This is a genomic window from Vibrio sp. 10N.286.49.C3 (genome assembly GCF_041469545.1).
Lineage (GTDB): Bacteria > Pseudomonadota > Gammaproteobacteria > Enterobacterales > Vibrionaceae > Vibrio > Vibrio tasmaniensis_A.
In genome coordinates, this window is the sequence record NZ_JBFRKT010000024.1 from 61,407 (window position 1) to 108,595 (window position 47,189).

At 44.4% G+C, this 47,189-nt stretch carries 37 protein-coding genes and 1 pseudogene; 14 read left to right on the forward strand and 24 right to left on the reverse strand.

What is annotated here, in order from left to right:
• Together AB4180_RS11580 and AB4180_RS11585 are read left to right on the forward strand one after the other, a co-directional pair.
• A pseudogene (locus tag AB4180_RS11580) lies at nucleotides 1-444 on the forward strand (hypothetical protein); the annotation flags it as partial.
• The gene (locus AB4180_RS11585) at nucleotides 365-1,141 is read left to right on the forward strand and encodes a hypothetical protein (protein WP_102249803.1); all 777 of its coding nucleotides are present in this window, start codon (nucleotides 365-367) and stop codon (nucleotides 1,139-1,141) included. The pseudogene AB4180_RS11580 and the gene AB4180_RS11585, both read left to right, overlap by 80 nt.
• A 170-nt stretch (nucleotides 1,142-1,311) precedes the next feature.
• Here AB4180_RS11585 and AB4180_RS11590 read toward each other — a convergent pair whose 3' ends face one another.
• The 3 genes from AB4180_RS11590 to AB4180_RS11600 form a co-directional block, all read right to left on the reverse strand.
• Nucleotides 1,312-1,806, reverse strand: coding sequence for an outer membrane beta-barrel protein (locus AB4180_RS11590; RefSeq protein WP_009847008.1), 495 nt, complete (start codon nucleotides 1,804-1,806; stop codon nucleotides 1,312-1,314).
• A 143-nt stretch (nucleotides 1,807-1,949) separates the two neighbouring features.
• Nucleotides 1,950-6,032 carry an ATP-dependent RNA helicase HrpA gene (gene hrpA, locus AB4180_RS11595; RefSeq protein ID WP_102249802.1) on the reverse strand — a complete coding sequence of 1,361 codons (4,083 nt, stop codon included), beginning with the start codon at nucleotides 6,030-6,032 and terminating at the stop codon, nucleotides 1,950-1,952.
• A 227-nt stretch (nucleotides 6,033-6,259) separates the two neighbouring features.
• Nucleotides 6,260-7,573 carry a MipA/OmpV family protein gene (locus AB4180_RS11600; protein ID WP_102249801.1) on the reverse strand — a complete coding sequence of 438 codons (1,314 nt, stop codon included), beginning with the start codon at nucleotides 7,571-7,573 and terminating at the stop codon, nucleotides 6,260-6,262.
• A gap of 81 nt (nucleotides 7,574-7,654) precedes the next feature.
• Between AB4180_RS11600 and AB4180_RS11605 the strand changes: the two genes are divergently transcribed.
• From AB4180_RS11605 to AB4180_RS11615, 3 genes are all read left to right on the forward strand, one after another.
• Nucleotides 7,655-8,140, forward strand: coding sequence for a hypothetical protein (locus AB4180_RS11605; RefSeq protein ID WP_017101161.1), 486 nt, complete (start codon nucleotides 7,655-7,657; stop codon nucleotides 8,138-8,140).
• Between the two features lie 24 nt (nucleotides 8,141-8,164).
• The gene (locus tag AB4180_RS11610) at nucleotides 8,165-10,192 is read left to right on the forward strand and encodes an alkaline phosphatase D family protein (RefSeq protein ID WP_102249800.1); all 2,028 of its coding nucleotides are present in this window, start codon (nucleotides 8,165-8,167) and stop codon (nucleotides 10,190-10,192) included.
• Nucleotides 10,193-10,585: 393 nt separating this feature from the next.
• The gene (locus AB4180_RS11615) at nucleotides 10,586-11,035 is read left to right on the forward strand and encodes a TerB family tellurite resistance protein (protein ID WP_009847013.1); all 450 of its coding nucleotides are present in this window, start codon (nucleotides 10,586-10,588) and stop codon (nucleotides 11,033-11,035) included.
• Nucleotides 11,036-11,068: 33 nt separating this feature from the next.
• Here AB4180_RS11615 and AB4180_RS11620 read toward each other — a convergent pair whose 3' ends face one another.
• The 6 genes from AB4180_RS11620 to AB4180_RS11645 all read right to left on the reverse strand — a co-directional run bounded on the left by AB4180_RS11620 (nucleotide 11,069) and on the right by AB4180_RS11645 (nucleotide 16,267).
• Complete coding sequence (locus AB4180_RS11620) at nucleotides 11,069-11,506, reverse strand: hypothetical protein (RefSeq protein WP_029222865.1); 438 nt, start codon at nucleotides 11,504-11,506, stop codon at nucleotides 11,069-11,071.
• A gap of 5 nt (nucleotides 11,507-11,511) precedes the next feature.
• Complete coding sequence (locus tag AB4180_RS11625) at nucleotides 11,512-12,255, reverse strand: helix-turn-helix domain-containing protein (protein ID WP_241909269.1); 744 nt, start codon at nucleotides 12,253-12,255, stop codon at nucleotides 11,512-11,514.
• 418 nt (nucleotides 12,256-12,673) lie between these two features.
• Nucleotides 12,674-13,369 carry a hypothetical protein gene (locus AB4180_RS11630; protein ID WP_017102684.1) on the reverse strand — a complete coding sequence of 232 codons (696 nt, stop codon included), beginning with the start codon at nucleotides 13,367-13,369 and terminating at the stop codon, nucleotides 12,674-12,676.
• A gap of 15 nt (nucleotides 13,370-13,384) precedes the next feature.
• Nucleotides 13,385-13,741, reverse strand: a complete 357-nt coding sequence (locus AB4180_RS11635; protein WP_012604199.1) for an antibiotic biosynthesis monooxygenase — start codon at nucleotides 13,739-13,741, stop codon at nucleotides 13,385-13,387.
• A 369-nt stretch (nucleotides 13,742-14,110) separates the two neighbouring features.
• The gene (locus tag AB4180_RS11640) at nucleotides 14,111-14,641 is read right to left on the reverse strand and encodes a 3'-5' exonuclease (RefSeq protein ID WP_009847018.1); all 531 of its coding nucleotides are present in this window, start codon (nucleotides 14,639-14,641) and stop codon (nucleotides 14,111-14,113) included.
• An 87-nt stretch (nucleotides 14,642-14,728) separates the two neighbouring features.
• A complete protein-coding gene (locus AB4180_RS11645) occupies nucleotides 14,729-16,267 on the reverse strand; it encodes a sensor domain-containing diguanylate cyclase (RefSeq protein WP_012604200.1) in 1,539 nt (512 codons plus the stop codon).
• A 348-nt stretch (nucleotides 16,268-16,615) separates the two neighbouring features.
• On the opposite strand from AB4180_RS11645, the gene AB4180_RS11650 reads away from it, so the two are divergent.
• From AB4180_RS11650 to AB4180_RS11660, 3 genes are all read left to right on the forward strand, one after another.
• Nucleotides 16,616-17,248: a DUF2760 domain-containing protein gene (locus AB4180_RS11650; RefSeq protein WP_009847020.1), complete on the forward strand. Its 633-nt coding sequence runs from the start codon at nucleotides 16,616-16,618 to the stop codon at nucleotides 17,246-17,248.
• Nucleotides 17,248-19,242, forward strand: coding sequence for an Hsp70 family protein (locus tag AB4180_RS11655; RefSeq protein ID WP_102249798.1), 1,995 nt, complete (start codon nucleotides 17,248-17,250; stop codon nucleotides 19,240-19,242). Before AB4180_RS11650 ends, AB4180_RS11655 begins: the two co-directional genes overlap by 1 nt.
• Nucleotides 19,243-19,380: 138 nt before the next feature.
• A complete protein-coding gene (locus AB4180_RS11660; RefSeq protein WP_102249797.1) occupies nucleotides 19,381-22,221 on the forward strand; it encodes an Hsp70 family protein in 2,841 nt (946 codons plus the stop codon).
• 172 nt (nucleotides 22,222-22,393) lie between these two features.
• Here the strand turns inward: AB4180_RS11660 and AB4180_RS11665 are convergent, their stop codons facing one another.
• The 8 genes from AB4180_RS11665 to AB4180_RS11700 all read right to left on the reverse strand — a co-directional run bounded on the left by AB4180_RS11665 (nucleotide 22,394) and on the right by AB4180_RS11700 (nucleotide 30,395).
• On the reverse strand, nucleotides 22,394-22,609 hold the full coding sequence (locus tag AB4180_RS11665) for a hypothetical protein (protein ID WP_009847023.1): 216 nt from the start codon (nucleotides 22,607-22,609) through the stop codon (nucleotides 22,394-22,396).
• Between the two features lie 269 nt (nucleotides 22,610-22,878).
• Nucleotides 22,879-23,352: a DUF2947 domain-containing protein gene (locus AB4180_RS11670; RefSeq protein ID WP_029223788.1), complete on the reverse strand. Its 474-nt coding sequence runs from the start codon at nucleotides 23,350-23,352 to the stop codon at nucleotides 22,879-22,881.
• A gap of 120 nt (nucleotides 23,353-23,472) precedes the next feature.
• Nucleotides 23,473-24,060, reverse strand: coding sequence for a ribosomal protein S5-alanine N-acetyltransferase (gene rimJ, locus AB4180_RS11675; protein ID WP_009847025.1), 588 nt, complete (start codon nucleotides 24,058-24,060; stop codon nucleotides 23,473-23,475).
• 72 nt (nucleotides 24,061-24,132) lie between these two features.
• Nucleotides 24,133-25,677 carry a transcriptional regulator TyrR gene (gene tyrR, locus AB4180_RS11680; protein WP_102249796.1) on the reverse strand — a complete coding sequence of 515 codons (1,545 nt, stop codon included), beginning with the start codon at nucleotides 25,675-25,677 and terminating at the stop codon, nucleotides 24,133-24,135.
• A gap of 187 nt (nucleotides 25,678-25,864) precedes the next feature.
• Complete coding sequence (locus AB4180_RS11685; protein ID WP_102249795.1) at nucleotides 25,865-26,917, reverse strand: YcjF family protein; 1,053 nt, start codon at nucleotides 26,915-26,917, stop codon at nucleotides 25,865-25,867.
• Between the two features lie 14 nt (nucleotides 26,918-26,931).
• A complete protein-coding gene (locus AB4180_RS11690) occupies nucleotides 26,932-28,305 on the reverse strand; it encodes a YcjX family protein (protein WP_102249794.1) in 1,374 nt (457 codons plus the stop codon).
• 223 nt (nucleotides 28,306-28,528) lie between these two features.
• Nucleotides 28,529-28,714: a hypothetical protein gene (locus AB4180_RS11695; RefSeq protein WP_004734731.1), complete on the reverse strand. Its 186-nt coding sequence runs from the start codon at nucleotides 28,712-28,714 to the stop codon at nucleotides 28,529-28,531.
• A gap of 160 nt (nucleotides 28,715-28,874) precedes the next feature.
• A complete protein-coding gene (locus AB4180_RS11700; RefSeq protein WP_102249793.1) occupies nucleotides 28,875-30,395 on the reverse strand; it encodes a fumarate hydratase in 1,521 nt (506 codons plus the stop codon).
• A gap of 254 nt (nucleotides 30,396-30,649) precedes the next feature.
• On the opposite strand from AB4180_RS11700, the gene pabB reads away from it, so the two are divergent.
• Nucleotides 30,650-32,047, forward strand: a complete 1,398-nt coding sequence (gene pabB / locus AB4180_RS11705; protein ID WP_102249792.1) for an aminodeoxychorismate synthase component I — start codon at nucleotides 30,650-30,652, stop codon at nucleotides 32,045-32,047.
• Between the two features lie 134 nt (nucleotides 32,048-32,181).
• Here the strand turns inward: pabB and AB4180_RS11710 are convergent, their stop codons facing one another.
• The 3 genes from AB4180_RS11710 to AB4180_RS11720 form a co-directional block, all read right to left on the reverse strand.
• Nucleotides 32,182-32,799 carry a porin family protein gene (locus AB4180_RS11710; protein WP_009847031.1) on the reverse strand — a complete coding sequence of 206 codons (618 nt, stop codon included), beginning with the start codon at nucleotides 32,797-32,799 and terminating at the stop codon, nucleotides 32,182-32,184.
• Nucleotides 32,800-32,976: 177 nt separating this feature from the next.
• Nucleotides 32,977-34,674, reverse strand: coding sequence for an ATP-binding protein (locus tag AB4180_RS11715; RefSeq protein WP_102249791.1), 1,698 nt, complete (start codon nucleotides 34,672-34,674; stop codon nucleotides 32,977-32,979).
• A 1-nt stretch (nucleotide 34,675) separates the two neighbouring features.
• Nucleotides 34,676-35,218 (reverse strand): heme NO-binding domain-containing protein, encoded by a 543-nt coding sequence (locus AB4180_RS11720; protein WP_102249790.1) that lies wholly within the window; start codon nucleotides 35,216-35,218, stop codon nucleotides 34,676-34,678.
• A 324-nt stretch (nucleotides 35,219-35,542) separates the two neighbouring features.
• Here AB4180_RS11720 and AB4180_RS11725 point away from each other — a divergent pair, with 324 nt between their 5' ends.
• The 3 genes from AB4180_RS11725 to AB4180_RS11735 all read left to right on the forward strand — a co-directional run bounded on the left by AB4180_RS11725 (nucleotide 35,543) and on the right by AB4180_RS11735 (nucleotide 39,187).
• Entirely contained in the window at nucleotides 35,543-36,142 is a 600-nt protein-coding gene (locus AB4180_RS11725; protein WP_009847034.1) for a CoA pyrophosphatase, read from the forward strand.
• 309 nt (nucleotides 36,143-36,451) lie between these two features.
• The gene (locus AB4180_RS11730; protein ID WP_009847035.1) at nucleotides 36,452-37,705 is read left to right on the forward strand and encodes an aromatic amino acid transport family protein; all 1,254 of its coding nucleotides are present in this window, start codon (nucleotides 36,452-36,454) and stop codon (nucleotides 37,703-37,705) included.
• Between the two features lie 120 nt (nucleotides 37,706-37,825).
• Entirely contained in the window at nucleotides 37,826-39,187 is a 1,362-nt protein-coding gene (locus tag AB4180_RS11735; protein WP_009847036.1) for an L-serine ammonia-lyase, read from the forward strand.
• Nucleotides 39,188-39,320: 133 nt separating this feature from the next.
• Here AB4180_RS11735 and AB4180_RS11740 read toward each other — a convergent pair whose 3' ends face one another.
• From AB4180_RS11740 to queD, 3 genes are all read right to left on the reverse strand, one after another.
• Complete coding sequence (locus tag AB4180_RS11740; RefSeq protein ID WP_009847037.1) at nucleotides 39,321-40,463, reverse strand: amino acid permease; 1,143 nt, start codon at nucleotides 40,461-40,463, stop codon at nucleotides 39,321-39,323.
• Between the two features lie 81 nt (nucleotides 40,464-40,544).
• Nucleotides 40,545-40,742 (reverse strand): hypothetical protein, encoded by a 198-nt coding sequence (locus AB4180_RS11745; RefSeq protein WP_131825228.1) that lies wholly within the window; start codon nucleotides 40,740-40,742, stop codon nucleotides 40,545-40,547.
• 429 nt (nucleotides 40,743-41,171) lie between these two features.
• A complete protein-coding gene (queD, locus tag AB4180_RS11750; protein WP_009847038.1) occupies nucleotides 41,172-41,534 on the reverse strand; it encodes a 6-carboxytetrahydropterin synthase QueD in 363 nt (120 codons plus the stop codon).
• Nucleotides 41,535-41,861: 327 nt separating this feature from the next.
• On the opposite strand from queD, the gene AB4180_RS11755 reads away from it, so the two are divergent.
• Nucleotides 41,862-43,496, forward strand: a complete 1,635-nt coding sequence (locus AB4180_RS11755; RefSeq protein WP_102249835.1) for a methyl-accepting chemotaxis protein — start codon at nucleotides 41,862-41,864, stop codon at nucleotides 43,494-43,496.
• A 162-nt stretch (nucleotides 43,497-43,658) separates the two neighbouring features.
• Here the strand turns inward: AB4180_RS11755 and AB4180_RS11760 are convergent, their stop codons facing one another.
• Nucleotides 43,659-45,149 carry a SulP family inorganic anion transporter gene (locus AB4180_RS11760; protein ID WP_102249789.1) on the reverse strand — a complete coding sequence of 497 codons (1,491 nt, stop codon included), beginning with the start codon at nucleotides 45,147-45,149 and terminating at the stop codon, nucleotides 43,659-43,661.
• A 558-nt stretch (nucleotides 45,150-45,707) separates the two neighbouring features.
• Here AB4180_RS11760 and asnS point away from each other — a divergent pair.
• Nucleotides 45,708-47,108 carry an asparagine--tRNA ligase gene (asnS, locus tag AB4180_RS11765; protein ID WP_004734710.1) on the forward strand — a complete coding sequence of 467 codons (1,401 nt, stop codon included), beginning with the start codon at nucleotides 45,708-45,710 and terminating at the stop codon, nucleotides 47,106-47,108.
• Nucleotides 47,109-47,189: the final 81 nt, after the last annotated feature.

Sequence of the window (47,189 nt, forward strand, 5' to 3'; positions counted from 1 at the left end):
CCTGCACCTGCACCTGCACCCAAGTTTCAGCCTGCTCCGGCACCGATGCAACACATGCAGCATGCCCCTCGCCCACAAGGCCGAGGCTCAATGAACAGCAACACCGTATCAACTCATGATCTCAACGAAGAAGAGATACCATCATGGGCAGAACGTGCGTTTAAATTCTCCGGTTTGACCGGTGACCATAGTTTAGTATGGAAGAAATTTGTCCTCTGGTATAAAGCCAAAGCCAATGAATTAATGCCACTATCTCGGATTGAATCCAAGCTGCAGTACTGGCTAGTTAACGAGAAGCAAAATGAAAGACAACAACAGCAGAAGACCTCTCAATATTCAGGAAATGCAGGACAAGCTCAAGGAAATGGGTATAGACAAAAGCTTAGCCCATCTGAACGCTTCAGGCAGCAGCTCATTCAAAAAGGCAAAAAGCCAACCTTCTGAGCCCGCTTCACCTGTTGTTCCTGACTCTACAGGCTCAATAATACCTGAAGTTATTGAAGCACAGAGCACTGAAGTAGCGACACCCAATGCTGCTAGCACGGGTTCGTCTCAACAAGTGCCTGTTGTTGACCAAGATCCAGCAGAATTAGAGCTGACCGATTGGTGTATCCATGTTTTCGGTTCTTTCTTGAGCGTGTACGAAACTCAGTGGGAATACCAATACGGTAGTGAACCAAGCGGAAAGTTTCTTGAGTTTGCACACTCTGTAGACTCAGACGGCCTTAATCGCGTGCTAATGCATTGTCATGAGCGTATTCAACTAGGCAACAGTTGGCCGCCGCAAATGGGTGAGCTTTGGATTCTAAAGGATTCATTAACAGAAGAAGAGCTGCTTGATAGCCGCATTCGCGTGTTGTCACGCACAGCTGTTAACAACATTGAAAAGTGGCTTATCCAAAACAAGCTGTACGACTTGAAACGCACCGCTGAAAACAAGCTTGATGGCCTGTTTAAGAAGTACTATTTGGAAGCAAAACGTTTAGATGAGAAAGGCATGCTAGAAACTGAATTACCGCAGTTCCTTCTTGCTGCTAACTCCGTAAAGAACCTGAACGATTTAAAACGTGAAGAGTACGAAAGCCAACACGGCAAAGCGATTAACCCAAGAATTCAGAAAATTCTAAACAGTAAAAAGTAGCCTTCTACGGTCTACGGTCTACGGTCTACGGTCTACGGTCAAAAAATACCGTCAAGATTACCCGGTCAATAGATACAAAAATGCCAGCTATCAAGCTGGCATTTTTTATGAGTTTTACTAACCCATCAAACAATTATCCGACCGCTATTTACGATCGCCTTACTGATTAATTACAGTAGGTGGATAGTTGCGTTTAGAGAGAAAACGCCTGAGTCGTCATCTTTCATGTTGAAGTTTTGGTAGCTAGCGCCTACAGATAGTGGGCCAAAGATGAAGTATTCTGCGCCTACACCGTACATGATATCAACTTCGTCTTGCTTGAAGCCGTTCGCTTTAAGCTCATAAGAGTGAAGACCACCCTTCGCGTATACGTGAAGAGGACCAAAGTCGATGCTTGGTTTGATTGCTAGGTAAGTTGTGCTTGCGTCTAGTTTAGTCAGTGTTTGGTTGCCGTATTTAACACTGTCGAAAGAACCTAGATCCCAGTAACCCGCTTCAACACCAATAAATGGAAGGATGCCCGTACCCACGTGGATACCCATCGCTGTCTCTTCTTGATTACCTAATGAGTTTTGACCACCCATTGCGCCGCCGTACAACCAAGAATCAGCCATCGCTGTTGAAGATGCACCTAGCAGTGCTAGAGCCAATAACGTTTTTTTCATATTCGACCTTTTTCGTCCTGTTGGCAGGCCTTGCGTGGTAATGAATTGCCACCAAGTCGCCCTGTATGTAATAACTATTCAATTAGTAATGCAATAAGCAAGATTTATACCCAAACCTTGCCATTGCGTCTAGCTTTATTCGTTTAGCAAGCATCAATCGCGTTTTTAACACGCTTATCTGATACTGGGTAAGGTGTACCGAGTTGCTGTGCGAAGAAGCTTACACGAAGCTCTTCTATCATCCAACGCACCTCTTTTACATTTTCTGGAACCGCGATCCCTTTTGGAATTTTATTCAGCAGCTCTTTGTAATCATTCATTACAGAGTCCACTTTGATCATATGAAGGCGATCTTTATTCGGGTCAATCGGCAGTTTTTCCATTCGGCGCTCTATCGCTTTCATATAGCGTAGAATATCCGGCAAGCGTTTCCAGCCGCATTCTGTGGCAAACCCCTTAAAAATCAAACCTTCTATTTGAGCTTTAATGTCTGAAAGCGCAAATGCCATTGAAAGATCGACACGCCCTTTCAGCTTCTTACTGATGGCGAATGCCGTGGTTAAGATAGTTTCAACCTGTTGAGCAATCTCAACAACTGTGTCATCCAACTCTGCACGTACGTGTTCTTTAAGAGCTTCAAACTGCTCTGGCTCCCAAACTATGCCGCCCTTCTGCTCAATCAGCTTATCAATACCACAAGCGATACAGTCATCGATAAGATCGAGCACCTGTCCGTATGGGTTGAAGTACAAACCGAGCTTAGATTTGTTCGGTAAATTCGAGTGCAAGTATTTGATCGGCGATGGTACGTTCAACAGAATTAAACGACGCTGACCCGATTTCATTGCAGTGATCTGCTCTTGTTCTGTTTCGAACAATTTGATCTCTACGCTGTCTTTGGTGTCCACCAGTGCTGGGAAGGCTTTAACATCATAGCCACCACGTTTCTGCTGGTAGACTTTTGGTAACTCACCAAAGCTCCACGTATGCAGGTTTTGCTGCTCGATGTCATCGTCTGCCACTTTAGAAAGTGTTTCTTGAACCTTGTCTTTCAGGCTCTCTTTCAACTCATGCAGGTCTTTCTGCTCTTTCAGTTTGCGCTTGCGATGATCCACAGCACGGAATGTTACCTTTAAGTGCTCTGGAATCTGGTCTAACTTCCAGTCATCACGTACCACTTCCACACCGGTCATACGGCGCAGCTCTTTCTCAAGGGAATCCAATAGTGGAGCTTCAAGCGGCGTAACACGAGCCAAGAACGCATCAGCGTAGTTTGGCGCAGGCACAAAGTTACGGCGTAGCGTTTTTGGTAACGACTTAATTAGGCTAATCACCAGTTCCTGACGTAGGCCTGGGATCTGCCAATCAAAACCGTTCTGGTCTATTTGGTTCAAGATAGGCAGCGGAATGTGTACCGTTACACCATCGTTGTCGTCGCCCGGCTCAAATTGGTAGCTCAGCTTCAGCTTGATACCATTTTGATGCCAGAAGTTCGGGTAATCCAAATCAGTAACGTGGCTAGCATCGCCTCGGAACAGCATCGACTTTTCAAAGTTAAGCAGTTCCGGTGTTTTCTGGCTGGTCTTCTTCCACCATGTGTCGAAGTGACGTCCTGAAACTGCCTCTTCACCCACACGCTGGTCATAGAAATCGAACAGTTCATCATCGTCGATCAAGATGTCACGACGACGCGATTTATGTTCTAGCTCTTCCACTTCTTGTAGAAGCTTACGGTTTTGTTTGAAGAAGGCATGTTTAGTTTCCCACTCACCTTCAACAAGTGCGCTACGTACAAACAACTCACGGCTGACGGTTGCGTCAATCGCACCGTAGTTTACTAAGCGTTTTGGAATGATTGGGATTCCGTAAAGCATCACTTTTTCGTGAGCCATTACCGCCGCTTGTTTCTTCGACCAATGTGGTTCGCTGTAGCTACGCTTAATCAAGTGTTTCGCTAATGGTTCAATCCATTCAGGCTGAATTTTGGCGATAACACGGCCCCAAAGTTTTGAGGTTTCCACCAGCTCCGCAGACATGATCCACTTAGGCTGTTTCTTAAATAGGCCTGACGCAGGGAAGATATGGAAGCGTGCGTTACGAGCACCTTGATATTCATTCTTCTCTTGGTCTTTCATACCGATGTGCGAAAGTAAACCAGATAGCAGAGACATGTGAATGCCATCGTAGCTGCCCGGTTCTGTATTCAGCTTGGTATTTAATTCACGCATCGCTTGGTGAATTTGGAAGTACACATCTTGCCATTCACGGATACGTAAATAGTTTAAATAATCTTGCTTACACTGTTTGCGGAACTGGTTGCTCGACAACGCTTTTTGTTGCTGCTTAACGTAATCCCAAAGGTTCACAAACGTGATGAAATCCGACTCTTTATCGAAGAAGCGCTTGTGCTTATCGTCAGATGATTGTTGCTTGTCCGATGGGCGCTCACGCGGATCCTGAATCGACAATGCAGAGGCAATCACCATCACTTCGTGTAAACAGCGGTTGCTTGGCGCTTCAATTACCATACGCGCTAAACGTGGATCGATAGGTAGCTTAGCGAGCTTACGACCAATAGCGGTTAGCTTCTTCTTGTCGTCGCCATGATTCTTGTTTTTGTTCGCAGACGGTTCGACTGTCGCGATCGCTCCCAACTCTTCGAGTAGCCTTACACCATCTTGAATATTGCGCTTATCGGGCGCTTCAACAAATGGGAATGCTTGAATGTCGCCTAGACCTAACGCTGTCATCTGAAGGATAACCGATGCTAGGTTAGTACGAAGAATCTCAGGGTCAGTAAACTCTGGGCGTGATTCGAAATCTTCCTCAGAGTACAAGCGAATACAGATACCTTCCGCAACACGACCACAACGACCTTTACGCTGGTTTGCGCTTGCTTGAGACACTGGCTCAATCGGTAGGCGTTGTACTTTAGTACGGTAGCTGTAACGGCTGATACGCGCCGTACCCGGGTCGATTACATACTTAATACCCGGAACGGTTAACGAGGTTTCTGCCACGTTGGTCGCCAGAACAATGCGTCGACCAGTATGAGACTGGAAGATACGGTTCTGTTCACCCGCCGATAGACGTGCGTAAAGCGGAACAATTTCGGTATCACGCAAGTTACGTTTGCTTAAAGAGTCGGCAGTATCACGAATCTCACGCTCACCGTTCATGAAGATCAAGATATCGCCTTGGCCTTCATCACACAGCTCATCTACCGCTTCAAAAATGCCTTCAATTTGATCGCGGTCTGAATCACTGTCATCACCACCTAGTGGGCGGTAACGCGTATCAACTGGGTAAGTACGGCCTGACACTTCAATGATTGGCGCGTTGTTAAAGTGCTTCGAGAAACGCTCAGGATCGATAGTCGCCGACGTGATAATCACTTTCAAGTCAGGACGCTTTGGTAGAAGCTCTCTCAAGTAACCCATGATGAAGTCGATGTTCAGGCTACGTTCGTGCGCTTCATCGATAATGATGGTGTCGTACTGGCTTAAGAAACGGTCGTGTTGAATTTCCGCCAGTAGAATACCGTCGGTCATCAATTTGATTTGGGTGTTTTCAGAAATTTGGTCGTTGAATCGAACCTTGTAACCAACGAATTCACCCAACTGCGTTTCCATCTCTTCCGCAATACGGTTTGCAACCGAACGCGCCGCAAGACGACGAGGCTGAGTATGACCAATTAGGCCAAAACGACCTCGGCCAAGCTCAGAACAAATCTTGGGTAACTGAGTAGTTTTTCCCGAACCCGTTTCACCCGCCACGATAACCACTTGGTTTTCAGCAATGGCTTTCGCAATATCATCGCGCTTTTGGCTTACTGGGAGAATCTCTGGGTATTCGATGGTTGGTTTCTGCGCAGCACGCTGAGTTGCCGTCATCATTGACTTGGCAATATCTAACGCAATCTCATCGAAGACAGCGTGCTTAGATTGTTCGTTCTTGATTTTACTCGCGCCAGTAATTCGCTTACTCAAACGGAAGCGCTCACGCATCATACATTCGTGGAGCGCTTTACGAAGAGATACTGGGCTATTCTGAGATGATTTTGTCTTTGTCGCTGATTGTTCAGCTTTTTTGGTATTTGATTGTTCAGCATTTAATTGTTTAGCAGGTCGGTTCGATGCAGGCTTATTTGATTTCGCTTTGCTCTGTGGAGAACTTGGCTGTGCTGCATTCTTGTTGTTATCTGCTTTTTCCGGAGACGAAGTCAAAGCGTGTCCTATTCTTGTACTTATTAAACTCGCGCGATTATATCACAAGTCTCAAACAAAAAAGCCTGACAACAAAGGGAAAACCTTTTGCTATCAGGCTGATTAGTCACTCTCACGTTAGTAAAAGCGATGGAAGCGTGACGAACGCAAACCGAATGTTTCAAAAATCACAGTTAAAAACTAAACGCTAAAAACGCCTGTTATAAACTGCCTGCTAAAAACGGCGCTTAAAACTCGTACTGTAGATAAACCGTATTGTAGTTACTGCCGCCTTTGATTCGACCAAACTGAGAGGCGTTTTCAAAAATAGCAGAGCGGTGATGCAACGAATAGCCGAACCATAAGTTGTTCAGGTCATTCTTACTCATTAAATCACCTACGTTTACGTCGAACGAAAAGTCGAGATAATTAAGCAAGTGGCTCCCGTTATAACCCTTCTCTTTCATCTCTTTCGCTTCGATGTAAGTCAGCGAATCGATGTAAGACATACCTTCTGCCACACCAACACGCCATTGAGTTGGCCAGTCGAAAGTGTAATACGCTTTAATTGCGACAATGTATTCGGTGCTGCTTGACTGAACATCTGAATTCCAGTGATGCGCGATACCCGGTGTTAAGTAGATGTCCAATGGGAAACCGAAGATCTCATCGGTTAACGGGTGGCCATAGAAGAAGGAGGTCAACTGGTTGTTGTATTCGTCTTTCTCCCTGTTGAATTTCATGATGTCGCCAATATTCGATGGCGTCGCCCAGCCGTGTGCAACACGTAAATACGGCGCATTGCTCAGCTTAGGTTTTGGCGCTTTGGTTTTATCATTGAAAAAGCCAAAACCAAGGTAAAGTTCGCCTTGATAACGGTCTTCGACAATCGACGAATCGTAAGCGTTGTCATCCAGTCGAGTCACACTGGTTGAACCCAATAAGTATAAGTTCGAAACCACATGGTAACGCGCTTCTACACCGACATTCAGGTCCACACCTGCGCCGATGGTTTCATTGGCTGCTGAGTAATACTCGCTGTTGAAATCCGCACTTTTATAGCGCAGTGTCGCACGCGGAGTGAACTCCCAGTCTCCGGTTTCATACTTAGCTTTCGCACGTAAGTTACCGTGAAAATTGAATTCACTGTCGCTCATTAACTCCGTTTCGACAGACCAAGGCCCATCAAGTTGGTAAGTCAGTTGAGCACCAAAGTCCGCCGTATCACCTTCAATTTCATTCTGCTCAGAAGCAGGGATATCAATAAAGCGCAGGCGAGAGATAGCATTAAGAGACCATTTCTCGTCATCGGGTTGATAAAGGTAAGCACCCATCTCAGTTCCATCAATGAACACATAGTCGTTCTTGAAAAATAGCATTGGAACAAAAGAGCTAACCGTTTGGTCGCCACCTGACGTGTCGTAAGGAATACTTGCCGTACGAAACATTGCAGCGATGCCCCACTCTTGCTCTTCAGCGGCCCACGCATTCGCACTTAGGAAAACGCTACTGACGAAAACAACGCCCGACGAAGCGAGAGTCGGTAAATATTTGAGCTTCATTCTTATGTAATTACTCTTTGTAATAAATTTTGTGTTACTGAATAGACATTTATTAGCCATAACGGCTAACTAATTTTAGGTTTGAGCGGCATTGACCGTTACAATGTAGAATATTCTCGGTTAAATGAAAGCATTGTGAAAGTCTCCGAATTACAAAACATTATAGATCACTTACCCAAAGATTCCGATCCGGATATTGTTATTGGTGAAGCGTGGTTGCCTGAGCGTTTGGTGAATACCAACCTAGACGGCGACATGCTATTTCTTGAGTTCGATAATGCCCCTGAAGACAATCAAGGGGATGAAGAAGGCCGTGGTTTTGTTGAACACGAAATTGCTATGATTCGTGAAAAACTGGAGCAAGTGTTAGATGACACATCCGATACCAAGACCAAAGCCGATGCCCTATTGGCAATATTTCTAATGGGCCATGAACTTTCTAGCTCGGAAGTTATCGAACTCCTTGAAGCAGATGGTTCTGAAACACCTGAGTCTGAAATGATCGCGCCTGACATAACAGAGCCTGAAACGAACAAGCTCGAAACAAAACAACACCACGACGACTAGCCACCAACGATTTTAGGTACCGTATTGAAACCCTCTACGACATCATCTCTTCCCCTGTTACTCGCCGGACCCATTTTAAGAAAAACGACTGCAACTGAAGTCGTACTTTGGTTAGCCACCAGCTCGCCTCTGACAGGCAGAGCCGAACTTCATACTCAAGAAATAGACGATTCTGAAGCAGCACAAGACCAGCCGTTTTATACCTCATCGCTTGAAGATCATGATTCGATTCAAATCGGTACACATGCGTGGGTAACGCTCATCCGCTTACAAGGTGAGTTCCCGACGAATACACCTCTAGAGTATGACGTTCACACAGAGTCAGGCTCATTAAAAGAGCTCGCACCTCACCTTGTTTACAACGGTAAATCTCGCGTTGAGTTTAAGATATCGACCTCGGCTGATTACATTCTTCATGGCTCTTGCCGTAATCCACATCATCCAAGCAAAGACAGCCTAGTCGCAGCCGATAACAAGATTGCCGATCAAACCGTCGCTGAAAGACCCGATATGCTGATGATGAGCGGCGATCAGATCTACGCTGACCATGTGGCAGGCCCAACACTTGATGCTATTCAGCAAGTGATTCAATTGCTTGGCCTAGTGGGAGAGAGCTTACCGACTGACTCGCAAGTTAACCGAATCAACAGCAGTGACGCCTTATTTGAGAGCGAATATCACTTATATCAACGTGATCAGTACTTGCCACACCACACCACTTCAGAATCCATGCTCGATAAGTTCTTCCCGAATCGTGGCGTACCGATTTTTAGCTCTACCGATTGTGAAAACCACTTGGTCACGCTGTCTGAGTTTATCGCGATGTACCTGTTAGTTTGGTCGCCGACACTGTGGCAGTGTGTCAATCGAGAGCGCTTAATTGAGAATAACTTCACTCAAGGTGGACGCCAATTAACACCGACTGAGCAGCAACAGTGGCGTGATGAAAGCGTCATCATGGATGATTTCATTGCTGGCTTACCGCAAGTACAACGTCTGTTCGCACATATCCCTACGTACATGATCTTTGATGATCACGATGTGACCGATGATTGGAACCTTACCGTGGGTTGGGAACATGCCGTAGACCAAAACCAGTTCGCAACTCAAGTCATTGGTAACGGCCTTGCGGCTTACTGGATGTGTCAGGGCTGGGGTAATAAACCGGAGAGCTTCGACGAGACATTCATCGAGCAAGCAAAACAGCTTTTTGTCGATCAACCGCGCGTTCTTAAACAAACGCATGACGTTGAACAAACGAACAGTGAAACCGGCGATGCCGCGGCTACTCACTCTGTTAGCGACATCGAGCCAAACAAGCATCGAGCCTTCATTGAGATGTTGAGTCGCTTTGAGGAGTGGCATTACACAATAGATACTTCACCCAAAGTCATTGTGTTGGATACCCGAACCCGTCGCTGGCGTTCGGAATCTCGTATGAATAAACCTTCAGGTTTGATGGACTGGGAGGCCTTGATTGAATTTCAACATCAATTGATGCATCAAGATAAAGTCGTGATTGTTTCTGCTGCGCCAATGTTCGGCGTTAAGTTCATTGAAACACTACAAAAAATGGCGACAACAATTGGTAAGCCATTGGTGATTGACGCTGAAAACTGGATGGCACATCCGGGCAGTGCCAATACGCTGATCAGTATCTTTACCCATACCAAAACACCGACCAATTTCGTGGTGCTTTCGGGCGATGTTCACTACTCCTTTGCTTACGATATCAAGCTTAGATACCGCCGAAATAGCCCGAACATTTATCAAATCACCTGTAGTGGCATTAAAAATCAATTCCCAGCGCCGCTGCTTAAATTCTGTGATGTGTGGGACAGACTATTGTATAGCCCGCGCTCGATTCTGAACTATTTCACCAAGCGAAAGCGCTTAAAGATCGAGAAGCGGAGCCCAGACAATCAAACCTTCTATCGCCTTTCAAACCGAAGTGCGATTGGTGAGTTAAGGTTAGATAGCGACGGGAAGCCGCAAGCGATTACGACGTTAAGTGGTGACGGTAAAACCACCCGCTTTCCTGAACCTTACTAGGGCGTGTTGACCTTTCGAGCTAATTTTTGCAGCGAGTTGCTGGGTATTTATACAAGGCAGAGGCTTCGATGTGTAGCTAGCCTACATGAGAAGCCGATAACGTAGTAGAAATGACCAGCAAACGCTGCCCGAAGGGTTCGGGCTGGGCGCCCCCGCAAAAAGCGTTTTACTCTTTGTTGAGGGAGATTTGCTTAGAATGACTAGGCTACTTCCCCCTCGCCGCGATTAAAACGCTTTTATCTCGAACAAAGTTTAACCGCGAAAGGTCAACACGCCCTAAACAAGTGTTCCTTATTGCTGACCTCTTCGTAATGTCAGTTTTAAGTAAAGACGCTTGCGATCACACTCCGTAGGCCCAATAGTAATAATATTCACCATAACTGGAATGCTCTTATGTTTAACTCACTTACCTCGTTATTTAAACAATTAGTTGACGGCTCTGATTTAGGCAAAACGCCCACTGCCTCACCTAACTTAGCCATCGCCAGCTTGTTATGCGAAGTCGCTGGTGCAGACCACGCGATCAACGAATCAGAGCAACAAGCCAAACTGCACTTACTTCAGCGTTTACTGAACATAACCGAAGAAGAATCAAAAGCTTTATTAACACAAGCTGAGCCTCAAGTTGAACAATCTGTTTCTCTGTACGATTTCACTTCTCAACTGCGAGAGCTTTCGCAGCCGGTTCGCATAGAATTAATCAAAGCTATGTGGGAAGTCGCGCATGCGGATGGAGAGATTGACCCACTTGAAGATTCAGTGATCCGTAAAACCGCAGAACTGCTCTACGTTGACCACAGTGACTTTATCAAAACTAAGCTGAACGTCATCGGTAAAAGCTAACCAAAGGCTCGATACTCACGTTTAGTGACTGGATCAACGTAAACGGTCGCCATGCATGATGCCTTTGAGCTCTAACGGCGTGCCCTTCTTAGTGACATAAAGGCCGCGCTGATTTGATACCAACACACTGCGCTTGCCTTGTGTTTGTTGAATGTATAAGTGCTTGATATTGAATGTCTGCTTATCTTGGGCCTGATCTTGATCCAATTGATAAAAGTAGTAATGATTCCCCCAGCGCAAGAACACGCCAAACATCTGCTTAGTTTGAGCGATATTCCCATCGATATCGTAACCAATGTACTGCATTTTGACTCGACCATTTTCCAATCGAAGTGATATTTTTTCCCAGCCTACCATCGGGTATTCTGCGGAAAATTTATAAGTACTTTTGGTTGCGAGCCCAGAAATTAAGCCTACATTTAGAATCACAAAAAACGTGAGTAAGATAGGCATCCAAAACTTACGATTCATATCACTCACCCTCGCTCATCGTCATTATCGTCATCGCAAGACAAAGATTTAAACTGGTGACTCATCTCTTTCCAGCGCCCGTTTATCAATGCGACGGCTTGGATATTCTGGCACCCAACTCCGATGCGATGCAGATAAAGCGAATCAACACCGAGTTCTGAGACGGTATTGAGTTCGGTTAATAATTCTTGATCAAAATTCAAACTGTCGTGATAAACATCCATGCCACGATAGCTCGTTTTATCCATAAAAAAAACGAACTGATAAAACAGCACGAGAAGAAGCGCGCTGACTACAATTCCGGCAATACGAGATTGGTGACGAACGATAAAGTGCTTCGCCTTGAACTGACGTGATTGTGGATCCTGTTGCTTTGATTGCCCAGCTTGTTGGCTCATGCCTGAAGGCTTAAACGGTGGCGGTGATGTTAACTCATCAACGATGGTGGTTTTCTCTGAAACGATGCCTGCTTTCTCTGAAACGATGGCGGCTTTATCTGAAAACGCAGCTTCAACATGCGCTTCAGCGGTAGGTGTTGGCATCGATAAATAACTACCGACCTGTTTCAAACCATTGAAGCTGTACCCTTCCTTTTGAACCGTTAAGATTTTGCAATCACACTCAAACGAATTTAATGCCGTGCGAATGTTCTTAACCGCGACATTAAGTGAACTGCCCGTCACAACCCTGCCCGGCCAGCAATGCTCAAGTAAAAAGTCTCGACCAACGGCTTTTGGGCTGTTCTTCACTAGATGTTCAAGGATCAGACCTTCTGAGGGGGATAAGGTGACCCGCTTACCAGATTCCGAATTAATGAGAGTATTGTTATTCAATTCGATACCCGAAGCGTCTAAGGTGATCTTATCAGGGCTATTGGCGTTCATTTCGGCGAGGCGTTCATAAATAAAAGGTCATCAAAAAGGTGTTTATTTGGTCGAGCTAATACCAAACCATACATGGAAAAGAAGAGTAATAAGTTTAGTCAATAATTAAGCCAAATATAAGCTCAGCAAGTAACAAGATAAAATAACAACAAGGTGAGCCAGTCACGAAAACTCACTCACCTATGAACATAGCCAAGTTTAACTCTAAACTTGTCATGGTCCTATATTAAGACCTCGTCGTTACGCAATCTGAAAACGAGGTCACAATTCTGTTCTAGCGAAATTATAGTTCCAGTTTGAATCCAAGTTCACTAATCATAACTTCAGCGAAGCCTAACTTTACTGCATTCAACTGACTGGCAACTCCGCGAGCTTGTTCTTCGTTTTTAGCCAATATTGCCATTGAGTAAATGGGTCTGATCATCGCTTTTTGGTTTGGCTTCTCTTGAGCTATTTCTTGATGTTTTAAGTAAGCAGAAGTAATCACGCCTTGAGCGCTCCAATCGACAACCATTTGTAAATCTTGGCTGATAATCTCATCGACAATGAATTGATTCTCAGGCTCTGTCCAAGCGAGTTCGACTGCGTAGTTTTTGAAAGCGACGTCAGTGTTTAACCACTTATTACCGATGTCTCTGATTTCAGTCACCTCGACAAGCTCTTTAAATTGGAATGGTAGGTTACCAATCAACTCTCGAACGTGCTGTTCACTGTCCGCTTCAATCACAAACTTAATCATCGGAAATTTCTTGTCTCCGATAAAGCTTTCCGATACGAACATATCGTGTACCAAGCCCGCGTCAATTAAGTTAGCAAATGCTTTTTTCTGATGAGGCATCGCCTCAAATACCGCTTGAGCATCGTCGGTTTTCCAAGCGACTGACACACCGTATGCCGCAGCATGGGCATGGGTTGAAAAAAGAGTCGCTGAAAGTAGAAAGCTAAAAATAGCTAAAAAGGTTCCTAGAGTTGTTTTCATTATGTGGTTTCCTGATTAGTCGCGAATAATTTCATACAAGTTAGGGTCAGCAGAAACCCCTTCGATTTTTAAAGGTGGTAGCTCTTTTCTCATCACTTGTATTGCATCATGGAATTGCTTCTTACTCTCCCATTCAGCGACATTGATAAAGCGGTATGTCGCGTCCGAGCTTAAAGAGCGGTGCAGTTTGGTCGATAGGTATCCGGGTTGCTTCATCAATACGTCTCGCGCATTTTCCCAATACGTTAATGTAGCGGCCTCATGGGCCGGCTCGACTGAAAAGGTATTTATCAATACAACGGGTTGTGCCGAAACCAACGCACTTACGCTTAGCGCCCCCAGTGCCAATCCATACTTAATAATGTTCTTCATCCTATTCTCCTTGTTTTGGGTGAGCTAACGCTACCACCTAACCCTACCCAATCAAGGTCGAGACCTGCGATTTAATATTAATTAAAAAGCTAAATTTCAAACCAATATTATTCACTCGTAAAATAAGCGATGTAGCCATTCACTATTGATAAACCACTTGTTGAAATTAGGTTTCTTGGGATAGTCATTGCCCTTAACGTGAATAGTCATTGCCCTCAATTTGGATCGTCATTACCCTCAAATAACAGGCACAAAAAAACCACCTAATAAGTAGGTGGCTCTTCATTTTAATAACTCACAAGATTCAGGCTAACTTTAAGTGTTTAACCTTTCAGTATTTAACCAAGCGCCTCTCTGAAATACAAACGATTACAACATAGTCAGCGCAAGCTTTGCCAAGTTATAAGCGTCAACATAACCAGAGTGCTGACGACCTTCCCACTCAATGTTTTTCGCTTCTTGAGCAGCACGGTGACCAATACGTTTTTCTTTCAATCGATTCTGAACTCGATAAAGCGTGGCGATATTCAAGAACTCGCTGAACGGAGGTTCGATGCCTTTCTCAATACACTCTTTGTGTAAGATAAGGTCGTCACGTCCCCACGCTGCATAGATTTTTTTTGGTCCACCGAAGTTCTTAATCATCGACTTGATGACAGATTCTAATGGACGACCTTGCTTTTCGATTTTACGAGGTGTTATGCCCGTTAGCTCGGCGCAGAACAGAGAGACTTCGTCTTTCTCTGGCTTAACGTAGTATTGTGCTCGCTTGACGATAGTGCCAGATGCTAGATCAATTTCAGCAAGACCAACTTCAATGATCTCGCCTGTTGTTCCCACACCGTCTTCGCTCCAACAGCACATTTCCAAATCGAAACATACCACTCGATTGTGATTCATACGTCGCCTAATTCTCTCGTCAAAAATTTTGTCAAATTGTACATGAGCCCAATACAGAACTCGACCCTAGTTGCATCAAGTGCTCATTTAGCCTGCAATTGTAACGCGATTTCGGCCATTTGACTTACTTAGGTAAAGCATACTATCGGTTTTTTGAAGGAGTTCTTCGATGTCTTCTTTACTGCGGATGGTAGCACCGATACTTAGAGTACAACTCAATAGTTGGCCTTTATGCTCACAGTGAGACTCGCTCACCGTATCTAAAATGCATTCTAAATAACGAGCCAGTGCGTCGTGTTCAATGACGCTCGAAATGATACCAAACTCATCTCCTCCCATACGGAAGACATGATCGCCCTCTTTCAAACTGCCTGAAATCAACTGAATTACATGAACCAGTAAGGCATCACCAGCCGGGTGGCCAAATTGATCATTAATCCCTTTAAATTTATCGACATCAAATCCAATCAAGCTAAACGGCTTGTCACCTTGTATCGCTTTATCGAGCACCTTATTAAAGGCTCGTCGATTATAAATCTCTGTGAGGCTGTCATGATTGGCAAGAAAACGGAGTTCTTCCGTTCTTTCATCAATCATTTTATACAGGCGTACTTTTTCTTGGACTTGCAGTTTAACGATATAAGAAAGCAACAGTGAAATAGTCGTGCCCACGAGGGCAATCCCGGCCAACACCAGGTAACCATTAAACGAAATGCATGAGTCTATCTTGAAGTCGACAACCCATTCACGGTTAGTGAGTGTGATTTTCTTGGTGATATGTTGTCCAGTCACACCCTCATAACCTTTCGTTTCGAACAAGACAGGTGCATCTTCGGCTTCAAAACCGACATCACTAACGCGGACATAAACATTCATATCCCCAACCGTCGAAGCCAGCAAGTTCTCAAAATAGTATGTGGTGCGAACCACACCAATTACAACGCCGAGTAAGTTGTCACTCTCTCCCTCAAAGACAGGGTGATACACCAACATGCCACTCTTTTTTGTGTCTTTATCTAGCCCATCTTGTATCAAGCGAACTTTGTCTGAAATATTCGCCTTACGTGTCTGTTTGATATTATCTAGAACGAGATCAAATCGCTCTCTAGAAGAGTAAAAGCCAAGAACTTTGTTGTTTGGTTCTGTATTGGGGAAAATATCGCTAGCAACGAAAGCTGGCTGACCATCCAAAATGTAGCCATAGGTTTTTGCTTGGTTCTTAGGAATGGTATACAGCTTAAAGAATGGGTACTTTTCTTTCATTTTCGCCGTGTGCTCAGCTATCTCGTCTGCGGGCACTTTTTGCATCCACTGCAAGGCAATTAAACTCTTTGAATCATCTATGGTTTGCTTAGCAAAGCGATCAAACTTATCCCAATTTTCAGGGTCATTTGCGTAGAAAAAATTAGCACCAGACCCAATATATGCAACATCATTATCTATAAAGGCTTCCAAGCTCAATGTCTGGTGAGTAGCAAAACTATCCAAATTCATATTCAGCGCACGCTTTTGATTAAGCATGACTAATACAAAGCACAAAACAGTAATCAAAAAACTGACCGAAAATACGACCAACGGGAGAGTTTGTCTCTTCAACCCTGTTAGTGGGTCAGTAGTTTGGGGCATGCGGGTTCCAAATAGGCTCTATTGAATGAAAAGTATATAACGGACGGAAATAATGCTCCATTCATGTTTAGTCCTAAATGTCACATTAAACGGGCATTTTGTAAATTTTACTGACCCCCATGACCAATAACCAGACAAATCTCGACTAAATTTCAAGCTAACACACTAAAAAGCCACTTGTTTGAAAACATTAAATACACCTCTTAAGCCTTGAATATGCTAGTATCCACCCATATTTATAGCTTGAAAGCGACCGTTTCAGTCTCGTGCTACCGAGTTTCTTTCCAATCTGTATATTCCTTTAAACCGACGAATATACCGTTAAATCAATTTTAAAGAGAAATCACTATGATCGTTGATTTGAACCTAATCCCACAAACGTTTGATATGCTTCACGCAGGCCTAACTGCATCAAGCGTTTTACTACTGCTTATTGCCGTTTCTCGTAAAACCCAAGTGGTTGAGAAAGTCGTAGAAAAGCCAGTAGAAAAGATCGTTGAAGTTGAAAAGCCAGTTGAGAAAATTGTCGAAGTAGAGAAAGTTGTTGAAGTTGAACGTGTAATCGAAAAAATCGTAGAAGTTGAATCTAAGCTGGCAACAGCACCAACAGATTCTGCAATGCAGCTACTGTCTATCATGCAGCAAGAAGCTCGTTTAATTGACTTCCTAAAAGAAGACCTAACGTCATTCTCTGACGAAGAAGTTGGCGCAGCAGCACGTGTAATTCACACTGGCGGTAAAAAAGTGTTAGCTGATTACGTGACGCTTTCTCACATCCGTACTGAAGATGAAGAAACGCGCATCACGGTTGTTGAAGGTTTCAACCCTCAAGAAATTCGCCTAACAGGCAACGTAACGGGCAATGCACCGTTCAATGGCACATTGGTTCACAAAGGTTGGAAAGCAACTGACATGAACCTGCCTAAGCTTGCTGAGAACTACGATGCATCTGTGATTGCACCGGCAGAGGTGGAGCTATAATGGAACACCAAACTCAGCCATCATCACACGAGTCATCTGCACAGACGCATTCACAAGAGCTATCTTCTCAAGAGCAACAGCAAGCGCCTAAGTTCAGTGTCGGTATCGATTTAGGTACTACACACTGCGTTTTGTCTTACATCGACACAAGCAATGAAGATGCTCGTGTAGAGGTGATGCCAATCCCTCAATTGACGGCTCCAGGTACCGTAGAAACTCGCAGCCAACTTGGCTCGTTCCTATACCAGCCGCACGAACATGAAATGAATGCGGGCTCTCGCGTTCTTCCTTGGTCTTCTGAACCTAAAGCGCTAGTCGGTGCGATTGCTCGTAACCTAGGTTCGAAAACCCCTATCCGTTTGGTCGCAAGTGCAAAATCTTGGCTATGCCACGGTGGTGTTAACCGTCGTGATGCGTTCCTTCCAGCAGGCAGCCCTGAAGAAGTTGAAAAGGTATCTCCGCTTAAGACAACTGAGTTGTACCTTGAGCACCTTAAAGATGCTTGGAACCACGCTAACCCAGAACACAAACTGGCAGACCAAGATGTAACGATCACCGTTCCAGCTTCGTTTGATCCTGCGGCTCGAGACCTAACGGCTGAAGCTGCGCGTAATGTTGGTTTTACTCACCTAACGCTTCTTGAAGAGCCACAAGCAGCTCTTTACAGCTGGATTGATAACAGCAACGATACTTGGCGCGATGAAGTGAACGTTGGTGACATCGTTCTTGTTGTCGATATCGGTGGTGGGACGACTGACCTTTCGTTGGTTGAAGTAACACAAGATGAAGGCAACCTAAGTCTGAACCGTATCGCAGTAGGTGAACATATCCTACTTGGCGGCGACAACATGGACTTAGCGCTCGCTTACCGCCTGAAAATGAAGCTGGCTCAAGAAGGCAAAGAACTGGCTCCTTGGCAGGTTCAAGCGATGACTCATGCATGTCGTGATGCGAAAGAAGCATTGCTAAACGATGCAGAACTCCAATCTGTGCCGATCGTTGTTCCAAGCCGTGGCTCTAAGCTACTTGGCGCAACACTGAAAACAGAACTGACTCAGCAAGAAGTACAACAAACATTGGTTGATGGCTTCTTCCCACAAGTCGCTGTAACGGATCACCCAGTACAGAAAACTCGTGGTGCACTGACTCAAATGGGTCTGCCTTACGCTCAAGATGCGGGTATTACTCGTCATATTGCTGCATTCCTTTCTAAGCAAGCCAATGCGCTTTCTGGAAATAGCGAAGCCGCTCAACAAGATTTCAACCCGTTTGCAAACATGCCCGGTATGCCCGGTACAGAAGCGCAAGGGCCAGAAGCGCCAGCAGCAGACTTCATCAAACCAACAGCGGTACTGTTCAATGGTGGTGTTCTAAAATCTAACCTACTTGCTGATCGTCTTTCAGACACGATCAATGAATGGCTAATTAATGCAGACGCAGAATTCGCTAAACAGCTTTCAGGCCTAGACTTAGACCTAGCGGTTGCAAGTGGCGCTTCATACTACGGCGCAGTTCGTCGTGGCCAAGGCGTTCGTATCCGCGGTGGTATCGCTTCTTCTTATTACGTAGGAATTGAAAGCGCGATGCCAGCTATCCCAGGTATGGCTCCTCCAATGGAAGCACTGTGTGTTGCACCGTTTGGCATGGAAGAAGGCTCAAGCGTTCAAGTTCCGAGTCAAGAGTTTGGTCTAGTGATTGGCCAGCCAGTACACTTCCAATTCTTCGGTTCAACAACACGTCGTGAAGACCAAGCAGGTACGCACCTTGATCACTGGGCTCCAGAAGATCTTGATGAGCTTCCTGAAATCCAAGTGACACTGCCTGTTTCTGAAGGTCGTCGCGAAGGTGAAGTGGTTCCGGTGACTTTGGCGTCTCGTGTTACTGAATTAGGCACGTTATACCTAGAAGCGATAGCCACTGACAATGGTCAGAAATGGCACGTTGAGTTCGACGTTCGTGAAGACTCGAATAGCGACTCAAACGAACAAGCATAATGAATCAACGGCACCTTAACGGGTGCCGTTACTTTATCAATGCGATTCCCTAGCCCTGTATTAAAAGCATTCCAAAGACAATAATAAGACCAAGACTATCCATTAACTGGTCATCACTTTGGCAGAATAAGGTTTTGTATGGCATCTCCTCGTTTTTTAGTCGGCATTGACTTAGGCACAACCAACACTGTGGTTGCCTACTGTGAAATCAACGACGACCTACAACATGCTCCCGTTTCTCTTTTCGATATTGACCAACTCATCGGCCCCGGTGAAGTGGTTCGCAAGCCGCTACTTCCATCATTTCGTTATCATCCCGCACAAGGTCAGATCTCCCCTTCCGATCTCACCATGCCTTGGGAACCGAACTTAGTTGAAGGCGATATTCAAAACGTCATCGTTGGTGAGTGGGCTCGCGAACTGGGCGCAAAAGTTGAAGGCCGCCAAGTATCCAGTGCTAAGAGCTGGTTATCTCACCAAGCGGTTGATCGTAACTCCGACATTCTTCCTTGGGCAGGCGCAACTGACGTCGATAAGGTGTCTCCTGTTGTCGCAAGTGCAAGCTACCTGAACCACATCCGTCAAGCATGGAACTACCGTAATCCAAGCAATAAGCTTGAAGACCAAGACGTTGTAGTCACCGTTCCTGCTTCATTCGATGAGACAGCACGTAAGCTGACACTCGAAGCCGCTGCTCTGGCTGGCTTAGGTAAGATTCTATTGCTCGAAGAACCTCAAGCCGTTTGTTATGACTGGTATGCACGCCACCAACAAACCGCTGCAGATGAACTTCAACAGATCCCGCTGATTCTAGTGTGTGATGTTGGTGGCGGTACTACCGATTTAAGTTTGATCGAAGCTAGCTTCAACTCAAGCAATAGCGATGACCAAGAGCTCGCACTCGACCGTATCGGGGTCGGCGAACACTTGATGCTAGGGGGCGATAACCTCGATTTGGCCCTTGCTCACCTTGCAGAGCAACGCTTCAATCAAAACAAAAAGCTGAATGCGTCTAGCCTAACCAAGCTTATTCAGCAGACTCGCGCCGCAAAAGAGAGCCTGCTTTCTGCTGATGCGCCAGACGATGTAAAGATCACCATGCTGGGCAGTGGTTCAAAACTGCTTGGTGGTACCAAGAGTATTGGTTTAACCAAACAAGAAGTTCATCAGATTGCTCTGGAAGGTTTCTTCCCACTTTCTGAATTCACTGAAGTGCCAGACAAACGCCGCAGCGCGGTGGTTGAGTTCGGCCTGCCCTACGCTGCTGACCCTGCTGTAAGTAAGCACGTTGCCGAATTCCTAGCGACCCACCAGCAAGTATCTAAAGCCGCATTGGAAAAGTCAGACTCTGTTGAGTTTGATGATACCAAACCTGCAATTCCTGTTGGTGTGCTACTCAATGGTGGTGTGTTCAACAGTGAACTGGTAACAGAGCGAATTACTCAGTTACTTGGCAATTGGAACGGTGCACCAATCACCGTCTTAGATAACCCTCACCCTGACTGGTCTGTAGCCCTTGGTGCTGTAGCTTTTGGTAAAGCACGCCGTGGTGCACAACTGAAAATCGGTGGCGGTGCCGCTCGTTCTTACTTCTTGCATCTACAAGAGAAGAACAAGATGGGCAAAGCGCTTTGTCTGCTTGCCAAAGGTACTGAAGAAGGCCAAGAGATACGCTTAAACAGCCGTCGTTTCTCGCTGACTTTAGGTGAGCCAGTACGATTTAATCTACTGACTTCAACCCACGATCAAATTGCTCATGACACCGCTATTCAAAATGGTGTGATGGTCAATGTCGACGCTGACTTGTTCTCCCCTCTTCCACCGTATATTTCAACACTGGAAGGTTCAGGTACTGCAGAGCTCCAAGCCAACCAAAAAGAACGTGTCGAAGTATTGCTCGCGTGTCAATTAACAGAAGTCGGCACACTGAAAATGGAGTGTGTGAGTACAGAAGATGACTCTAAACGTTGGTTGCTCGAGTTTGAAGTCAGAAACAAGCAAGGCGATGAGTCTGATACCGCTAAACTTCACCCAAGGCTGGATGAATGTAAGGAATTGATTTCTCGTCTGTACAGCGGCAACAAGAAGAGTGCTGAATCGAAAGAGATCAAAACACTATCGAAAGATCTTGAGAAACGACTCGGTAAGCGTGATGAATGGGACTTCACGACCCTTCGCCATCTGTTTGATACCTTTTCATTAGGTCGTAAACGCCGTCGTCGTTCAGAAGCACACGAGAAGAACTGGCTGCGTTTGGCGGGTTACTCGCTGCGTCCAGGCTTTGGCGATCCGACTGACTCATGGCGTATCGAACAAATTTGGGGCCTTTACCAACAAAACATTCAGTTCCAGAACCACCAAGGTTGGACGGACTGGTGGGTATTCTGGCGTCGTGTTGCGGGTGGCCTGAATCAAGAACAGCAAGAAACCATCTTGGCTGATATCGCGAAGTACCTTCACCCAGGTGCAATGAAGAACCCTAAGACAGCGAAAGATGCGCAAGACAATGGCTATGAGGCCATGGTGAGATTGGCAGCGTCCCTTGAGCAACTCGAGGTGGAAGATAAAGTTCTATTGGCTACATGGTTCTTGAGCAAAGCAATTAACCATAATCAGTTCGAACAGGCTCACTGGTGGGCTCTGGGTCGCTTAGCGTCTCGTACACCTTTATACGGAAGCCAACACAGCGTCATTCCAAGAGAGCAAGCAGAACAGTGGTTACCAAAGCTGCTTGACCAGAATTGGCAGAAAGAGCAGATGATTGCTTTCGCGGCAGTGATGATTTGCCGTAAGACGGGTGACCGTCAGTTCGATATCTCTGATGACTACCGTGCTCAAGTTCTTGATAAATTAAAGCAAAGCAAGGTACCTGATTCATGGCTAACGCTAGTGAGTGAAGTCACTGAACTTTCTGAGAGCGAGTCTAAACGCGTATTTGGTGATGCATTACCAAGCGGGTTAAGCCTGATTAATAACTAGGTTTAAAAACGATTAGCTTTAGTTGTTAATGAGTAAAGAAGCTAACGAGAAAAGAAAAAGCCACTTTCGATTCGTTGAAAGTGGCTTTTTTATTGGTGGCTTAAGGCTGGTATGTTTAGTCGACTTATCGCATCTTGGTTAAGAGCCTTAGCCGTATTGCAGTTCATCATTGTTAATGTTTCGTACCTGTTGGGTTGATAGGAAAATCCGTATTTTCATAAATATCAGATAACTTTTTCGGTTTCTTCTCTTTAGCTCCTTGGTTCAATTGATTATGAGTTTCGCTTAAAAGCCATTCCTCATGCATTTTTGCTGAATCCAAAAACTCTGGATCTTCCATTGCTTCCTTGCGAAGTTTATTTACACGTTCGAGAGTATCCCAAATCATAATACTTCACCTCCACTAAGGCAGTAATATAAAGATAGCTCAACCCCACAAAACTTCAACTAAGCCAATGAGATAGCGATCTCAATTTCGAAATTTAACTGCCTCTATGTCTGTAAAAATAGTCATCCTCAGCTGAGGTAAAATAATCGTTTCCTCCCGGTGATCTTCGAAGATCGTTAGGCATAAAAAAAGCGAGCTCAATGCTCGCTTTTTGTCTGTCTATCTGTTGATCGGATCGTCAACACTCGCTCGATTAAATCACACCGAACTTAAGCACGGTTGCCAATTTTAACGGTACCATTTGTAGCAAACCAAAGTGCTTCTGAACGGCGGCGACCTAGTAGAATCGGGCCATCATCGTAGAACAAAAAGTTTTTCCAATGCTTCTTGAAAACCGACCATTTGGTTTCAAGTACATTGTATTTTTCATAGCAAAAATAAACAGTTACGTCATCTTGCCAATCAATGAAGTTAAGGATTTCTTCTGGCATTTCAGGTTCATCGGCTTCCCAATTTGCCATCCAGCTGATCTCTTCATTCCAGTTCGACGCTTTGCTTGGCCAATCTTGCGAACTTAGTCTTTCTGCATCCGGGCTTTGAGGGCTCACGTTCTCTTTCCAAAACTGAGATGCCCTTGCCTGTGTCATTGGTTTTATCTTTTCCAAATCTTCAGCGGGTAGTGGCATTGACTGGTGAGTGAAAATCCATTTTCTTTGGTATTCTTCCAAAGTTGTATATGACATCAAAATTCCTCAAATATCTTCTCAGGCTTATGGGCTTACCATGCCTATATGTTCTTTCGATACAGCGATGACTTCATTTTATTTATGTTCTCCGCTGTATCTAAATTCAATGTTTGACACTCACACGGAGCGTTTATCTTGCCAGTTTGGGTTTACCAGTGCCGTCAACACGTGATCTTCCCATTTACCGTTAATCTGTAGGTAATCTTTGGCAAAACCTTCTCGAACAAAACCAAGATGCTCTAATACACCCGCACTTCGTTCGTTGTGAGGCATATAGCCCGCCATTAAGCGGTGCATGTTCTGCACATCAAACATGTAGTCTTTAGCCATGCTCAAGCCTCTGCGCATGTAACCGTGGCCCTGTGCACTTTGCGCCAATGAGTAACCGACATTACAAGCGTAGAACGGGAAACGAGACAAATTACTGAACGATATGGTACCTAACATTTCATTTGAATCGGCATTAATCAACAAGCAATAATAGCCTAGCCCCAATTTATGGAGTTCGTTTAACTTAATCAGCCGTTGAGCCCAATCCGCTCTGTCAAAGAACGCATCCTCTCGGGTCGGTTCCCAAGGCTTAAGGTACTCTCTGTTCACCTGAAAGTACTCACTGATCATGCTCGCATCATAGATCTCAGCCGTTCGTAAAATTAGGTTGCCATCACGTTTATCAATACGTTGCTGCGTACTCGAATCTTCCATAATCTTGTTCTTATTCTTTTGTCTCTTTTTCGTTACCGCCTCACTCTTACCGAATTTAGCAGTCTAATATCATCAGCTCTTTCTGATACCGTAATCACGAAGCTTATTCGCAATTGAGGTGTGAGATACATTCAAACGTTTAGCAAGCTTACGGCTTGATGGGAATGACTGATAAAGCTTCTCTAAAATCTGAGATTCATAGTCTTTCATGATCTCGTCAAGCGAGCCGTCTAAGCTTAAATTCGCCATTCCAGCAGTCATAGTGTCAAGCTGTGGCAGGTGGAATTGCTCAACCGTTAACGTATCTGAATCCAACTCTGTTAGTGCACGTAGAACCATGTTGTCTAACTGACGAATATTGCCCGGCCATTGGTAGTTGCCTAATTGATCGATTAGTTCTTGAGTCAACTTTGGTTTCAACATACCTAACTGCTGTGCGTACTTTGCAACGAATAGCTCCAGTAATGGCGCAACATCGTTTGAACGTTCACGCAAAGCAGGAATCGACAAAGTCAGTACGTTCAAGCGGTAGAACAGATCTTCACGAAACGAGCCCGAGTCGGCTAATTCAGAAAGGCGATGGCGCGTCGATGCGATAATACGAACATCCGCGTGCATCTCTTCTTCTTCACCAACACGACGGAATGAACCATCTTGTAGGAAACGCAGCAGTTTGATTTGTAGATGCGGGCTCATTTCGCCGATTTCATCTAAGAATACCGTACCGCCATTCGCTTGTTCAAAGATGCCTTTATGACCTTGCTCATGGTTGAATGAGCCCGGTGCATGTCCAAACAATTCCGTTTCTGCTACGTCATCAGGCATTGATGCACAGCTTAGAATCAAAAATGGAAAAGAAGATCGATTTGAACGGTTATGACACGATTTCGCCAGCATCTCTTTACCCGTACCTGTATCCCCTTCAATAAGCAGAGGTTGATCCAGCATGGCCAGTTTCTTAGCTTGACTGATCAAGGCTTTATGGCGATTAGAGACACCAACAAAGTGTTCAAAACCTAGGTTATTCTGTTCAGGGATGGCGTCTGGCGCGTTCATTTCTTGGTTACAAGAACGAATCGTCATTACTGCACTCGCCAGTACCGCCTCGTTGACATCACCACCTAGATAAATAGGCAGAATTTCAATAGAGAAATCTAGACCATCTAGCACCACGACTTCACGGTGACGCGTTACATCGCCTTCAATCCAACGAGCGAAGTTGAAGCTAGGAACGAACGTCGCTAGTGGCTCACCGATCACTTCTTCTTCTTGTTTGTTGAAAAGGTTCAATGCAGCGTGGTTTGCCATGTCGACTGAGCCTTTAAGGTCAATCGCAATCACAGGATCAGGTAGGTTTGCCAGCAGGGCAATCAGTTCTGTGTTATGCCTTTCGCTTGGCATAAACTGGATTTTACGTACATCCTTCACACCTGAAATTCGGCGAATTTCAGCCATAAGTTCACTAAAAGCATCAAAATTAATATCCGGGCAATTTAGGTAAATAATACCTTTAACATCAATTTCGATTCCTCTTAAATCAATGCTTTTTGAGGCCAAGATATCGAGCAACTCACGCGTTAAGCCGAGTCTGTCTTCACACAATACTTCAAGACGCACAAATAGTCCTATTATAGGTGTCAGGATAAGTTGACAGTAGTGTGAATTAAGCTCTAAGTTCAGTCAAGAAGAAGAGTAAACATATGTTTACTCTTCGCTCGCAAATCACTCAACTTCCTTGTGTATATAGACTTTATAGGAAGGTAATTCGCTTTATTTCCTACATTTCAATTTTAAGCACTTCGCTTTACTTTAAGGTAATGCGCTTTATTTCAGAAAGAACGGCTTTGCGAAGGTCGGAGAGTTTTACTTTTCGCTCATTATGCCAAGGCATAGGACGCAGCAATGTCATGGCTTTTAAGCCCAGTCTCGCAGTGAGGATACCGACACCTAGGCCCTGCCCTGCTCGAGCTGAGACTTTGCCTGCAAGATCCATCGAGACGAGGTCCATACTCGCATCAATCGCGAGTTCACTGGCTCCTGCAGCGGCCATGTTGATTAACACCAGTTTAAATAGCTTTATACGAGACCAGTAGCCAAGCTCAATGCCATACACATCAGCAAGTTTGTCTATCATGGTGAAATTACGCCACGCCACCAGCAACATATCAGCAGCAGCCAATGGACTCACTGCAACCAAAGCCGCCGATTCGGTCGAGAACTTAGTGACGATTTGAGTTGCCACTTTATCTTGCTGAGCAACAACCAACGCATCGTACATATCCAACACTTCTGCATCACTGTGTGCTGGGTTAATGCTGTTTCGCCACTTATCGTACGAAGGTGACTCAGCAATAATACCGCCCTGCTTGGCAATGTTTTCACAGAATGCTTTGCCTTTACCAACACTCTGGCTTTGTAACAGCTCTTCACTCTGCTCTTGTACACTGAAATGATCTTTCAGCGAACGCAGCTTCCACAACTCTTTGCCTATTGCGCCTAAACCTAATGAAGCAATGGCAGCGATGAAACCTGCCCAACCTAAAGCTAGCCAGTCAGCGGTTTGAATAGCTGCAATGACAGAGTCAATCGCCTGCCATCCGACTAGGCCAGAGAAAGCGACAAGTAAGCCCGTTCCAAACCACTTCTTCTTTTTGCTCGGTCGAATCACTTGTTCCAATTGCAGCTCAGCGTCTCCATCAAGGTCGGTTTCCACTTGTGGTGCAACGGGCACAAACTTCTCTTGTTCCGTGAATAACTTTTGAGCACCCAAATCTGGGGTAACTTCATTCTTATCCGGCTCATCGAACGAGGTCTTTAAAGGTTCATCAAAGACCTGTTTCGTTTTTAATTCACTCATTTTGATTACCTCAATTACTTCAACTTGTCGCCAATGAGATAATCTAAAACCTTGTCGACTCTCAGATGCTGACAAGGCTCGTCAGAGTGCTGCTCCATCGGCCTAAAGCTCGTAAAATCAAACTGGTTGGTTTCCCAATACTGTTTGTTTGGCAGTTTACGCGGCACCTCTCCCGGATACATGGTTTGAGGGACATTATCCAAAGTCACACCTTGCAACGCCGGAACATTGTCTGAGCCTGACGAGATATAACCCGCGTTGGTCGCTTGAATAGACGCAATGCTCATGCAACTCATGTCGATGTGTTCAAACGCCGCCTGTTGCCAAGCAGGGTGTACCATTTGCTGTAACAGCGATACCAAGTTCGGATGTTGATCCGGTGTCACATGGTCAGCCTTAGTGGCAGCAAACAAGATCTTGTCAATCTTCGGCGCAAACAAGCGTCTTAGCATATTGCTTCGCCCGTACTTAAAGCTCTTCAATAACTGTTCTAACGCACCACGCATGTCCATGAAAGAGTCATAGCCTGCGTTAAGTGGTTGTAAGCAATCCACCAGCACGATTTGTCTGTCGAACGTGGCAAAGTGATTCTTATAGAACGCCTTTACGACTTTCTGTTGATACTCTTCATAACGCGCTTTTAAAACCGCATAGTTGCTGGTTTTTGAGAACTTACCCTCGGGAGCAGCGCACGGGAAAAATTGCAGCACAGGCGCGCCTTCAAGCTCACCCGGCAATACGAATCGACCCGGTTGTACCCAGTGCAACCCGTTACTTTTACAAGTATGAAGGTACTGGGTGTAGCTATCGGCAATCGCGACCAGTTTCTTTTCGTCCGCTTCTGCTAGCAAATCGATATCACCACGCATGGCGTTCCACTGTTGCGAGTAAGTTTCTCTGTCGCCTTTCAACGCGGCAAACTGAGATTGGCTCCAGGTATCAAAGTCCATATCCAGTAACGGCAAATCAAGCAACCATTCACCTGGATAATCGACAATATCGAGATAAAGGGTGCTGTTTTTACTCAGCAGCTTTTTCGCGCCCTTCGCAGGCTTATATTTGATTGCTAGACGAATTTCACTGACATCACGCGTTGGCACTGGCCATTCTGGGGGCTGTGCATTCAACGACTCCATCGCTTCATCATAAGAGAAGCGTGGGATCATCATGTTTTGTTGCGGGATGCGCTTTGCGCCAATAATTCTGCCATCTCTCGCCGATGCAAGTAGAGGCAGATTTTTGTGGGTAGACGTATGAAGAAGCTGATTAACCAGCGAAGTAATGAATGCTGTCTTACCCGCACGAGAAAGCCCCGTGACCGCTACTCGAATGTGAGAATCCGTTCCTCTGCTTATAAAGTCACTCATTTCTTGAGTTAGGTGTTTCATTTGAACGACTCCGTGATAATTAGGCCAGTCGGTTATGATAATAGATAGGCTAGCCTATGTTCTTTCCCTATTAGGGTTGTTTGTATGCTTTTGCTTTTTCTTTTGCTTGTTCTTTTACTAATAGTGGTGAGTATGCAATACCCATTCTTAATGCTAGATGAATAAAAGCCCCTGACTACATTCATAATCAGGGGCTTTAGAATTTGTCTGCGATATCTGACTCTTAATCGTCTTCAATCAACTTGTAGATAACAAACAGTGCAATCTCTGCGATTAGCCAAAGTGCACAAGTAATCGTCACGTATTTATTATCAAAGATACTGATCCCTTTCAAGATCAGGTCGTAACCAACAAAAGCACCAATCACCACTGCCAAGATAATCTGTAGGATCTGAATAAAACGAGGCATTCCTCTCTCCTATGTTCTTATATCAAACTATGTGTTTATCACTATATCATTGATAATAAGACAAAAGTGCAAATAATGCTGCACTTTTGTCTTCAACTTTCTGTCAAGATTTGCAATTCAAACGCTGAAGTTAGCGACAATTACAATTTTTTGGCGTCGGTTAATTATGCTTTTCAGCTTCAGCAATTTTCACTTTCCACGTGTCAGGGCCGATCTGGTGCGCGTTCACGCCATTAGAGTCAACCGCAACCGTTACCGGCATATCTTCAACTTCAAACTCGTAGATCGCTTCCATACCGAGATCTTCAAACGCAACCACACGTGCTTTTTTAATGGCTTTCGCGACTAAATAAGCCGCACCACCAACCGCCATTAGGTAAACTGACTTATGTTGTTTGATTGATTCAACGGTCGCAGGGCCACGTTCTGCTTTACCAATCATGCCCATAATGCCAGTTTCTTCTAGCATCATGTCGGTGAACTTATCCATACGAGTAGACGTTGTCGGGCCAGCAGGACCTACCGCTTCATCACCCACAGCATCAACAGGGCCAACGTAGTAAATGAACTTACCTTTCAGGTCGACGCCTTCTGGTAAACCTTCACCACTTTCAAGCATGCCTTGAATACGCTTATGCGCTGCATCACGACCCGTTAAGATCTTTCCTGATAGAAGAACCGTTTCGCCGGTCTTCCAATCTTGAACGTCTTCTTTAGTAATTTCATCAAGGTTAACACGGCGTGTATTTGCGCCTGCTTCCCAAGTTATATCTGGCCACTCTTCTAACTTAGGTGGTGTTAGCTCTGCAGGGCCGCTGCCGTCTAGAGTGAAGTGTACGTGACGCGTTGCCGCACAGTTCGGGATCAAGCAAACAGGCTTAGAGGCTGCGTGCGTTGGTGCTGTTTTGATTTTCACGTCAACCACAGTCGTTAGACCGCCAAGACCTTGTGCGCCAATGCCCAGTTTGTTTACACGGTTGAATATATCTAAACGAAGCTCTTCTTCTGCGTTCTCTGGGCCTTTGTCGATAAGCTCTTGGATATCGATGTGTTCCATCAGAGATTCTTTAGCGAGTACCGCGGCTTTCTCAGCCGTACCACCAATGCCTATGCCTAGCATGCCCGGTGGACACCAGCCCGCACCCATTGTTGGTAGCGTCTTCTCTACCCATTCTGCAATATCATCAGAAGGGTTCAGCATAACCATCTTGGTTTTGTTCTCAGAACCGCCGCCTTTTGCTGCGATTTGAATTTCAACTTTGTTGCCAGGAACCATATTAATGTGAACAACCGCTGGTGTGTTGTCTTTGGTATTAATACGCTTACCTGCAGGATCCATTAGGACAGATGCACGCAATGGGTTATCTGGATTGTTGTAAGCTTGACGAACGCCTTCATCAACCATCTGTTGTACTGTTTGATCCGTTTCCCACCTAACATCCATACCGATGTTCACGAAACAAGTAACAATACCCGTATCCTGACAAATTGGACGATGGCCTTCCGCAGACATGCGTGAGTTGATAAGAATCTGAGCAATAGCATCTTTAGCTGCTTGGCTCTCTTCTTTCTCGTACGCTTTTTCTAGGGCTTGGACAAAGTCTAAAGGGTGATAATAAGAAATGTACTGAAGTGCGTCAGCGACACTGCTGATCACATCTTGCTTACGAATAACCGTCATTGCATGCCTCTTTATTGTTCTGGTTCCATGTGGGGTCTTGGTTTGACTGTTTTTGTCTAACCGGATTAGTTGGCTTAGCTTTTTATTATGTTGAGCTGTATTTAGTTGCTTTAGCAATCGCTTGCATAGCTGTAAACTAAACCATGTAGTTTGCACCGTTCTAATCAAGAACCCATTTTATTTTCAATTTATGATACTCTTGCTTCCTCTCACACGCCATGCAGTGATCGAACTCTTTGTCACAAATTAAACAAATGAATAACAACGAATTTCGCTCTATCCAAATCAAGCCGCTTGAATATCAATCAACTTTAGCTAAACAGCTGTTTTCTCATATTGAAAGCGTGCCGTGGGCAATGCTATTACGCTCTGCCTCAGAAAGCCACGTCGATAGTCGATACGACATTTTAGTTGCTCAACCCATCGCCACCTTCGAGACAATCGGTGCAAAAACGACCGTCAATGTTAATGAGACGTGCGAGGTTTCAGAGTCAGACCCTTTCGAACTACTCGACCAATATCAGCAGCAATTACTACCCGCAATCAGTGAGCACCCTGAACTGCCTTTCGTTGGTGGTGCTTTAGGGTATTTTAGTTACGATTTAGGGCGACGAGTAGAAGCTCTTCCCTCTCTTGCTAAGCGTGATATTTCTGCACCAGACATGGCGGTTGGATTATATGAATGGGCTGTGATTGTTGATCATAAGCTTAAAGCTGCGTTCCTTGTTGGGCAAAACATTGATACCCATTGGGATTGGTTAACTCAACAACAATCGCCAAGCCAACAAGCAGAACAAGCAGAACGAACTCATCAGAAGTTTGGATTAACCACCCCATGGCAATCCAATATGACTGAACAAAGTTATGCCAATAAATTCGATAGCGTTCAAGAGTACTTGTTGTCGGGTGACTGTTATCAGATAAACCTTGCTCAGCGCTTCAATGCCCAATACCAAGGCAGTGAATGGCTCGCTTATGAAAAGTTAGAGAAGTACAACTCAGCTCCATTCTCTGGTTTTATCCGTTTAGCAGGCTGCACCATTCTCAGTGTCTCACCTGAGCGTTTTTTAGAGCTCAATAGTGGCACCATTGAAACCAAGCCAATCAAAGGGACACGTCCTCGTTCTGAAAATTCCATGATTGATGACGCTAATGCTCAAGACCTGTTGAATGCTGAGAAAGATCAGGCAGAAAACCTGATGATCGTCGACCTGCTTCGTAATGATATTGGCCGAGTCGCAAAGCCGGGATCGGTTCATGTACCAAAGCTATTCGATATAGAGAGTTTCCCTGCTGTGCACCACTTGGTGAGCACGATAAGGGCAGAGCTTGATGTCCATCATTCAGCACATGACCTATTAAGGGCTTGCTTTCCCGGGGGGTCGATTACCGGCGCTCCAAAAGTTCGCGCGATGCAGATCATTGAGGAGCTAGAGCCTCATCGTCGCTCGGCGTATTGCGGTAGCATTGGTTATATCAGCCGTAATGGCAGAATGGACACCAGCATTACGATTCGTACGTTAGTGGCAGAAAACAATACGCTTTATGCTTGGGCTGGAGGAGGTGTAGTATTTGATAGTGATTGTGCTTCTGAGTACCAAGAGACTCTTGATAAGCTGAGTAGAATATTGCCTGTTCTGGCTGATAGATAAATTTAATCTAGATTTATTAAAACGGGTTATTAAAACGGGTTATTAAAAACAGCTAAAAAGCCAATCTGGAAAGTACTTTAATATTAAAAAAGCTAAGTGGGCAATCACCTACTTAGCTTTTCAATAACACTAGCCTAGAAGGTGTATGTTGTAGCCAAATAGAATGAGCCTAGTGTGTGAACGTTAGATAACTCTTTGTTCTTTTCATCTTTCACTTTGATATCAGCTGCTTCCCAATCAATACCTGCACGTAATGCTAGAGCTGGTGCAGCAGGAATTGCATACTCTACGCCCACCCCCATTTTTATACCAGATACGGTTGATGACTTAGTCGCAAAGTATTTATTATTACCACTGTTTTCAATTTCTGAATTTAAAAAGCTATAACCTAAAAGTGCATAAGGTCGAAGACCAATATCGAACGTATAACCAACATTCGCAGCAACGCTAATTGAACTAAAATCTGTTGTGAATGCTTTTGAACTGCCTACTTTTGTTGTAGACGTTCCATATTTAGTATATTGGCCTTCGATACCAATAATACGGTTGATCTGATAACCGGCAATGAGTTTATAAGAAGGTGATTCAGTTTCAGTTGTTGTGGTTTTGCGAGTTATGGCCTTACCAAAACCACCATCATCAAGTTCAGTTGAACCAGCTCCTACTCCGATATAGAAACCATTTGGGTCTTTTTGTGCAGCCACTGCAGATAAAGGTGCAATTAGAGCAAGCGTCACTATCATTTTTTTCATATCGAATCCATTTTTATAGTTTTTCAAACCTCCTTAATATAATTAATAAAAGCGACCAATAAAGTAAGTGAACGTATAGCATTGTCAGCTCACTTGTTACATTGACAATATACTCAAGACATTAGAGACAAATCAATAACGTTGCATATTCACTCACTACAAAGGCAATGATATTTATTAGCCCCACTTATTCAGCATTATCACTAAGTCGTTAGCGGTATAGGGTTTACTCAATATATCGTCCATACCAGATTCAATACACAACTCTCGCTCTTCTTTTGTCGTACCAGCGGTTAATGCAATAATTGGTTGGCTATATCCTGAACTTCGCAGTTTCTTCGTCGCTTCAAAACCATCCATGACTGGCATCCGGCAATCCATAAACACAATGTCATACTCATTATTCGACGCTAATTCCAAACCTTCTATACCATTACCGGCAATCGCTGGCTCTATTTCGTATTTGCGTAGCATTTGTTGGATGATGATCTGGTTCATCTTAATATCATCAACCACCAGCACTTTAAGCAATGTCAATTCAACCTCAGACTCAAAACCTTTGGCGACACTATCGCGCTCAGCCAGTGTATCGACAACTTGAAGAGGGAGTGAAATTGTAAATGTCGTACCCGAACCAACAATACTGCTTACCTTAATGTCTCCCCTCATTAACGCAGCTAGCTTGCGACAAATCGCTAAACCAAGCCCTGTCCCTTCGTAATTTCGGCTACTTGAGTTATCGGCCTGTGTAAAAGGTTCAAACAGTGTCTTAATAGCAGATTGAGCAATACCAACGCCACTATCCTCAACAGAAAAAATAAATTGGTCGTTAAGCCATTTTATCTCTACGCTCACATGGCCTTGATCGGTGAATTTAATTGCATTGCCGATTAAGTTCACGAACAATTGAGTAATACGCTCTAAGTCACCGTAGAAGTGACTGGGTACCCCATCGGTTACATTGACATCAAACTGGATCTGCTTTTCAATCGCTCGATTGGTAAAAATACTATCAATGGTATTTTTCAAATCTTGGAGTGCAAATGTTTTGGGAATTAATTCCAGCATACCCGCATTGATTTTACTGTAATCAAGAAGGTCATTAATGATGGTTCTAAGAAACTCACCGGATTGGCTCAAGTTATTCACGATCTCACGTTGAGAACTGCTCAGTTCGGTGTCGCTTATCAACTCCGCACTACCAAGAAGACCATTGAGTGGGGTTCTCAATTCATGGTTAATCATGGCGACAAAGTCACGCGTTGCCCTTTCGGACTCTTCCGCTCGTTTACGTGATTCAATATTTCGGTTAATCGCAAGTTGATGAGTTAACGCACTGCAGATAAGGTCCGTCACTAACAACAGTTGGCTTTGGATGAATTCGTAGTCTTGATCTAACAACCTGACCTGAACGATTAACGCGCCCACAATCACTTTTTCGACCTCTAATGGCACGGTAAGCAAGCAACCTTGCCAATGAGGTTCTTGAATGTCTTTCTCTATTACCTCGACTGTTTCATCACCATAGTCATGGGTTTGTAACTGAGGGATTAGATTGGGGGGTAACACCAAGCGACTGGCTTCAATTAGATAACTGTTAGTTACACTCGCCGTCAATTGGGACAACATCACGTCATCGAGATCACTCCTCAGAAACGCGCGTCCGAAATCAATCAACAGGTTGTCGATTTGTTCTTGGAATTCGATCCGTCGAATATTCGCATTTGAACGCTTTTCTAATTGGCGCAACGCAAGTTCAAGCTGTTGATTGGCCTCAAACAGTTCGAGACTCTTTTGCTCCAACAAGGCTTCAGCCGCTTTCCGTGCTGCTATTTGACGTTTCAGTTTTTTCTCTTGGGCAGATGCCAGATCCATATCACTTTTCTACTTTGAGATTAAACCTAACCACACTTTGGTCTTCATTCTGAGGTGTCATTTCTACCCCAATTGATTCACCGTGATATTCAGCACACCCCTCGATTAATCCCAAACAAACGTGAGACATACATCGTGCGCTTTTATAGTCAAAAACAAGTTGCGCTTCGGTCGTGGTGATAAAGCTAAATTGTGGAGGCTCAGCATCTGGGTAGAGCTTCTTCACTTCTACGTGAATGTAACGCTCTACGTGCTGAATAAATTGAAAAGTGGTGTTGCTATGAGCGAGGCTCGCTTTATTCGGTAATGAGGCCAGTAAGTTCTTAAAAACCGATTGTCCAAAAACACGTTGCAGGCTCGCTGCATCAATATCGGTTTTCTTACTCAAGTTTATAATCAATCGAACAAGATCTTTGTGGTCGTAACTTCCGACTGATGTGTAGATCCCTTCATCTTCTGACATCTCTAGAACTTCTTCCAAAAGCTCTAACCCAAACTTGTCTTCAACAAGCTCTAAAAATTCGGTGAATATGATTCCTTTCATTTCATACCTTTTCTTCTATTTCTTTTTAGAATGGTCCACTAAGTCATTGTTATCAAATTCTTAAACAGAAAATGTACGTTTCATCACCCAATTTATGACATGGATAACGCTTACTAGTAGAAGTACACATATTCAAATATAGCAAAATCCGTCACTCTTAGAAGATTGGGAACATTTACCTTGAAAAACGCCGCTACCCAGTCCCTTCTTATTTCCAGTTATTGCCGGTACTAACGGAGGAAAGTGAAGGCAAATTCGAAATTGGTAATCAACACACGGTTATGACTATACTTAAAATCATAATAATCAATATATTGGCTTTATATGAACAAAGATAACTTCCTTCAACAATTCCAGCTCAACTCTACCGTTGGCTATCACCCAGAATCCGTTGAGCGCGTTTCACATATCAATGACGATCAATTGCGTAAAGCAGCAGTGGTAGTCGGCTTAGTGGAACGAGAGGATGGTTTACATGTTATTTTTACGAAAAGAGCCGCTCATTTAAAACATCACCCTGGTCAAATCAGCTTTCCTGGAGGGAAACACGAACTCTCCGATCCTTCTATGCAATTCACCGCACTTAGAGAACTTCACGAAGAGGTCGGAATCCGATCGGATCAGGTTAAAATTGTTGGGCAATTACCTACTTTGAGTACCATTAGTAAATTTTTAGTTACACCGATTGTTGTAGTGGTCGATTCGGACTATAAACCCATCATCGATGAGAACGAAGTTGCTTCGATTTTTGAGGTGCCCGCCACCTATGTTTTAGACCAAGCCAAGTTACACAGCCACACTGTTAACTTAAAAAAAATCAAGCATCGTGTTTTTGCCATGCCCTTCCAAGAGCACCTAATTTGGGGCGTTACGGCTCAAATCATCCAATCACTGCAGCAACACGTAGTGCAACAAATTACATAGAAACTACGTTTTGTTTAATCCTTGTTAACAAACACAGCCTTTTCCATGGAACAGATTTATTAATCCAATTTTACGCAAACGTTTCCCTGGTATAATTCTGTACAACCCCGCCTTTCACATAAGATAAACTAATAGCACGCATGAGCATAAATCACCTGTGGCACGCTATTTTCGTGATCAAAAATCCGTTTTTCGCATATCATGTGACACGCCGTTTCATTACATGATTTAGATCTATTTTTTGTAGAAGAAAATTCTGCAGAATTAGCCCCGACTTATTTCCTGTTCCCAAAAAATGAGTAATTTAACATGAACACAACAACTTCTTCGGCAAATGCCGTTACAGATACAAGCAAGTTTAACTATAAAGATTTCACCTGGTGTCTATCACTATTCGGTACAGCAGTTGGCGCTGGTGTACTATTCCTTCCAATCAAAGCTGGTGCGGGTGGTTTTTGGCCGCTAGTTATCCTAGCTTTAATCGCGGCACCAATGACTTGGTTCGCACACAAATCTCTAGCTCGTTTCGTACTGTCTTCTAAGAACCCAGAAGCAGATATTACAGACACAGTTGAAGAACACTTCGGTAAGACTGGCGCGAACCTTATTACTTTCGCTTACTTTTTCGCTATCTACCCAATCGTTCTTATCTACGGTGTTGGTATCACAAACACGGTTGACTCTTTCCTAGTAAACCAAATGGGCATGGAATCTATTCCTCGTCCTCTTCTTTCTGGTGCACTTATCCTTGCTATGACAGCAGGTGTTGTATTCGGTAAAGAACTGATGCTTAAAGCAACTTCAGCAATGGTTTACCCACTAGTATTCATCCTACTAGCATTGTCTTTCTACCTAGTTCCTGATTGGAACACTTCAATGATGGAAACAAGCCCAGAATGGTCAGCAATGCCTTCTATTATCTGGCTTGCGATTCCAATCATCGTGTTCTCTTTCAACCACAGCCCAATCATTTCACAGTTCTCTAAAGAGCAACGTCGTGTGTACGGTGAAGACGCGGTTAAGAAAACTGACGCGATCACTGGCGGCGCAGCAATGATGCTGATGGGTTTTGTAATGTTCTTCGTATTCTCTGTAGTACTTTCTCTATCTCCAGAGCAACTAGCAACAGCGCAATCTCAAAACATCTCGGTTCTTTCTTACCTAGCTAACGTTCATGAGTCTCCACTTATCTCTTACATGGGTCCTCTAGTGGCGTTCGCAGCAATCACTTCTAGCTACTTCGGTCACTTCCTAGGTGCTCATGAAGGTCTTGTTGGCCTAATCAAGTCTCGCTCTGGTTCTTCAATCAGCACGATTGAGAAAGCTTCTCTAGCGTTCATCGTTGTTACAACTTGGATTGTTGCGGTAGTTAACCCAAGCATCCTAGGTATGATTGAAACAATGGGTGCTCCAATGATTGCAGCTATCCTGTTCCTAATGCCTGTATTCGCAATGAACAAAGTACCAGCTATGGCTAAGTACAAAACTTCAGCACCTGTGCAAATCTTTACAGCTTTATGTGGTCTAGCGGCTATTAGTTCTGTAATCTACGGCGCTCTTTAATCTCAAGCCCTTTTTATAAGATGACATTCATCTTATATGGCGAGGTTAGACAAAAAATATAATGATAATAAATGAGCCTCCCTACTCCCCTTGGGAGGCTCTCTTTTTGAGGTAATCGCTATGATTAGTGTATTTGATATCTATAAAATCGGTGTTGGTCCATCGAGCTCACATACAGTTGGACCAATGAAAGCGGGTAAAGAATTTATTGATGACCTACGTTCAATGGGAAAATTGCGCGACATCACTAAAATCACCGTGGACGTATATGGATCACTATCACTGACAGGGAAAGGTCACCACACAGATATCGCAATCATCATGGGTCTTGCTGGCAATACTCCTGAGCGTGTTGATATCGATTCTATTGCAGGCTTCATTGCTCGAGTAGAAGAAACTGAACGTCTACCTGTCGGTATGCACTGTCATACTGTTTCGTTCCCTCGCGACGGCGGAATGAACTTCCACACTAGCAACCTTTCTCTACACGAGAATGGCATGAGCATTCATGCTTGGGTTGATGACGAAGTCGCATATTCAAAAACGTATTACTCAATTGGTGGTGGTTTCATCGTTGACGAAGAGAACTTCGGCAAAGAAGAAGAAAACCCAATTAAAGCACCTTACGAATTCACAACAGCGGAAGAGCTGGTTAATCAGTGTAAAGAAAGTGGTCTTTCTATCAGTACACTGGTTATGAAAAACCAAGCGGCTTTCCACTCAGACGAAGAGTCTCGCACTTACTTCGCTAACATCTGGAAAACGATGCGTGAGTGTATGGATCGCGGTATGAATACTGAAGGTATCCTGCCTGGTCCACTGCGTGTACCTCGTCGTGCAGCAGCACTTCGCCAACAGCTGATCACGTCAGAAAAAACAACTAACGATCCAATGACGGTTGTTGACTGGGTGAACATGTTTGCTTTCGCAGTAAACGAAGAAAACGCAGCGGGCGGTCGTGTAGTAACGGCACCAACAAACGGCGCGTGTGGCATCATCCCTGCTGTATTGGCTTACTACGATAAGTTCATCCAAACAGTGACAGAGAAAGATTACATCCGTTACTTCGCAGCGTCTGGCGCGATCGGTGGTCTTTACAAGCGTAACGCTTCTATCTCTGGTGCTGAAGTTGGCTGTCAGGGTGAAGTTGGTGTGGCATGTTCTATGGCTGCTGCTGGTCTTGCTGAGCTTATGGGTGGTAGCCCAGAGCAAGTATGTATGGCTGCAGAAATCGGCATGGAGCACAACCTAGGTCTAACGTGTGACCCAGTTGCTGGCCAAGTACAAGTTCCATGTATTGAGCGTAACGGTATTGCTGCAGTTAAAGCAATCAACTCAACTCGTATGGCACTTCGTCGCTCTTCTGCTCCTACTGTTTCTCTAGATAAAGTTATCGAAACAATGCTAGAAACCGGTAAAGACATGAACGCTAAATATCGTGAGACATCTCAAGGTGGTTTGGCAGTTAAGGTTGTTTGTTAATTAGCATTAGTTTATTAATAGCTTTCGAATCAATCTGCTTTTAATGAGCAGATAATAAAAAGGAACGCATATGCGTTCCTTTTTTTATGTCTCAATATCAGTTGCTGTCCGGCACAGCAACTGAAGCGATTGGTTAAATCACTTGAGAGATAAGCAAGAAGCAACCAAACAACAATGAGAAAAGCATCATTGGTCGACCACCTTCAGCACTGTATCTGTCTTCCGCTACCTTCATAAAGCGTTGCTTATGAACCATCACCAGAGGAACAAACACGGCTAAGAACACTAAGATGATACCTGCATAGTTCAACACTTGTAGGAACTTATCTGCAGCAAGCAGTGAACCCGCCAGCGGCAAGATAAAACTAATGCAGTAAGTGACCGCTGTGTTTTGGTTAAACATGTCTCTGTTCTGGTTGAACAAAGACATCGCTACACCAAAGAAAGAGGTCAACAACGCCAAGCCAGTGAAGGTAGACAGAACGTTACCCACCCAAGGAGACTGAGCCTCAAACGCCGCCATCAAATCTGATACGTTCTTGAAGCTTCTGAATTGCTCTTCGCTCAAATTACCCACTACCGCAAACAACCAACATAAGTAACACACTAATGGGATCAGAGAACCGACGATCACCATGTTACGCAGCTGTTTGTCTGTCGCTTCGTGGTTGTAAGAAACCAAGGTTGGAATCACAACCATAAAGCCAAAGCTCGTAAACAGGATGGCACTGGTTTTGATTAGATCAACATGGTCATGGCTGGTTACCTGCATCAAGTTTTCTTGAGTCATGCTCGGCGCTAAGAACACCATGGTTGCAAACAAGCTAGCAAGCATAACGAAGAACAAAGCACGGTTGAGTTTATCAATCACACCGGTGCCACTTGCGACGACAGCGCCAGCAAGTAACGTAAACACGACTTGGCTCGTGGTCGCGGTGAGTTCAACGCCAAAGTTAGACAGTAACTTACTCAGTAAGTCACCTGCGCCCAGAATGTAAGCCATCAATAGGCAAATCAATAACGCGTAAAGTAGGCCGTTGGTAATCAACTGACCTTGTTTGCCCAAGGTTTTTCGGGCAATTGAGTTTAGTCCTAGACCACCACCCGCTTTGATGGTCGCTTCTAGAAGTAATAATGCTGCGTAAGTGGTACCAAAACAGATCAGAACCATCAGCAGCGTGCCGTAAAGCAATCCAAATTGAGCTAATACCATTGGGATCGCAAGCATACCAGCACCGAGAGCGGTACCAGCGATAATTAGGGAGCTACCCATCATTTTAATATTCATTGTTTTTAACTTATTTGTTTAGTTTTTATAGATATGAGTCTTCGTACATCGAGCGGATGACAAAGGAGTTCAGATAGAAATAGAGTTATAAAACGAATAACAATAGGAGCGATAAGCGGTAAAGAAGCGTGCAGAGACGTGGTCGAACAAGGTGTTCAAAGGGGAGCTTGTCTTAAAAGAGGTAAAACGAGAAGCGTGAGTTTGCGTTAACTGATGTGGTGAACCTTCTGTAGGTTCAATAATCGGCGATGTAATCTTGAATTTCATGTATGTGTCCAATAATTAAGTCACATTCCATAGTATTTGAAGCAGCGCATCCATTGCTGCCCTACCTCTGTCATTAGAGGTATTTTCATCTTATCGAATGAGCTTTGAAACACAACGCTATAACCACATTTTTTGCTATTAAATTGAACAAAATAGCCATTTGGATACAAATCGACCACCAAACCGCGTAAAACAATAATCATTATTAATAAAAAGCGGAACTATAAACACCCCACCCCATAAACAACAAAGCTTGTATAAAGAGCACCCAAACATATATGACAGCTACAAAAAAGGCGCTCTTGTAAGCGCCTTTCGTTCGATTATAGCTTTTAAGGCTATAACCTTGAAAGCTATAGTATTGAAGACTGTTGCCTTGATAGCTGTAACTTTGATAGCTGTATCTTTGAAATCTACAGCATCGAAACCTTATTCACCGCGGTAGATACAACCCGCTGTACATGTTTCTTTAATCTCAACCTTGCTCAAAAGTGGCAAGCTTGGTTTAAGTTCATTCCAGATCCACTTAGCCAATACTTCACTTGTCGGGTTTTCTAAACCTTCAATGTCGTTTAGGTAGTAGTGGTCTAAACGGTCGTAAATTGGTTTGAATACAGCTTTAATTTCAGAAAAGTCGATTACCCAACCTGTATGCGGGTCAACTTCGCCTTCTACGTACAAACGAACAAGAAAAGAGTGACCATGCAAACGACCGCACTTATGCCCTTCTGGCACGTGTGGAAGATGGTGGGCTGCTTCAAACATAAACTCTTTGTATAACTCAGTTCTCATTGTGTTTCTCAGGCTAAAAAAATGACACGCAATATTACGTAAAACCAATGCACACTACAAGTTCTATCACCACTGTACGGCCTTATTAGCTGCAAGGGGGGAGCTTGTTGCTAGCCACTCACTTGAGTCACAATAAAACACATATAAAGATGGCTTGAAAATCACCATACGCTTAGCCCTCTCGCCAAATGAGAAACAAACCCGCTACATCACAGAAACATAACCACAACCGGAGTGTGGTCACACAATCGGTCATACCCCATAGGTGGTAGAGCGGCTTACACGTAAAGTATGCATGTCATTATACTTAATAAAAACAAACACCTTATGCGCTCAACAATCACCTTTAAAATCCTAGTAGCCCTCGCCATTGTGTTCACTTTCTTGCTTGCAATATCGACTTACTTTCAATATTCGCAGCAAAAGCAACTTGTAAACTCGGTGTTAAGTGAGCAGCTTCATGATAAGGCAAGCAACTATTTCGATAGCCTTAATATGATGATGCTGACTGGCACCATGGCACAAAAAGAGACCCTTCGTCAGAAAGCGTTAGCGCAAGAAGGCATTGAAAATGTTCGTGTACTGCGCGCCGATGCAGTGAGCAAATTGTACGGACCTGGCAATGACAACCAAACACCTATTGATGATATCGATAAACGAGCGCTAGCAGGCGAAACTGTTATCGAACCCTTTTCTGCCGATTGGGGTAAAGGCTTGGTTATTGCTCTGCCAATGAAGTCGAGCGAGAACTATCGCGGCACCAATTGTGTGGCATGTCATATGACACCAGAAGGTGAAGTATTAGGCGCGATTCGCCTAGAATATAACCTCAGCCACGTTAACGCGCTGATCAACACTCAAACCATGGCTGCTATAGGCATTATGGCGGTTATCTCCTTCGCCGGGTTTGTTCTTACGATGGGATTAATTCGTAAGATTATCGTTCGCCCTCTTCAACAGACTTCGCGGTTTATGACCCAAGTAAGCAGCGATAAAAACCTGTCCACTCGTTTGCCCGAACAAAGTAAAGATGAGATTGGCACGCTGGCTAACGCCATCAACTCGTTCATGGGAACCGTTTCTAACAGCTTAGAAAAGGTACAAGATACTTCGCACAAACTGAATGCGTCAGCCAATCAACTGACTAGCGTTGCTCAAATTACCGAGCAAGCCGCCAGCGATCAACAAAACGAAACCACAGAAGTGCAAAACAATGTCGAAGGAATACAAGCACAACAGGTCAATGTAGAACAAGCCACTTTAACCGCGTCAGAACTCATCAATCACACCTCAGATGTGGCTTGTAAGAGTGCTAACCAAGCACATGATGCAAGTAGTGAGATTAAGAATCTAGTGAGCAGTATCGAAGAAGTGAAACACAAGATACAAACACTTAATGAGCAAACTGGAGAAGTCTCTTCAATATTGAGTGTGATTCGTGGCATTGCCGACCAAACCAACCTTCTAGCCTTGAATGCAGCGATTGAAGCGGCTCGAGCGGGAGAACAAGGTCGCGGCTTTGCGGTAGTGGCAGATGAAGTTCGTAATCTTGCATCACGAACGGCAGAGGCTACTGGCAGTATTGAGTCTATCATTCATCAGTTCCAACAAGGCAGTGAAGAATCGCTGAATTCTGCTGACCGCGTTTGCGAACAAGCACATCAAAGCTCGACAGATATCGACGCACTGTCCGTTGAAATGAACGGTGTCGTTGAAGAAATGAAACAAGTGTTAGCTCATGCACAAAATATTCAGCAACAGACGCAATCCACCACACAAGCAACCCAAGATGTGCAACAAAAAGTTGAAACCATCACTTCTCACGCCGACAACACATCGCAGTCTGCAGCTGAAACTCGTGGAATCAGTAATGATTTAGAAGAGCTGTCGGATCACCTTGAATCTCTTATCAACCAATTCACCTTATCGAACTCAAATACCAACGATAAAGGTCAGTCATAGGCCGTTAGAACTCCCCTAGCGACATCAACAAAAAAGCGCTCAAAGATGAGCGCTTTATCTTCATAACAATGTCTAGTTCGGGCTTTAAGATTTTAAGATTTTAAGATTTTAAGATTTTAAGATTTTAAGATTTTAAGATTTTAAGATCACCTTAAACCACGATTAGTGCGTAATGGAAACCGCGGTTAAATCTTTATGCTTGTGGTACATCGCGTGCTTGAATATCAGATTCGCACTCACGGTATCCATTCCTGCGACCTCTACATAAGCACCCTTTTTTCGGAACTTAAACACGACCTTATCAAGCGCCTCAACCGACGTGTTATCTAGGAACGATGCATCCGATATATCGATCGTCACTAAAGACGTGGCCTTGTCATAGTCAAATAGATCGACAAACGCATCTGAAGAAGCAAAAAAGACATGGCCTTTTACTCGATGGGTGGTGTGCAGTTCGTTAGTCACCACTTCATCGGATATAAACACCATGGATTTGCTGGCATGCGCATAAAACAGAGCCGATAACACCACACCAACCGCAACACCTATTGCGAGATTGTGAGTAAACACCACCACCGCCACGGTTGCTAGCATGGTTACATTGGTTGGGAGTGTGTGGTCTTTAAGCTCAACAACAGAACGCCATGAAAACGTGCCGATTGAAACCATGATCATCACAGACACTAAAGCCGCCATCGGTATCAGCTTCAACCAATCAGAAACAAACACCACCATTAGCAACAAAACAACCCCAGCGATCATACTGGATAATCGGGTTAAGCCGCCTGATTTGATGTTAATGATCGACTGACCGATCATCGCACACCCCGCCATACCACCGAATAGTGAGGCAACGATGTTCGCTACTCCCTGCCCTTTACACTCATTGTTTTTATTGCTTTCAGTATCGGTCAGATCATCGACTATGGTCGCTGTCATCAAAGATTCCAGTAAGCCAACCAGAGATAGAGCGATAGAATATGGCAGGATGGTTGCAAGCGTATCGAACGTGAATGGGATATTAGGAATCAAGAATACCGGCAGTGAATCCGGAAGCTTGCCCATATCGCCAATCGTTCTCACATCTAATCCGAACAACAAACTAATGATTGTCAGGGCAACAATAGCGACCAATGGAGAAGGTATTGCACGACCAAACTTGGGAAAATATGGAAGCAAGTAGATGATCGCCAAACCCAAAGCGACTAACACGTAAACACTTGAAGGAACGTTGATCAACTCAGGAAGCTGGGCCATGAAAATGAGAATCGCGAGCGCGTTAACAAATCCAGTAATCACCGATTTGGAAACGAAATTCATTAGGTTACCAAGCTTAAGATACCCGGCTGCGATTTGAATGACGCCAGCTAAAGATGAAGCAGCGAGTAGATATTCTAGTCCGTGCTCTCTCACTAAGGTGACCATCAACAGCGCCATTGCGCCCGTTGCCCCAGAGATCATCCCCGGACGACTGCCAACCAAAGCGGTTACAACACAGATACAGAAAGAAGCATAAAGCCCTACTTTAGGATCGACGCCTGCGATAATTGAAAATGCGATGGCTTCAGGGATTAATGCGAGTGCAACCACAATCCCAGATAATGAATCTCCTTTAACGTTTGATAACCAGTGTTTTTTTAAATAATTAAGCATGTAATTCTCTTTTACTTGTACAGCCAGTCCTGCCTTGTTCAGACATAATTTGATCGACTGTTTTTCTTGAATGAGCGAGCGCTCGAAAAGTGCGGGTGTAGAGAGAATGCAGGGGTTAAGGCGGCGTAATTAACACGTGAATATTAAACTCCTCTTTTAGCTTTAGTGGGAAATTAAGAAGGTGATCAAGTCCAACATGACTGAATCCGCGCCAATATAGAGTGAGTCTCAACACAATCACACTCCCATTATTGAAAACAAAGGTTTCGATTACGTCTTGCTCGTTCAACAGCTCACATAGGGTGAAAGGTAAGGCTGATGCTAAGATCGAACAAAAAACACACCCTAAAAGGTATTTCTGCTCAGTAGACACAATATTTCTTTCACCAAGCAAGAATAAAGGTTGAAGCTGTCGGTATGACAGGTAATATGTTCAATCGATTTAAAAAGTTTATACAACTTAATGTTTCGGCTAATTATTGTGCAAATGTATGTTTATTTGCAGCAATGCCAGAGACTTTGAGTTGAATTTGTCCCTCAATGGAGAATGAAATCAACATGACTTACGCGCCTGTAACAGACGTACTTGGCGGCAAGCTAGCGGTAGACAGTGAAGTAACTGTTCGCGGCTGGATCCGTTCACGTCGTGATTCCAAAGCTGGAATCTCTTTCCTTGCCATTTATGACGGCTCTTGTTTCGACCCGATTCAGGCCGTGGTTCCTAATAATCTTAATAATTACGAAGACGAAGTATTAAAGCTAACAACTGGCTGCTCTGTTGAAGTAACGGGTAAGATTGTTGAGTCTCCTGCGAAAGGTCAAGACTTCGAACTAGCAGCAACTGACGTTAAAGTTGTAGGCTGGGTTGAAGACGCTGACACTTACCCAATGGCTAAGACACGTCACTCTATCGAATACCTTCGTGAAGTTGCTCACCTACGCCCACGTACAAACGTGATCGGCGCAGTAGCACGTGTACGTAACTGTTTATCTCAAGCGATTCACCGTTTCTACCACGAGCAAGGTTTCTTCTGGACTTCAGCTCCGCTTATCACTGCATCTGATGCAGAAGGCGCTGGTGAAATGTTCCGCGTATCGACGCTAGACATGGAGAACCTACCTCGCACTGACGAAGGCAAAGTTGACTTCAATGAAGATTTCTTCGGTAAAGAAACTTTCCTTACAGTATCTGGTCAACTTAATGCTGAAGCTTACGCTTGTGCACTAAGCAAGGTTTACACGTTCGGTCCTACGTTCCGTGCTGAAAACTCAAACACAAGCCGCCACCTAGCTGAGTTCTGGATGGTTGAGCCTGAAGTTGCGTTTGCAGACCTTGACGATGTAGCGAAACTGGCTGAAGACATGCTTAAGTACGTTTTCGCTGCTGTTCTTGAAGAGCGCCGAGACGACCTTGAGTTCTTCGCTTCTCGCATCGACAAAGAAGCAATCACTCGTCTAGAGCAATTCGTAGACGCTGATTTCGCACAAGTTGACTACACTGACGCAATCCAAATCCTACTAGATTCTGGTAAGAAATTTGAATTCGACGTTGAGTGGGGCATCGACATGTCTTCTGAGCATGAGCGTTACCTAGCTGAAGAACACTTCAAAGCACCTGTTATCGTTAAGAACTACCCGAAAGACATCAAAGCTTTCTACATGCGCTTAAACGACGACGGCAAGACAGTTGCAGCAATGGACGTACTTGCACCAGGCATCGGTGAAATCATCGGTGGTGCACAACGTGAAGAGCGTCTAGACATTCTAGACGAGCGCATGATTGGTATGGGTATCGACCCTGAGCACATGAGCTGGTACCGCGACCTACGTAAATACGGCACAGTACCTCACGCAGGCTTCGGTCTTGGCTTTGAGCGTCTAGTGTCTTACGTAACAGGTATGGGCAACGTTCGTGACGTTATCCCGTTCCCACGTACACCACGCTCTGCTAACTTCTAATATCGGCTTGCTTCTTCTTTAACGAAGTCAGTATCAGATAAATAAAAACCTCCGTATATACGTAATGCCGTTCACTTAAGA

What these genes read in the sequence shown, in the direction of transcription:
- AB4180_RS11710 (WP_009847031.1), bottom strand. Translation starts at nt 32,799, where the DNA reads ATGAAAAAAATGATAGTGACGCTTGCTCTAATTGCACCTTTATCTGCA.
- AB4180_RS11620 (WP_029222865.1), bottom strand. Translation starts at nt 11,506, where the DNA reads ATGAATCGTAAGTTTTGGATGCCTATCTTACTCACGTTTTTTGTGATT.
- AB4180_RS11585 (WP_102249803.1), top strand. Translation starts at nt 365, where the DNA reads ATGGGTATAGACAAAAGCTTAGCCCATCTGAACGCTTCAGGCAGCAGC.
- AB4180_RS11665 (WP_009847023.1), bottom strand. Translation starts at nt 22,609, where the DNA reads ATGATTTGGGATACTCTCGAACGTGTAAATAAACTTCGCAAGGAAGCA.
- AB4180_RS11600 (WP_102249801.1), bottom strand. Translation starts at nt 7,573, where the DNA reads ATGAAGCTCAAATATTTACCGACTCTCGCTTCGTCGGGCGTTGTTTTC.
- asnS (WP_004734710.1), top strand. Translation starts at nt 45,708, where the DNA reads ATGACTTACGCGCCTGTAACAGACGTACTTGGCGGCAAGCTAGCGGTA.
- queD (WP_009847038.1), bottom strand. Translation starts at nt 41,534, where the DNA reads ATGAGAACTGAGTTATACAAAGAGTTTATGTTTGAAGCAGCCCACCAT.
- AB4180_RS11655 (WP_102249798.1), top strand. Translation starts at nt 17,248, where the DNA reads ATGGAACACCAAACTCAGCCATCATCACACGAGTCATCTGCACAGACG.
- AB4180_RS11615 (WP_009847013.1), top strand. Translation starts at nt 10,586, where the DNA reads ATGTTTAACTCACTTACCTCGTTATTTAAACAATTAGTTGACGGCTCT.
- AB4180_RS11760 (WP_102249789.1), bottom strand. Translation starts at nt 45,149, where the DNA reads ATGCTTAATTATTTAAAAAAACACTGGTTATCAAACGTTAAAGGAGAT.
- AB4180_RS11650 (WP_009847020.1), top strand. Translation starts at nt 16,616, where the DNA reads ATGATCGTTGATTTGAACCTAATCCCACAAACGTTTGATATGCTTCAC.
- AB4180_RS11700 (WP_102249793.1), bottom strand. Translation starts at nt 30,395, where the DNA reads ATGACGGTTATTCGTAAGCAAGATGTGATCAGCAGTGTCGCTGACGCA.
- AB4180_RS11645 (WP_012604200.1), bottom strand. Translation starts at nt 16,267, where the DNA reads ATGCCCCAAACTACTGACCCACTAACAGGGTTGAAGAGACAAACTCTC.
- AB4180_RS11590 (WP_009847008.1), bottom strand. Translation starts at nt 1,806, where the DNA reads ATGAAAAAAACGTTATTGGCTCTAGCACTGCTAGGTGCATCTTCAACA.
- AB4180_RS11725 (WP_009847034.1), top strand. Translation starts at nt 35,543, where the DNA reads ATGAACAAAGATAACTTCCTTCAACAATTCCAGCTCAACTCTACCGTT.
- AB4180_RS11740 (WP_009847037.1), bottom strand. Translation starts at nt 40,463, where the DNA reads ATGATGGGTAGCTCCCTAATTATCGCTGGTACCGCTCTCGGTGCTGGT.
- AB4180_RS11635 (WP_012604199.1), bottom strand. Translation starts at nt 13,741, where the DNA reads ATGAAGAACATTATTAAGTATGGATTGGCACTGGGGGCGCTAAGCGTA.
- AB4180_RS11715 (WP_102249791.1), bottom strand. Translation starts at nt 34,674, where the DNA reads ATGGATCTGGCATCTGCCCAAGAGAAAAAACTGAAACGTCAAATAGCA.
- AB4180_RS11630 (WP_017102684.1), bottom strand. Translation starts at nt 13,369, where the DNA reads ATGAAAACAACTCTAGGAACCTTTTTAGCTATTTTTAGCTTTCTACTT.
- AB4180_RS11730 (WP_009847035.1), top strand. Translation starts at nt 36,452, where the DNA reads ATGAACACAACAACTTCTTCGGCAAATGCCGTTACAGATACAAGCAAG.
- AB4180_RS11720 (WP_102249790.1), bottom strand. Translation starts at nt 35,218, where the DNA reads ATGAAAGGAATCATATTCACCGAATTTTTAGAGCTTGTTGAAGACAAG.
- AB4180_RS11735 (WP_009847036.1), top strand. Translation starts at nt 37,826, where the DNA reads ATGATTAGTGTATTTGATATCTATAAAATCGGTGTTGGTCCATCGAGC.
- AB4180_RS11690 (WP_102249794.1), bottom strand. Translation starts at nt 28,305, where the DNA reads ATGAAACACCTAACTCAAGAAATGAGTGACTTTATAAGCAGAGGAACG.
- pabB (WP_102249792.1), top strand. Translation starts at nt 30,650, where the DNA reads ATGAATAACAACGAATTTCGCTCTATCCAAATCAAGCCGCTTGAATAT.
- AB4180_RS11695 (WP_004734731.1), bottom strand. Translation starts at nt 28,714, where the DNA reads ATGCCTCGTTTTATTCAGATCCTACAGATTATCTTGGCAGTGGTGATT.
- AB4180_RS11685 (WP_102249795.1), bottom strand. Translation starts at nt 26,917, where the DNA reads ATGAGTGAATTAAAAACGAAACAGGTCTTTGATGAACCTTTAAAGACC.
- AB4180_RS11745 (WP_131825228.1), bottom strand. Translation starts at nt 40,742, where the DNA reads ATGAAATTCAAGATTACATCGCCGATTATTGAACCTACAGAAGGTTCA.
- AB4180_RS11660 (WP_102249797.1), top strand. Translation starts at nt 19,381, where the DNA reads ATGGCATCTCCTCGTTTTTTAGTCGGCATTGACTTAGGCACAACCAAC.
- AB4180_RS11670 (WP_029223788.1), bottom strand. Translation starts at nt 23,352, where the DNA reads ATGTCATATACAACTTTGGAAGAATACCAAAGAAAATGGATTTTCACT.
- rimJ (WP_009847025.1), bottom strand. Translation starts at nt 24,060, where the DNA reads ATGGAAGATTCGAGTACGCAGCAACGTATTGATAAACGTGATGGCAAC.
- AB4180_RS11755 (WP_102249835.1), top strand. Translation starts at nt 41,862, where the DNA reads ATGCGCTCAACAATCACCTTTAAAATCCTAGTAGCCCTCGCCATTGTG.
- AB4180_RS11640 (WP_009847018.1), bottom strand. Translation starts at nt 14,641, where the DNA reads ATGAATCACAATCGAGTGGTATGTTTCGATTTGGAAATGTGCTGTTGG.